The 57,019-nt window shown below is 63.2% G+C and carries 52 protein-coding genes (2 of these 52 only partly in view); 27 read left to right on the forward strand and 25 right to left on the reverse strand.

Going from position 1 to position 57,019, the window contains the following annotated elements:
* On the reverse strand, positions 1-848 hold the 5' portion of the coding sequence (locus BM059_RS19465; protein WP_074940991.1) for a GntP family permease. It extends 526 nt beyond the left edge of the window; the window shows 848 of its 1,374 coding nt (coding positions 1-848); its start codon is at positions 846-848; its stop codon lies off the left edge, out of view.
* A 270-nt stretch (positions 849-1,118) separates the two neighbouring features.
* Between BM059_RS19465 and oprI the strand changes: the two genes are divergently transcribed.
* The gene (gene oprI / locus BM059_RS19470) at positions 1,119-1,370 is read left to right on the forward strand and encodes an outer membrane lipoprotei OprI (protein ID WP_037003984.1); all 252 of its coding nucleotides are present in this window, start codon (positions 1,119-1,121) and stop codon (positions 1,368-1,370) included.
* Positions 1,371-1,506: 136 nt separating this feature from the next.
* Here the strand turns inward: oprI and BM059_RS19475 are convergent, their stop codons facing one another.
* The 3 genes from BM059_RS19475 to BM059_RS19485 all read right to left on the reverse strand — a co-directional run bounded on the left by BM059_RS19475 (position 1,507) and on the right by BM059_RS19485 (position 3,513).
* Entirely contained in the window at positions 1,507-2,463 is a 957-nt protein-coding gene (locus BM059_RS19475; protein WP_074940992.1) for a L,D-transpeptidase family protein, read from the reverse strand.
* A 72-nt stretch (positions 2,464-2,535) separates the two neighbouring features.
* Positions 2,536-2,817, reverse strand: coding sequence for a hypothetical protein (locus BM059_RS19480; protein WP_074940993.1), 282 nt, complete (start codon positions 2,815-2,817; stop codon positions 2,536-2,538).
* Positions 2,818-2,907: 90 nt separating this feature from the next.
* On the reverse strand, positions 2,908-3,513 hold the full coding sequence (locus tag BM059_RS19485; RefSeq protein WP_074940994.1) for an arylesterase: 606 nt from the start codon (positions 3,511-3,513) through the stop codon (positions 2,908-2,910).
* A gap of 11 nt (positions 3,514-3,524) precedes the next feature.
* On the opposite strand from BM059_RS19485, the gene BM059_RS19490 reads away from it, so the two are divergent.
* The 3 genes from BM059_RS19490 to greB are packed head-to-tail and all read left to right on the forward strand — an operon-like array spanning position 3,525 to position 7,264.
* Positions 3,525-4,208 carry an ABC transporter ATP-binding protein gene (locus BM059_RS19490; RefSeq protein WP_074940995.1) on the forward strand — a complete coding sequence of 228 codons (684 nt, stop codon included), beginning with the start codon at positions 3,525-3,527 and terminating at the stop codon, positions 4,206-4,208.
* Complete coding sequence (locus BM059_RS19495) at positions 4,208-6,712, forward strand: ABC transporter permease (protein ID WP_074940996.1); 2,505 nt, start codon at positions 4,208-4,210, stop codon at positions 6,710-6,712. Before BM059_RS19490 ends, BM059_RS19495 begins: the two co-directional genes overlap by 1 nt.
* A 54-nt stretch (positions 6,713-6,766) precedes the next feature.
* Entirely contained in the window at positions 6,767-7,264 is a 498-nt protein-coding gene (greB, locus tag BM059_RS19500; RefSeq protein ID WP_074940997.1) for a transcription elongation factor GreB, read from the forward strand.
* 26 nt (positions 7,265-7,290) lie between these two features.
* On the opposite strand, the gene BM059_RS19505 is transcribed toward greB, so the two are convergent.
* Positions 7,291-7,599 (reverse strand): hypothetical protein, encoded by a 309-nt coding sequence (locus BM059_RS19505; protein WP_074940998.1) that lies wholly within the window; start codon positions 7,597-7,599, stop codon positions 7,291-7,293.
* Between the two features lie 502 nt (positions 7,600-8,101).
* Here BM059_RS19505 and BM059_RS19510 point away from each other — a divergent pair.
* Together BM059_RS19510 and BM059_RS19515 are read left to right on the forward strand one after the other, a co-directional pair.
* On the forward strand, positions 8,102-9,055 hold the full coding sequence (locus BM059_RS19510) for a triacylglycerol lipase (protein WP_037001144.1): 954 nt from the start codon (positions 8,102-8,104) through the stop codon (positions 9,053-9,055).
* Positions 9,056-9,162: 107 nt separating this feature from the next.
* The gene (locus BM059_RS19515; protein ID WP_074940999.1) at positions 9,163-10,194 is read left to right on the forward strand and encodes a lipase secretion chaperone; all 1,032 of its coding nucleotides are present in this window, start codon (positions 9,163-9,165) and stop codon (positions 10,192-10,194) included.
* Between the two features lie 2 nt (positions 10,195-10,196).
* On the opposite strand, the gene BM059_RS19520 is transcribed toward BM059_RS19515, so the two are convergent.
* From BM059_RS19520 to BM059_RS19535, 4 genes are all read right to left on the reverse strand, one after another.
* Positions 10,197-11,216, reverse strand: a complete 1,020-nt coding sequence (locus BM059_RS19520; RefSeq protein ID WP_037001141.1) for an HTH-type transcriptional regulator GntR — start codon at positions 11,214-11,216, stop codon at positions 10,197-10,199.
* 179 nt (positions 11,217-11,395) lie between these two features.
* Positions 11,396-12,409 (reverse strand): TRAP transporter substrate-binding protein, encoded by a 1,014-nt coding sequence (locus BM059_RS19525; protein WP_074941000.1) that lies wholly within the window; start codon positions 12,407-12,409, stop codon positions 11,396-11,398.
* A 57-nt stretch (positions 12,410-12,466) separates the two neighbouring features.
* A complete protein-coding gene (locus BM059_RS19530; RefSeq protein WP_074941001.1) occupies positions 12,467-13,744 on the reverse strand; it encodes a TRAP transporter large permease in 1,278 nt (425 codons plus the stop codon).
* A gap of 49 nt (positions 13,745-13,793) precedes the next feature.
* Complete coding sequence (locus BM059_RS19535; RefSeq protein WP_074941002.1) at positions 13,794-14,915, reverse strand: gluconokinase, GntK/IdnK-type; 1,122 nt, start codon at positions 14,913-14,915, stop codon at positions 13,794-13,796.
* Positions 14,916-15,246: 331 nt separating this feature from the next.
* On the opposite strand from BM059_RS19535, the gene BM059_RS19540 reads away from it, so the two are divergent.
* Positions 15,247-17,181: a sigma-54-dependent Fis family transcriptional regulator gene (locus tag BM059_RS19540; protein WP_074941003.1), complete on the forward strand. Its 1,935-nt coding sequence runs from the start codon at positions 15,247-15,249 to the stop codon at positions 17,179-17,181.
* 156 nt (positions 17,182-17,337) lie between these two features.
* Here the strand turns inward: BM059_RS19540 and aldA are convergent, their stop codons facing one another.
* Positions 17,338-18,771: an aldehyde dehydrogenase gene (gene aldA, locus BM059_RS19545; protein WP_074941004.1), complete on the reverse strand. Its 1,434-nt coding sequence runs from the start codon at positions 18,769-18,771 to the stop codon at positions 17,338-17,340.
* 64 nt (positions 18,772-18,835) lie between these two features.
* A complete protein-coding gene (locus BM059_RS19550) occupies positions 18,836-21,013 on the reverse strand; it encodes a PQQ-dependent dehydrogenase, methanol/ethanol family (protein WP_074941005.1) in 2,178 nt (725 codons plus the stop codon).
* Positions 21,014-21,623: 610 nt separating this feature from the next.
* Here BM059_RS19550 and BM059_RS19555 point away from each other — a divergent pair.
* Positions 21,624-23,711: a TonB-dependent receptor family protein gene (locus BM059_RS19555; RefSeq protein WP_074941076.1), complete on the forward strand. Its 2,088-nt coding sequence runs from the start codon at positions 21,624-21,626 to the stop codon at positions 23,709-23,711.
* A gap of 106 nt (positions 23,712-23,817) precedes the next feature.
* On the opposite strand, the gene BM059_RS19560 is transcribed toward BM059_RS19555, so the two are convergent.
* The 3 genes from BM059_RS19560 to BM059_RS19570 form a co-directional block, all read right to left on the reverse strand.
* The gene (locus BM059_RS19560; protein ID WP_074941006.1) at positions 23,818-24,945 is read right to left on the reverse strand and encodes an acyl-CoA dehydrogenase family protein; all 1,128 of its coding nucleotides are present in this window, start codon (positions 24,943-24,945) and stop codon (positions 23,818-23,820) included.
* 99 nt (positions 24,946-25,044) lie between these two features.
* Positions 25,045-26,235, reverse strand: a complete 1,191-nt coding sequence (locus BM059_RS19565) for an acetyl-CoA C-acyltransferase (RefSeq protein WP_074941007.1) — start codon at positions 26,233-26,235, stop codon at positions 25,045-25,047.
* A 154-nt stretch (positions 26,236-26,389) separates the two neighbouring features.
* Positions 26,390-27,157 carry a 3-hydroxyacyl-CoA dehydrogenase gene (locus tag BM059_RS19570; protein ID WP_074941008.1) on the reverse strand — a complete coding sequence of 256 codons (768 nt, stop codon included), beginning with the start codon at positions 27,155-27,157 and terminating at the stop codon, positions 26,390-26,392.
* A gap of 87 nt (positions 27,158-27,244) precedes the next feature.
* On the opposite strand from BM059_RS19570, the gene BM059_RS19575 reads away from it, so the two are divergent.
* From BM059_RS19575 to BM059_RS19610, 8 genes are all read left to right on the forward strand, one after another.
* Positions 27,245-27,625 carry a MerR family transcriptional regulator gene (locus BM059_RS19575; protein WP_037001109.1) on the forward strand — a complete coding sequence of 127 codons (381 nt, stop codon included), beginning with the start codon at positions 27,245-27,247 and terminating at the stop codon, positions 27,623-27,625.
* Between the two features lie 71 nt (positions 27,626-27,696).
* On the forward strand, positions 27,697-28,860 hold the full coding sequence (locus tag BM059_RS19580) for an isovaleryl-CoA dehydrogenase (RefSeq protein ID WP_074941009.1): 1,164 nt from the start codon (positions 27,697-27,699) through the stop codon (positions 28,858-28,860).
* 101 nt (positions 28,861-28,961) lie between these two features.
* On the forward strand, positions 28,962-30,569 hold the full coding sequence (locus BM059_RS19585) for a carboxyl transferase domain-containing protein (protein WP_074941010.1): 1,608 nt from the start codon (positions 28,962-28,964) through the stop codon (positions 30,567-30,569).
* Positions 30,570-30,711: 142 nt separating this feature from the next.
* Positions 30,712-31,506: a gamma-carboxygeranoyl-CoA hydratase gene (locus BM059_RS19590; RefSeq protein ID WP_074941011.1), complete on the forward strand. Its 795-nt coding sequence runs from the start codon at positions 30,712-30,714 to the stop codon at positions 31,504-31,506.
* 2 nt (positions 31,507-31,508) lie between these two features.
* A complete protein-coding gene (locus tag BM059_RS19595) occupies positions 31,509-33,437 on the forward strand; it encodes an acetyl/propionyl/methylcrotonyl-CoA carboxylase subunit alpha (protein ID WP_074941012.1) in 1,929 nt (642 codons plus the stop codon).
* Between the two features lie 240 nt (positions 33,438-33,677).
* Entirely contained in the window at positions 33,678-34,586 is a 909-nt protein-coding gene (locus BM059_RS19600) for a hydroxymethylglutaryl-CoA lyase (RefSeq protein ID WP_074941013.1), read from the forward strand.
* Between the two features lie 280 nt (positions 34,587-34,866).
* On the forward strand, positions 34,867-36,822 hold the full coding sequence (locus BM059_RS19605) for an acetoacetate--CoA ligase (RefSeq protein ID WP_074941014.1): 1,956 nt from the start codon (positions 34,867-34,869) through the stop codon (positions 36,820-36,822).
* Positions 36,823-36,887: 65 nt separating this feature from the next.
* Entirely contained in the window at positions 36,888-37,637 is a 750-nt protein-coding gene (locus BM059_RS19610; RefSeq protein WP_074941015.1) for a substrate-binding periplasmic protein, read from the forward strand.
* Here BM059_RS19610 and BM059_RS19615 read toward each other — a convergent pair.
* Positions 37,634-38,854: a PilT/PilU family type 4a pilus ATPase gene (locus BM059_RS19615; RefSeq protein WP_208606116.1), complete on the reverse strand. Its 1,221-nt coding sequence runs from the start codon at positions 38,852-38,854 to the stop codon at positions 37,634-37,636. The two genes, BM059_RS19610 and BM059_RS19615, sit on opposite strands and share 4 nt — an antisense overlap.
* A gap of 148 nt (positions 38,855-39,002) precedes the next feature.
* Here BM059_RS19615 and BM059_RS19620 point away from each other — a divergent pair, with 148 nt between their 5' ends.
* Positions 39,003-39,281 carry a peptidylprolyl isomerase gene (locus BM059_RS19620; RefSeq protein WP_017362973.1) on the forward strand — a complete coding sequence of 93 codons (279 nt, stop codon included), beginning with the start codon at positions 39,003-39,005 and terminating at the stop codon, positions 39,279-39,281.
* A 7-nt stretch (positions 39,282-39,288) separates the two neighbouring features.
* On the opposite strand, the gene BM059_RS19625 is transcribed toward BM059_RS19620, so the two are convergent.
* From BM059_RS19625 to BM059_RS19640, 4 genes are all read right to left on the reverse strand, one after another.
* Positions 39,289-40,200: a LysR family transcriptional regulator gene (locus tag BM059_RS19625; RefSeq protein ID WP_074941017.1), complete on the reverse strand. Its 912-nt coding sequence runs from the start codon at positions 40,198-40,200 to the stop codon at positions 39,289-39,291.
* A 68-nt stretch (positions 40,201-40,268) separates the two neighbouring features.
* On the reverse strand, positions 40,269-40,748 hold the full coding sequence (locus BM059_RS19630; RefSeq protein WP_074941018.1) for a nuclear transport factor 2 family protein: 480 nt from the start codon (positions 40,746-40,748) through the stop codon (positions 40,269-40,271).
* A 9-nt stretch (positions 40,749-40,757) separates the two neighbouring features.
* Entirely contained in the window at positions 40,758-41,348 is a 591-nt protein-coding gene (locus BM059_RS19635; protein WP_074941019.1) for a TetR/AcrR family transcriptional regulator, read from the reverse strand.
* Between the two features lie 121 nt (positions 41,349-41,469).
* A complete protein-coding gene (locus BM059_RS19640; RefSeq protein ID WP_074941020.1) occupies positions 41,470-42,027 on the reverse strand; it encodes a carboxymuconolactone decarboxylase family protein in 558 nt (185 codons plus the stop codon).
* A gap of 89 nt (positions 42,028-42,116) precedes the next feature.
* Here BM059_RS19640 and BM059_RS19645 point away from each other — a divergent pair, with 89 nt between their 5' ends.
* The 3 genes from BM059_RS19645 to BM059_RS19655 all read left to right on the forward strand — a co-directional run bounded on the left by BM059_RS19645 (position 42,117) and on the right by BM059_RS19655 (position 46,234).
* Positions 42,117-42,431, forward strand: a complete 315-nt coding sequence (locus BM059_RS19645; RefSeq protein WP_074941021.1) for a winged helix-turn-helix transcriptional regulator — start codon at positions 42,117-42,119, stop codon at positions 42,429-42,431.
* 139 nt (positions 42,432-42,570) lie between these two features.
* Entirely contained in the window at positions 42,571-45,363 is a 2,793-nt protein-coding gene (locus tag BM059_RS19650; protein WP_074941022.1) for an autotransporter outer membrane beta-barrel domain-containing protein, read from the forward strand.
* Between the two features lie 10 nt (positions 45,364-45,373).
* Entirely contained in the window at positions 45,374-46,234 is an 861-nt protein-coding gene (locus BM059_RS19655) for an alpha/beta fold hydrolase (protein ID WP_244154434.1), read from the forward strand.
* On the opposite strand, the gene BM059_RS19660 is transcribed toward BM059_RS19655, so the two are convergent.
* A complete protein-coding gene (locus BM059_RS19660; protein WP_074941023.1) occupies positions 46,235-47,167 on the reverse strand; it encodes a LysR family transcriptional regulator in 933 nt (310 codons plus the stop codon).
* A 139-nt stretch (positions 47,168-47,306) separates the two neighbouring features.
* Here BM059_RS19660 and BM059_RS19665 point away from each other — a divergent pair, with 139 nt between their 5' ends.
* On the forward strand, positions 47,307-47,702 hold the full coding sequence (locus BM059_RS19665) for a RidA family protein (RefSeq protein WP_074941024.1): 396 nt from the start codon (positions 47,307-47,309) through the stop codon (positions 47,700-47,702).
* A 229-nt stretch (positions 47,703-47,931) separates the two neighbouring features.
* Here BM059_RS19665 and nfsB read toward each other — a convergent pair whose 3' ends face one another.
* Positions 47,932-48,582, reverse strand: coding sequence for an oxygen-insensitive NAD(P)H nitroreductase (nfsB, locus tag BM059_RS19670; protein ID WP_074941025.1), 651 nt, complete (start codon positions 48,580-48,582; stop codon positions 47,932-47,934).
* 558 nt (positions 48,583-49,140) lie between these two features.
* Here nfsB and BM059_RS19675 point away from each other — a divergent pair.
* From BM059_RS19675 to BM059_RS19700, 6 genes are read left to right on the forward strand one after another with little or no spacing between them, the layout of a single operon-like run.
* Positions 49,141-49,674, forward strand: coding sequence for a Csu type fimbrial protein (locus BM059_RS19675; protein ID WP_074941026.1), 534 nt, complete (start codon positions 49,141-49,143; stop codon positions 49,672-49,674).
* Positions 49,675-49,725: 51 nt separating this feature from the next.
* Complete coding sequence (locus tag BM059_RS19680) at positions 49,726-50,226, forward strand: Csu type fimbrial protein (protein WP_074941027.1); 501 nt, start codon at positions 49,726-49,728, stop codon at positions 50,224-50,226.
* Complete coding sequence (locus BM059_RS19685) at positions 50,226-50,798, forward strand: Csu type fimbrial protein (protein WP_074941028.1); 573 nt, start codon at positions 50,226-50,228, stop codon at positions 50,796-50,798. The genes BM059_RS19680 and BM059_RS19685 overlap by 1 nt, the downstream gene beginning before the upstream one ends.
* Positions 50,799-50,807: 9 nt before the next feature.
* On the forward strand, positions 50,808-51,560 hold the full coding sequence (locus BM059_RS19690) for a fimbrial biogenesis chaperone (RefSeq protein ID WP_244154435.1): 753 nt from the start codon (positions 50,808-50,810) through the stop codon (positions 51,558-51,560).
* A gap of 10 nt (positions 51,561-51,570) precedes the next feature.
* Complete coding sequence (locus BM059_RS19695) at positions 51,571-53,883, forward strand: fimbria/pilus outer membrane usher protein (protein WP_244154436.1); 2,313 nt, start codon at positions 51,571-51,573, stop codon at positions 53,881-53,883.
* The gene (locus BM059_RS19700) at positions 53,880-54,848 is read left to right on the forward strand and encodes a Csu type fimbrial protein (RefSeq protein WP_074941030.1); all 969 of its coding nucleotides are present in this window, start codon (positions 53,880-53,882) and stop codon (positions 54,846-54,848) included. The genes BM059_RS19695 and BM059_RS19700 overlap by 4 nt, the downstream gene beginning before the upstream one ends.
* A gap of 4 nt (positions 54,849-54,852) precedes the next feature.
* Here BM059_RS19700 and BM059_RS19705 read toward each other — a convergent pair whose 3' ends face one another.
* The 4 genes from BM059_RS19705 to fabF all read right to left on the reverse strand — a co-directional run.
* The gene (locus tag BM059_RS19705; protein WP_074941031.1) at positions 54,853-55,155 is read right to left on the reverse strand and encodes a hypothetical protein; all 303 of its coding nucleotides are present in this window, start codon (positions 55,153-55,155) and stop codon (positions 54,853-54,855) included.
* Between the two features lie 146 nt (positions 55,156-55,301).
* Complete coding sequence (gene pdxY / locus BM059_RS19710) at positions 55,302-56,174, reverse strand: pyridoxal kinase PdxY (protein ID WP_074941032.1); 873 nt, start codon at positions 56,172-56,174, stop codon at positions 55,302-55,304.
* A 115-nt stretch (positions 56,175-56,289) separates the two neighbouring features.
* Complete coding sequence (locus BM059_RS19715) at positions 56,290-56,841, reverse strand: TetR/AcrR family transcriptional regulator (RefSeq protein WP_074941033.1); 552 nt, start codon at positions 56,839-56,841, stop codon at positions 56,290-56,292.
* 1 nt (position 56,842) lies between these two features.
* A protein-coding gene (fabF, locus tag BM059_RS19720) for a beta-ketoacyl-ACP synthase II (protein WP_074941034.1) crosses the window boundary here: on the reverse strand, positions 56,843-57,019 show its 3' end. 1,107 nt of this gene lie beyond the right edge of the window; the window shows 177 of its 1,284 coding nt (coding positions 1,108-1,284); its start codon lies off the right edge, out of view; its stop codon occupies positions 56,843-56,845.

The raw sequence follows: 57,019 nt of genomic DNA on the forward strand, positions 1-57,019 counted from the left end.
AGAATCGGCTGCGACTGACTGAAAGCCAGCAGCTCACCCAGGGAGCCTTCACCTGGCGCGGCCATGCCCGACAACATCAGCAGGCGCGGCAGGAGAATGATCCCCAGCACTACGATGATCGGCACCAGGGCCATGCCCCAATGCGGTCCGCTGCCAGGCGCACCAGCCAACTGCTGCATGCGCTCGTCTTGCGCATTGGGTTCGAAACCCTCTCCACGCTCGCGTGCCAGGCGCCATTCTCGCTGCAGATAGGCCATGCCCAGCACAATCATCACCAGTGAGGCGAACAGGCCAATCCAGGCGCCGGCGAACAGGTCGGTGCCCAGCGCACTGGCGGCGATCACGTTGTGAATCGAAGGCGAGCCGGGCAGCGCCGTCATGGTGAAAGTTCCGGCGCCCAATGCAGTGGCGGCGCAGAACAGACGCTTGGGCAGATTGGCCTCGCGCATCAGGGTGATCCCCAGCGGATACATGGTGAAGATCACCACGAATACCACCACCCCACCATAGGTCAGCAATGCACAAACCAGCATCGCCACCCACAGCGTGCGTTGTGTGCCCAGCCCGCGGGTAATGGCCTCAGCAATGCTGCTGGCGGCCTGACTGGCGGCCATGACCTTGCCGAAGATCGCGCCACAGAGAAACAACACGAAGAATTTGCCAGCGAAGGTGAATGCCCCGAGAGGACCGAAAGGAAAATGTTCGAGTAGCGCATTTGGCACCGCCACACCATTGCTGAGCGCCACCAGAATCGAACAAAGCAATGCCGCGATGAATATGTTCACCCCACGTAGCGCCATGAAAATAAGTAGCGCCAAGCCGAGCAACAGCCCCAAATTTCCAAGCATCTGCGTTCCCTCTTTATTGTTTTAGTTTCGAAGTCGGGACAGTTATAACAGCTCGTACAACTGCGACACTGTAGGGATTACGTAACTGACTGTTTTTTAGCCAGCCCCCCACAGGTTCTACCCTTCAGCGCGCCGGCCGAAGAAAAAAAACTGCAACTCTTGCTCTGGCTCCGTTTACTTACTAAAAGTAATAGGTAGTATGTACGCCGGCTAATTTCCCACAGTAGGGGAATTGCTTTTTATGGAAAACTCCACCTCAAGGGGAACACGATGAACAACGTTCTGAAATTCTCTGCTCTGGCTCTGGCCGCAGTTCTGGCTACCGGTTGCAGCAGCATGTCCAAAGAAACCGAAGCTCGTCTGACTGCTACCGAAGACGCAGCTGCTCGCGCTCAAGCCCGTGCCGACGAAGCCTACCGCAAGGCTGATGAAGCTATGGCTGCCGCTCAGAAAGCTCAGCAGACCGCTGACGAAGCTAACGAGCGTGCTCTGCGCATGCTGGAAAAAGCCAGCCGCAAGTAATTGCGACTCGTTTTTTCGAAAGCCGCCCCAGGCAACTGGTGCGGCTTTTTTATTGCCTGTCACGAAGACTGATCATCAGGCAATAAAAAAGCCCGCCGGCACGAATGCGGACGGGCTTATTGGCAGCCGAGTCAGGTCAGAACGGACCTTCGCTGCTCGCCATCGTGCTCTCGGTTTGCGCTGCGATAGGCACCGGCATACCGTCTTCGGCAGCTACCACCTCGCGGACCATCTCCCAGTCGAGGCGCAAGCCACTGAGTTCATCACGCTTGAGCAGCGCATTGATCACCGCCGTGTGCTTGTCGACGACAGAAGGGTCACCTTCGTCATCCAGCGGTGCATGCGCTTCCAGGTAGACCTTGCCACCACTCACACCAAACTTGTACGGCTCGTTGAGAATCCGCACCGGGGTGCCGACCGGCACCATGCCCGCCAATTCCAGCACGTTGTGGTTGAGCATACGGAAGCAACCATGGCTGACGCGCATACCAATGCCGAACTTCTTGTTCGAACCATGGATCAGGTAGCCCGGGAACGAAAGCGTCATCTTGTAGGGACCCAGCGGGTTATCCGGCCCTGGCGGAACCACGGTGGGCAGGAAATCGCCCTCGGCAGCGTGCTCCTCACGAATCGACTTGGGTGGATACCAGGCCGGGTTCGGCGTCTTCACGGTGACGCGCCCAGCGCCCAGCGGCGAACCCCAGCCTTCACGACCAATCCCCAGCGGGAAGGTGTGCACCACGTTCTGCCCTTTCGGGAAGTAGTACAGGCGATACTCCGCCAGATTGATCACGATGCCCTCACGCGGGCCGGGCGGCAGCACGTAGCGAGTTGGCAGCACGACCTCGGTGCCTTCACCTGGCAGCCAGGGGTCTACACCCGGATTGGCCGCGACCATCTCCAGATAGCCGAGATCGTTTGCCGTTCCCAGATCGGCGAAGGTGTCCTCGTACTTGGCCTTGATCACCTGTACCTGGCCCACCACGTCCTCGCCTGGCGGTGGCAGCGGAAATTCGAGAGCCTGCACTGCAGCACTGGAGCACAGTGCAACCAGCGTCAGGCAGCGGTTGACCGCAGAGAAGCGCGACAACATCCGGGATGTCCCTTGATAGAGTTGAATGATATTGCGGCGATTGTACACCGCGATTCGAAAGGCGGGCAGGCGTCAACCATCCGCCCAGTTCGAACACAGCCCTTGGCGCTGAGCCTCGAATGCCGCCAGGCACGCTGGGCACAGACGACGATCACGCAGCCAGACCTTTTCCAATGCTCGCCAACGTGGTTGTGCCGGCAATAAACCGCCACACAATGTGCGATCGGCATGCCCGCCCAGGCGCAGCTGGCGAGCCACCAGGTGCACGCGCACCTCTCGACAGGCGAACAGATCCAGCTGCTCATCCGGCTCGATCAGTTGGTAGGCAAAAAGGGACCAGGCGGGACGCGGCATCTGGGGCTCCGTGACAGGTCGGCCACATTAGCCGAAAGGCTGGAGGCGGAAAAGCCTCTACCTGCTCAGTTTTCCGCGATCAACGCACGCTCAAAGCATCGGTTTCAGAGTAGGCCAGACGTTGTCCAGCAGCACGCCCTGCGCGGGCTCGGTCGGGTGAATGCCGTCGGCCTGCATCATCCCCGGCACGCCACCAACGCCCTCGAGGAAGAACGGCACCAGCGGCACGTTCTTCTGCTTCGCCAAATCAGCGAAAACCTGGGCAAAGGCCGTGGTGTAGCGCGCGCCATAATTGGGCGGCAGGCGCATACCCAGAAGCAGCACATCGGCACCGGCCGACTTGGATTTATCGATCATCGACGCAAGATTCTGTTGCAATTGCGCAGGGGGCTGACCGCGCAGGCCATCGTTGCCTCCCAACTCGATGATAACCAGCTCCGGCTTGTGCTCCGCAATCAGCGCAGACAGCCGCGCGGCGCCACCTGCGCTGGTATCGCCGCTGATCGAGGCATTGACCACCGCGTGCTCGAAACCCTCCTCCTCGAGGCGTTTTTCCAGCAAAGCGACCCAGCCCACGCGGCTATCCAGGCCAAAAGCGGCGCTGATACTATCGCCGACCACAAGCAGGGTGCCTGCAACCGCTCCCTGAGCCCAGAACACCAGGGCCAAGGCACCACTCAGCCACCATGCACGCATTTGGAATCTCCATGACTTCGAGCATTCTCGCTGCGCGAAACCTTAGCAAAGTGGTCAGCATCGCGGAAGGCGAACTGACCATCCTTCATGATCTCGATCTCGAACTGAGCAAAGGCGACAGCCTGGCCATCGTGGGTGCCTCAGGCTCTGGTAAATCGACCCTGCTCGGCCTTCTCGCCGGCCTGGATCTGCCCAGCGGCGGCGCCGTACTGCTGGCCGGCAAGAACCTCAGCGAACTCGATGAAGATCAGCGCGCACGCCTGCGTGCCGAGCATGTGGGTTTCGTCTTCCAGTCGTTCCAGTTGCTCGACAGCCTCAATGCGCTGGAGAACGTGATGCTGCCGCTGGAGCTGGAGGGTCATGCAGATGCCCGCCAGCGCGCCCGTACCCTGCTCGAACGCGTTGGCCTGGGCCAGCGCCTGACGCACTACCCGCGCCAGCTCTCCGGTGGCGAGCAACAGCGCGTGGCCATCGCTCGCGCCTTCGCCGCCGAGCCGGATGTGCTGTTCGCCGACGAGCCAACCGGCAACCTCGACAGCCACACTGGCGAACGCATCAGTGACCTGCTGTTTCAGCTCAACCAGGAGCGCGGCACCACCCTGGTACTGGTCACCCATGACGAGCGCCTGGCGCACCGCTGCCAGCGCCTGATTCGCCTGGAAGCCGGACACCTGATCGACCGCGTGGAGCCCTGATGAAACGCGTGCCCTTCACTCGCCTGTTTTCGCTCGCCGCCCGCCAACTGCTGCGCGATACCCGCGCCGGTGAGTTGCGGGTGCTGTTCTTCGCCCTGCTGGTCGCAGTAGCGGCCAGCAGCGCCATCGGTTATTTCAGCGCGCGCCTGAACGACGCCATGCTAATGCGTGCCAGCGAGTTTCTCGCCGCCGACCTGCGCCTGAGCGGTAGCTCGCCTGCCAGCCAGGAGCAGATCGACGCGGGGCTCAAACTGGGTCTCGATCATGCCAAGGCAGTGGAGTTTTCCAGTGTGGTCGCCGCCGCGGACGGCATTCAGCTGGCTAGCGTAAAAGCAGCCAACAGTCGCTACCCCCTGCGCGGTGAGTTGAGAAGTGCGGCCGAACCCTATGCCCCCGAGGAAGTGGGCTCAGGCCCTCGCCCAGGAGAGGCGTGGGCCGAAGCGCGGCTGATGGTCGCCATGAACCTGAAGATTGGCGATGAACTGGAAGTAGGCGCCAAGACCCTACGCCTGAGCCGCGTCCTGACCTATGACCCGGACACCGCTGGCGATTTCTACAGCCTGACGCCGCGCGTGCTGATGCATCTTGACGATCTTGCCGCCACCGAAGTGGTGCAACCCGGCAGCCGTGTGCGTTTCCGCGAACTCTGGCGCGGCGATGCCAGCGCCCTGGCCGCCTACCGTCAGGCCGTCGAAGCCGGCCTGGAACCCAATCAGCGCCTGGACGATGCCCGCGATGGCAATCGCCAGGTCGGCGGCGCCCTCGGCCGCGCCGAGCGTTATCTGAACCTGGCCAGCCTGGCAGCCGTGCTGCTCGCCGGTGTCGCAGTGGCACTGTCGGCGGCACGCTTCGCGGCGAGACGCTTCGATGCCAGTGCGCTGCTGCGTTGCCTCGGGTTGTCACGGCGCGAAGCGCTGGCCCTGTTCGGCCTGCAGTTGGCGCTGCTCGGGCTGATTGCCTGCGTGATCGGCGCGCTGCTGGGCTGGGCCGGCCAGCACGTGCTCTTCTATCTGCTGCGCGGCCTGATCCCCGACGACCTGCCTCCGGCCAGTCTGTGGCCTGCTTTGGCCGGCATGGCCACCGGCCTGGTGGCGCTGGCCGGCTTCGCCCTGCCGCCTCTGGCGGCGCTCGGCCGAGTGCCACCGCTGCGCGTGCTGCGCCGCGACATGCTGCCGGTACCGGCCAGCTCCTGGCTGGTCTATGGCGCCGCGCTGGTTGCGCTGGGCCTGATCATGTGGCGCCTGAGCCTGGATCTGAAACTGACACTGGCACTGCTGGGAGGCGGGCTACTCGCCGCGTTGCTGCTCGGTGGTCTGCTGCTGCTCGGTCTGCAAAGCCTGCGCCGTCTGCTGCAACGCGCTTCCCTGCCCTGGCGCCTGGGCCTGGGTCAACTGCTGCGCCACCCACTCGCCGCAGCGGGACAGTCGCTGGCCTTCGGCCTGATCCTGCTGGCCATGGCACTGATCGCCCTGCTGCGTGGCGAGCTGCTCGATACCTGGCAGGACCAGTTGCCGGAGGACGCCCCCAATCACTTCGCGCTTAATGTGCTGCCTGCCGAGCGCGATGCCTTCGCCGCACGCCTGGCCGAACTATCGCCACATCCGGCGCCGCTGTATCCAGTGGTACCGGGCCGCCTGATCATGATCAACGGCGAGCCGGTGCGCCAACTGGTGACCAAGGAAAGCCGCGGTGAGCGCGCCATCCAGCGCGACCTGAGCCTGACCTGGGCCGAACAACTGCCGCCTGACAACCAGATCACCACCGGCAGTTGGTGGAGCGCCGAGCAGGCCAGCGAGCTGCCTGGCGTTTCCGTCGAGGCCGAGCTGGCCGAAAGCCTGCAACTGAAGCTTGGCGACCGCCTGCGCTTCAACGTCGGCGGCATCGAGCGTGAAGCGCAGGTCACCAGCCTGCGCCAGGTGGATTGGGACAGCTTCCAGCCCAATTTCTACATGATCTTCGAGCCACAGACCCTGCAGGATCTGCCCGCCACTTACCTGACCAGCTTCTATCTGCCCCCCGGCCAGGATGCAGAACTGATCACGCTCAGCCGCGCCTTCCCCAGCGTCACGCTGCTGCAGGTCGACGCCCTGCTCGCGCAGCTGCGCAGCATCCTCGCCCAGGTCACCCTGGCCATCGAGTATGTGCTGCTGTTCGTGCTCGCAGCCGGTATCACCGTGCTGCTCGCCGGGCTGCAAGCGACGCTGGATGAGCGCATTCGTCAAGGTGCGCTGCTGCGTGCACTGGGCGCCGAGCGCAAGCTGCTGATCAGTGCCCGGCGCACCGAGTTCGGCCTGCTTGGCGCTGCTGCCGGCCTGCTCGCTGCACTGGGCTGTGAGCTGGTGAGCTTCCTGCTCTACCGTTATGCCTTCGACATGAGCTGGCAACCGCACCCCTGGCTGCTCTTGCTGCCAGTTATCGGTGCCCTGCTGATCGGCCTGGCCGGCGTACTCGGCACCCGCCGCGCACTGAATGCCAGCCCATTGAGCGTGCTGCGCGAAGGCTGAGAACCTTGAGAGGGGTTTGCTAGACTTGGCGCCCCTCTTCAGACCCGAGACGTCATGAGCCGCTATCGCCCCCCTCGCCCAGCTGGTACGCCATTGATCACGCCCGAGGGCGAAGCGCACCTGCGCGCCGAACTGCACGAGCTGTGGCATGTGCGCCGGCCCCAGGTGACGCAATCGGTGAGCGAAGCGGCAGCCCAGGGCGATCGCTCGGAGAATGCCGAATACACCTACGGCAAGAAGATGCTGCGCGAGATCGACAGCCGCGTGCGCTTTCTCACCAAGCGCCTGGAAAAGCTCAAGGTCGTCAGCGAAAAACCGTCCGATCCAAACAAGGTGTACTTCGGCGCCTGGGTCACCATCGAGGACGAGGACGGCGAACAGTCGCGCTACCGTATCGTCGGCCCCGACGAACTGGACCTGAAACTGGGACTGATCAGCATCGACTCACCACTGGCTCGCGCCCTGATCGGCAAGGAGCTGGATGCCGAAGTTCGGGTGCACAGTCCCAGTGGCGAAAAGACCTGCTACATCGTCGAGATCGACTACCCCTAGACACTGCCCCGCCCTACGTCAAGTTACTAACGCCGGGTGATCAGACCCTGACGCGCCACGCGCACCAGCTCGCCGACGGTTTGCGCCACATCCTCGGCGCAGGGCGCCTGGATCACCGCGAGGTCGAAACTGTCCCGCGCGAAGCGACTCAGCGACTCGCCGTTCTGCACGAACTGGATGCGAAAAGCGCGCGAGCCGACCCAGCGCTTGGGCCAGCCTTCGAGATAGCGCAGCAAGGTGGGTTGATGGCTACCGCCAAGCAGCACGCGTGGATTGCGCAGCAGCAGGCCCGAGGTGATGGGCGCCAGGCGAATAAGGGGTTGGGGACAGGTCATGGTCGCGTCTCCGCCTCGAGAATCCCGCTGGGCAGCGGTGAGAGGCGACACCGAACCAGCGCTTTAGCGGAATTTCAGGTGCTGGTAACAACACCCTGTGGCGCCCCGCAAGTAGCTGTTTAAATCGGCGCAGAGCGCATCCTAGATAAGCCCACGGCAAATTGTCAAGGCGCGCCCAACCGCCACCCCAACCTTTGATTGGCAGGCAGTCAGTTAGCCCAATCACCAGCCCAAGAACCCCCTGCAATCAGCCCATGAAGCACACATCGGGCAAATGAATTGCGGCGTCTGACGTGTCGACACGTAACAGAAAATAGCCGGCAATATCGGCGCCATATCGACTCATGTTCAGCAAAAGTACCGAGATAGAAGGATCGCTCGCGAATCGGTGGTGATGGCATGTTTCCTGCCATCGTTCTTGCGCCGTACACGCCATGGGATGGGCGTGATCTGTGTTGCGGGAAGCAGCTGACTGCCTCAACAAAAACCAACGAGAGCGCCCATGAAGAACAATAAAACCCTGCTCGCCCTCTGCCTCGGTACCGGCCTTCTCGCCAGCGGCCAGACCCAGGCTTTCTGGTTCGGCTCATCCGGCTATACCCAGACCAAATACCCCATCGTCCTCGGCCACGGCATGCTCGGTTTCGACAGCATCCTCGGTGTCGACTACTGGTACGGTGTCCCAGCCGCTCTGCGCCGCGACGGCGCCAGCGTCTACGTCACCGAAGTCAGCCAACTGGACACCTCCGAAGCACGCGGCGAGCAATTGCTGCAGCAGGTCGAGGATATCGTCGCCATCAGTGGCAAGGGCAAGGTCAACCTGATCGGCCACAGCCATGGCGGCCCGACCACACGCTATGTCGCTGCCGTGCGCCCGGACCTGGTCGCATCGGTTACCAGCGTCGGCGCGCCGCACAAGGGTTCGGCCGCCGCCGACTTCCTCAAGGGCATCAGCGATGGTCCTGCCGGCCCGGTCGCCACTCCGCTGCTGGTGGGCATCGTCAACGGACTGGGAACGCTGATCAACTTCCTCTCCGGCAGTTCCAGCACCACACCGCAGAATGCCCTGGGCTCGCTGGAGTCGCTCAACAGCCAGGGCGCGGCGCGCTTCAACGCCAAGTTCCCGCAAGGTATTCCCACCAGCGCCTGCGGCGAAGGCGCGTACAGCGTCAATGGCGTGCGTTACTACTCCTGGAGCGGCACCAGTCCGCTGACCAACCTGCTCGACCCGAGTGACCTGCTGATGGGCGCTTCCTCGCTGACCTTCGGCAACGAAGCCAACGATGGCCTGGTCGGCCGCTGCAGCTCGCGCATGGGCCAGGTTATCCGCGACAACTACCGGATGAACCACCTCGACGAGGTCAACCAGACCCTCGGTCTGACCAGCCTGTTCGAGACCGATCCGGTGACCGTCTACCGCCAGCATGCCAACCGCCTGAAGAACGCCGGGCTCTAAACCGCCACGCCTCGTAGGCGTGCGCACGGCGCACCCTACGAGGCATCAGCTCTAAGCCCGGTTCGGATCAGGAGCAATCCCGGTCCGACGCCTTACTGGAACCTGCCGTGAAGAAAGCCCTGTTCGCCCTGCCTCTACTGATCGCCGCCAGCCTGGCGTTGATGCTCTACCTGCAACCCGGACACCAAACCACCCAGCTCCCCCCTCCCGCCGCCACGGCTACGCCGCCCGCGCCGCAGCCGGCTGCCCAGGCCATGACGCCGAGCGTCGAGGACGCGCAGAAGCAGAAGAAGACCAGCAAGCTGGCCCTGCCCAGTTCCTTCGTCGGCACCGAAGTCGACGGCAGCTTTCGCGTGGACGCCGCCGGCAATCTGATCATCAGCGAAGATATCCGGCGGATTTTCGATTACTTCCTTGCCAGCATCGGCGAAGAGAGCCTGGATGCCAGCGTTTCACGCCTGCGCAGTTACATCGACAGCCAGTTGCAGGAGCCGGCGCGAGCCCGCGCACAGGCGCTGTTGGAGCAATACCTGAGCTACAAGCGCGAGCTAGTGATGCTGGAGCGTGACCTGCCACAAATGGCCAACCTGGATGCCATGCGCCAGCGCGAGACCGCCGTGCAGGCCCTGCGCGCACGACTGTTCGACAGCGAAACCCTCCAGGCCTTCTTCGCCCGTGAAGAAGGCTACAACCGCTTCACCCTGGAGCGCCTGGCCATCCAGCACGACGGCAAAATGAGCGCAGAGGAAAAAGGCGTTGCGGTCGACCGTCTGCGTGCCTCCCTGCCAGAAGAACTGCAGGACGCCGTACTGCCACAGCTGCAACAGGAACTGCGGCAGAACACGGCGCGCCTGCAGGCCGAAGGCGCCAGCGCGGCGCAGGTCCGCCAGATGCGTCAGCAACTGGTAGGCGCCGAAGCCACCACGCGCCTGGAGGCACTGGATGGCCAGCGGCAGAACTGGCAGAAACGCCTGGATGATTATCTCGCGGCGAAAGCACGAGTCGAGGCCAGCGAAGGCCTCAGCGCGGGTGACAAACGTGCGGCCATCGAGGCCCTGGCCGCCGAACGTTTCGATGAGCGTGAACGCCTGCGCCTGGATGCCGCCGAGCAATTGGCAGCCGCCAGCAAGAAGCAGTAGCCTCAGGCGCTATCGCGCATCACCAGTTCGAAGCCGACATCGATACAGTGTTGCTCGGGCGTTTCGCCACGCATCAACGCCAGCAACATGTTCGCCGCCAGCTCACCGACACGCCCCCGCGTAGTGCGCACGGTGCTCAATGCTGGATGCATCCAGGCCGCAGCCGGTAGATCGTTGAAGCCGGCGATGGCCAGGCGCCCCGGCACATCCAACCCCAGTTGCCGCGCACGGAACAGGGCACCCATGGCCAGATCGTCGTTGTTGAAGAACACCGCATCGATCTGCGGCTGCTGCGCCAGCAAACGATCGAGCAATTCGGCGCCCAGACCGATGGATGACAACTGCGGCGTCAGCAACTCCAGCGCCGGGTCGTGGCGATTGAGGTACTGCATCACCTGACGGTAGCCCTCGGCGCGCTGCAAGGTACGTGGGTCGAGCTGCGCCGCGGCGAAGGCAATGTGGCGGTAACCTCGCTGCACAAGGGCACGGGTCATGGCAGCGCCAGCTTCGATCTGGGAAAAACCGACGCAGTAGTCTTCCGGCTCCTCGCTCAGCTCCATCAACGTCACCAGCGGGCAACTGCTGGCCCCAAGGATTTCCCGCGCGGCGTCGCTGCGTTCGAACCCCGTGACCAGCAGGCCGGCCGGCTGATGCGCCAGATAGGAGCGCAGCAGGCGCTCGTCCTCTTCGACTCGATAGTGGCTGACGCCGATCATCATTTCGAAGCCGGCCGGCATCAGCACGCGCTGAATGGCCTCGACGGTATCGACGAACACCGAGTTGGACAGCGACGGAATCACCACCGCTACCAGGTTCGAACGCGAACTGGCCAGTGCCCGTGCTGCCGGGTTGGGCACGTAGCCCAGCGCCTGGGCGGCGCGCATCACCTGCTCGCGCAACGCATCGGACACCCGCCCCGGCTGCGACAGCGCGCGCGAGGCAGACATCAGCGAACAACCCGCGGCCTTGGCCACATCGGAGAGAGTGACGCGTTCGGCAGAGCGGCGACGGCGTTGAGTCATAGCGCCTCCATTGTTTACCAGTGGCTGATTCTAACAGCCCTGCCGGTGAATAAAGCGCGGGACACGCCGCCCGGGGTAACGTCACCATGCAAGGAGCGTTACCACCTGCGTGCCCCGCTAAACTGCAAACCTGCCCAGGATCGGCTGCGCGTTAGTCGCACCTGAACCTGGGCAAGTCCCTACAAAGCGGCCTTCTCGGCTTCAGCCCGGACCTGATCGAACAGTTGCTGACCAACCGTATCGACGACCTTCTGGATCGCCGGAGCGGCTTTCTCGCGCATGCGCTGCACCTCGTCCGGCGCCACTTCGTTGATCTGCATGCCCTTCTCTTTCAGCTCGGCCAGCGCACGGGCGGCCTCCTCGCGGGTATCCTTGCGCTCGAAATCACGCGCCTTCTTCGCCGCCTCCAGCAAAATGCCCTGCTCGGTCTGCGACAGGCCGTCCCACCAGCGCTTGGAAACGGTCAGTATCCACGGGCTGTACACGTGATTGGTCACGGTGAGGTACTTCTGCACCTCGTAGAACTTGGAGGAAAGGATGGTATTGAATGGGTTTTCCTGACCGTCGACCGCCTTGGTCTCTAGCGCGGTGAACAGCTCGGAGAACGGCAGCGGCACGGCATTGGCGCCCATCAGCTTGAAGGTCTCGAGAAATACCGGGTTGGGCATGACCCGCAGCTTGACGCCGGAAAAGTCCTCCAGCTTGCTGATCGGTCGACTGTTGTTGGTCAGGTTGCGGAAACCGTTCTCCCAGTACACCAGTCCGACCAGGCCCTTCTCTTCCAGCTTGTCCATGACCTGGCGGCCGACCGGGCCATCGAGCACGGCATCGGCCTGCTCGGCGCTGCTGAACAGAAATGGCGTGTCCCACACCGCCATTTCCTTGGTGATGCCGACCAGGGTCGCGGTGGAGCCGACCATCATTTCCTGCGCGCCACCGATCAGCGCGCTCTGCATCTGGTCATCAGAACCCAGGCTGGCGGCGCCAAAGGTGCGCACCTTGAGTTTACCGTCGGAGGCCTTGGCCACTTCTTCAGCGAACAGCTTGGCCGCACGGCCCTGATTGCTGTTCTCGTTAAGGCCATAGCCGAAGCGGATCATGCGCGAGCGCACGTCATCGGCGTGGGCGGAAACGCTGGCGAGCGGGCTGCACAGCATGGCAGCGGTGAGGATGGCGAGCAGTGGACGTTTCATCGGGACTACCTCTTATTGTTGTGAATGATGCCGGCACACCAGCGCCGGTAGGTCAACTCAGCGCAACCAGGCCAACGGCACGGTGACGATGGACGGGAACGCCACCAACATCGCGACGATGATCAGATAGATCAGGAAGAACGGCATGACGCCGCGTACCAGCACCTCCATGCGCAACTTGCCGATACCGCCGACGACGTTGAGTACGGTACCGACTGGCGGTGTGATCAGGCCAATGGAGCCGATCAGCACGAACATCACGCCGAAGTACACCGGATCGACACCGGCCTTGATCGCGATGGGCGCCAGCACCGGCGCCAGTATCAGGATGGTCGGCGTCAGGTCCAGCACCATGCCCACCGCGATCATCAACAGCATGATCGCCAGCACCAGCAGCCTTGGGTGATCAGCCAGTGGTCCGAGCATGGCGCCGATCTCGTCCGGCAGCTGCGCCAGGGTAATCATGTAGGCAGACACCGTGGCCGCAGCACAGAGGAACATCACCGATGCCGTGGTACGGCTGGCACGGGTCAGGGTTTCCATCAGATCGTTCCAGCTCAGCTCACGGTAGAGCAAGGTAGAGACGGCCAGGGCATACACCGCGGCGACCACGGCGGCCTCGGTGGGCGTGAAGATGCCGAAGCGCAGACCGCCAACGATGATCACCGGCAGCATCAAGGCAGCGGCACCGTCGATCAGTACCCGGCGCCGCTCGGCAGCAGTGGCCTTGGGTGGCGTCGGCTCAGTGAAGCCACGGGCGATCAGTGTCCAGGCAATGATCAGGCCTGCGCCCATGATCAACCCTGGCACCAGACCGGCCATGAACAACTGGCTGATGGAGGTGTTGGTGACCACGCCGTAGATCACGAACGGCATCGACGGCGGAATGATCGGCGCGATGATGCCGCCAGCAGCCACCAGGCCAGCCGAAGAATACACCGGATAACCGCGCTGACGCATCATCGGCAGCAGCAAGGTGGCCAATGCCGCCGTGTCGGCCAGGGCCGAGCCGGACATGCTGGCCAGCAACACTGCGGCGGCGATGGCAACGTAACCGAGGCCGCCACGCAGGTGGCCGAAATAGGCCTGGGCCATGGCGATGATACGACGGGAAATGCCGCCAGCGTTCATCAGCTCACCCGCCAGGATGAAGAAGGGCACGGCCAGCAGCGGGAAGCTGTCGGCGCCAGCGAGCAGGTTCTGCGCCAACAGCTGCACGTCCCAGAAATCCAGGTACCACATCAGCACGGCTGCAGTGAGGATCAGGGCGAAGGCGATGGGCATGCCGAATGCCATGAACCCCAGCAGGGAAGAAAGAAATACCGCGACAGTCATCGGCAGGTCCTCGGTGGGCAGTGCCCGTCTTGTTGGAATGGGGCCAGCATCATTCGACGTGTGCCTGGGTCAGGGGCTGCTGCGGCGCATGCCGCCACAGGTTGACCAGTTGCACCACGGCAAGAATCGCCAGCACCAGCATGCTCATCAGTACCGGCAACATGGCCAGCACCACCGGGTAACCGACCACCGTACTGACGTTGCCCCAGCCGAACTGCACCTGATTCCAGGCGCCCCAGGCCGAGAGCAGGCTCGCTCCGGCGACCAGAATCCAGCTCAGTGAATCCACCAGTCGTTGCGCCAGCAGCGGAAAGCGGTCGCGAATCATGCGGAAGGTCATCAACTCGCCCCGCCGCATGCCGGACGCCACCCCGACGAAGACCAGCCAGACGAAGGCCAGGCGCGACAACTCTTCCGCGCCTGGCCAACCCGTGCCGAATGCGTAGCGCAGCACCACGTTGGTGAACACCGCCGCCACCATGAAGGCCATCAGCACTGCCATCAGGCCGTCGGTAAGGCGATCGAAGATGCGCGCAATGCGGCCTTCATAGATCGGTTCGGCGCCTAGCTGAGCTGCCCGGTTAGCGCTATCAATTTCACTGTCGAGCACATCCTGCGCCTGGCTCAAGGCCGTCTCTGTGGCATCACGACGAACCCAGGCCTGGATATCGGCTACAAGGGTTTGCGGCGACTGCTGCGCATCGACAACTCGCACATGCGGCTCGCCCGCTGGGCTTTCCAGGGTGGCGAACTGGCTGTCGACCAGCGAGGTCGGCATGAAATGCCCCGGCCGAGCCCCTACGCGCTGCACGGCGGTGGCGTGATCGATGTCCAGGTGCACGAATTGCAACCCCGGAATCGCCAGACGCAGACGCTCGCGGTAAGCACGCTTGAGCGCCGAACAAGCCAGCACGAAGCACTCACCGGCGGCCTGCGCCGCCAGCATCTGCTCGCACAGTGCGTCCAGCCAGTGACGGCGATCCTCGTCACTCAGCGCAGTGCCTGCGCGCATGCGCTCTACGTTTTCGGGAGGATGGAAATGATCGGCTTCGATATGGCGCCAACCGAGTGCGGTAGCGACCGCCTGGCTGATCTCGCTCTTGCCGGAGCCACTGACGCCCATGACCACGAGCGTGGTGCGGGCAGGCAATGCGGAAGGCTGCTGGTGCATGGGGACTCCATGGGCATCATCGAGGTGGTGCCGCTCATTGTTTGAGCCGAATGTTAGCGCTATCCAAAACGTTCGACAATCCCTCGGTTTCAACATTTTTTGCGGCCTTGCCGGACAACCTGCACCTGCCTGGCGCAAAACTTCGCTGCCCTGAAACCGCCCAAGAACTCTAAAAAGCGCTAATTAGAGGCAGGGGCACGCCTCGACCTATCGGTTCCCAACCTGTCTAAATGCGGCTAGAGTCGCATTCATTCGGCGCTCGCCCACGCACTTCAGGGCGAACCGGCAAAACAACAAAAGGCTGCGAGCCAGCGCACCATAAGGAGTGCCCATGAGCATCCATTCGCCCGGGGCTTGCCCCAGCGACCTCACTGCTTTCGTGGCCGATCATTTTCCGGAACGCAGCATCCACCCGGACGAACAGATCGCCCGTTCCTGGTACCGCAGCGTGATGCAGCATCGCCTCGATCCACACGGACAGGGCGAGAAGCATGTGCTGACCGCAGACGAGTTGCGCGAACACCAGCGCTTGCATCAGGACTACCTGAGCATCGCCGGACAGGGGGTCACCGGTCTGGCCAAGCGTGTGGTGCCGGCCGGCTTCGCGGTGCTGCTCAGCGACGAACACGGCGTTACCCTCGATACCCGCCTGCCGCTGCAATACGACCTCTATACCCAGGCCGGACTGATCGTCGGTGCCTGCTGGGACGAGTCCACGGTCGGCACCAACGGCATCGGCACCGCGCTGGCCTCGCGCCAGGCCATGACCATTCATCACCAGGAGCATTTCCTGGTGTCCAACTTCCGCCTGAGCTGCTCGGTAGCGCCGATCTATGACGCACAGAACCTGCTGCGCGGCTGCCTCAACGCCACCTGCCTGAACAGCGCCGGCCCCAAGGAAGCGCAGTACCTCACGTTGCAGTTGGTGATCATGTATGCGCGGATGATCGAGAACGTCAGCTTCCGCCAGCGTTACCGCGACCGCATGACCCTGTCGGTGAAATCCCATGGCGACATCAGCGACTTGGCCAACGAGCAACTGCTGGCCCTCGATGAACAAGGGCGGATCATCGGTGCCAACCATGCGGCCTTCGTCAGCTATCAGCAAGATCAGCAGTTCGACCTGTTGGGCAGCCGTATCGACCAGTTGCTGCCGGTCGGCGTCGACGAACTGCTGAGCCAGAGTAACGGCGGCGCCCGTAGTCTCGACCTGCGCACCTTGCAGGACGACGCGCCAATCAGCGTCAGCTTGTGTATCCCCGCTTCGCCTTCGCGAACCCACGCGCGCCATCAACCTCCAGTCTCGTCACAGCATCCGAATCTGCAGCGTCTTGGCGGCCAGGACCCACGCCTGCAAGAGGGTGTACAGCGGTTGCGCAAAGTGCTCGACAAGGACATTCCTATTCTCATTACCGGTGAAACCGGCACCGGCAAGGAAGCCTTCGCCCGCGCCATTCACCAAGCCAGTGCACGTGCTCGCGGCCCCTTCGTGGCGCTGAACTGTGCGGCGATTCCGGAAAGCCTGATCGAAAGCGAATTGTTCGGTTATCGCGGCGGCAGCTTCACCGGCGCCAACAAGAAAGGCATGAAAGGCAAGCTGGAGCAGGCCAACGGCGGCACGCTGTTCCTCGATGAAATCGGCGATATGCCGGCACATCTACAAACCCGTCTGCTGCGTGTGCTGGCCGAACGCGAAATTTCCCCACTGGGCGCCGACACTCCGGTACCGCTGGATGTGCAGGTGATCTCCGCCACCCACCAGGATCTGGCACAGATGATTGCCAGCAAGGCCTTCCGTGAAGACCTGTTCTATCGCCTCAATGGCATGCCGCTGGCCCTTCCGGCGTTGCGCAAGCGCAGTGACCGCAACACACTGATCGACAGCCTGCTTAACAATCACGGGCAGTTGCGCCTGACCGATGCGGCGCGCCAGCGCCTGCTCGATTACCCATGGCCCGGTAATATCCGCCAGTTGTCCAGTTGCCTGCGTTATGCCGCGGCGCTGGCCGAGAATTCCTGCATCGACGTGGACTGCCTGCCGGCCGAACTGCAAGCGTCGAGCCCGTCTGGTGAAGAATCTGTATGCACGCCCGAAGGTCGTCTGGCCGATCGGCTGGAAAATGACGAAGCACGCCATCTGCGCACAGTGCTGCGCGAACATCGCTGGAACATCAGCGCCGTGGCCGAAACCTTCGGCGTGGCCCGCTCAACCCTGTATCGCAAGATGAAGAAGTACGGGATCGTGCAGCCTAATGAGTTGTTCTGAGCGTTCTATTGATGGGCTGAAGCGGAACGCCGCCCGGCCCTTCCTACGTCCCCGCAGTGCCAGATCGTAGGCTGGGCTTCAGCCCACATTCTCAGTCGTACAAACAAAAAAGAGCGGGCCGACGCTGCAGCGCCAGCCCACTCAAGCGGCGCTGCGTTATTCCTGCGCGTAGATCACATGGGTATGGGTGTATTCGTACAGCCCATGCTTGCCGTCCGCGCCACCGATACCGGACTTGCGCGTACCTGCATGGAAGCCCTGCATCGCCTCGAAGTTCTCGCGGTTGATGTAGGTTTCACCGAAGTCCAGCTCACGGCTGGCCTTGAGCGCAGCGCTGAGGTTGCGGGTATAGATCGACGAAGTCAGGCCGTATTCGCTGTCGTTGGCGCGAGCGATGGCTTCGTCCAGGTTGTCGACGATCTGGATCGGCAACACCGGGCCGAAGATTTCCTTGCGCATGATCTCCATGTCGCTGGCGCAGCCGGCCAGCACCGTCGGCTGGTAATGGAAGCCCTGACCCAGGTCGGCAACATTGCCTCCGGTGATCACCTGCGCGCCCTGCCCGACTGCCGTACGCACCATCTGCGCCACCTTGTCGAGACCGGCCTGGTTGATCAGCGGGCCCATGTCCAGATCGGCCTGGGCAGACGGGTCGCCATAACGGGTAGCCGCTATCGCCGAGGCGATCTTGTCGATGAACTGATCGGCCACCTTGCGCTCGACGTAGACACGCTCGGCGCAGTTGCACACCTGCCCGGTGTTGATCACTCGCGAGGCTTTGATGGCGTTCACTGCCAGATCCAGATCGGCATCGGCCAGAACGATGGCCGGTGCCTTGCCGCCCAGTTCCAGGTTGAGCTTGGTGATGTGCGGCGCGGCTGCGGCCATGATCCGTGAGCCAGTGCCGACGCTACCGGTGAAGCTAATCAGGTCGACGCCGGCATGGCTGGTCAGCGCGCTGCCAGCGCCAGCACCCGTGCCGCCAACCACGTTGAACACGCCCGTCGGCAGATCGACTTCAGCCACCAGTTTGGCGAACTCGAAGCAGTTGATCGGGGTTTCTTCGCTGGGCTTGATGACGATGGTGTTGCCAGTCAGCAGCGCCGGCGCCATCTTGCGCGCGATGAGGAAGAACGGGAAGTTCCACGGCAGGATACCGGCCACCACGCCCAGCGGCTTGCGCAGCAGGAAGATGTGTTCACCGGCGCGGTCGCTGGTCAAAACTTCGCCTTCCAGGCGGCGCGCCCATTCGGCCATGTAGTCGAGGTAATCGGCGGTGAAATTGACCTCCACCTCGGCCAACGCCGGCACTTTGCCGCCTTCGCGGGTGATGATCTGTGCCAGGCGCGGCGCGTTGGCACGCACCTTCTCGGCGATGCGGCGCAGGTAACCAGCGCGCTCGATGGCAGGTTTGGCGGCCCAGCTTTTCTGCGCCTTGCGCGCCGCGGCGATGGCGCGATCGACCTGCTCGTTGCTGGCATCGGGGGTGCGTGCCAGCAGTACGCCGGTGGCTGGATTGCGCACCTCGATCAGCTTGTCGCTGTCGACGAAGGCGTTGTCGATGTAGTTCTGGTAGATGGTTTCGCTCATGGTCGCTCTCGCTAAAGGGAGTGGACGGATGAGCGCACGCCAGGCTGGCGTGCACTCGCGTGAATCAGTTGGCGCTGAACTTCTTCCAGGCCTCGCCTTCTTCCTGAAGGTCGTGGGCGCGCTTGATCAGGTACTGGTGAATCTGATCAACCTGCTTGGCATCGAAGGCCTCGGCGAACGACGGCATGCCGTCCGGCACACGGCCGCCATAGAGAATGCCGAGGAACATCTGGTGCTTCTCCGGCGTCAGCTTGCGCAGGTCTGGCAGCACGCCGCCGCTCACCGCGTGGATGCCGTGGCACTGCGAGCAGTAGCCGTCATACAGCTTGGCGCCGGCTTCGACGGTGGCCGCATCGGCCGTCAGCGCTGGTGGCTTCGGCGCGTCGGCAGGCGGTGCCGGCTCCTGCAGCTTGGCGGTACCGCCGAGCTTGTAGGTCAGCACCTGGGCGAAGGGCTGCACGCCGGCGCGCAGCGACAGCGCTCCGGCGAAGGTGGAGAACGCACCGCCCCAACCGGCCATGAAGGTCACATACTGCTCGCCGTCCACCGAGTAGGTGATCGGCGCGGCCATCACGCCACTGGCAGCGGGCTGCTCCCAGAGCTTCTTGCCATCCTCGGCGGCGTAGGCAATCACGCGGCCATCGGCGCTACCCTCGAATACCAGGTTGCCGGCGGTGCTCAGCGTGCCACCGTTGAAGATGGTGATGTAGGGCACTTCCCAGGCAGCCTTCTGTTTCACCGGGTCCCAGGCGATCAGCTTGCCGGACCAGGTCTTGGCCATCTCCAGCAGGCCGTCCGGGCCTTCCGGCATCATGCCGGTACGTAGACCGAGCTGGTACATGCTCTTGAACGGGTTACGCGTCGGCGCCTCGGGGATGTGCTCGTAGTAGGCGGACATGATGTGCGCCGGAATGTAGACCAGCCCGGTCTTGGGGTTGAATGACATCGGGTGCCAGTCATGCGCACCCCAGAACGCCGGGGTGACCAGCTTGCGCTTGCCGTCCTTCCAGTAGGCGGCGGCCTCGTCGTCGACGATGGGGCGGCCGGTCTTCATGTCGATGCCCTTGGCCCAGTTCACCGGCACGATGTTCTCGGCCGACAGCAGCTCGCCGGTGGCGCGGTCAATGACGTAGAAGAAGCCGTTCTTCGGCGCCTGCATCAGCACCTTGCGCTGCTTGCCGTCGATTTCCAGCTCGGCGAGGATCATGTGCTGGGTGGCGGTGAAGTCCCAGGCATCGCCCGGTGTGGTCTGGTAGTGCCAGGCGTACTCGCCGGTATCGGCATCGATGGCGACGATGGACGACAGGAACAGGTTGTCGCCCTTGGCCTCGCTGCGCCATTTCGGGTCCCACAGCGAGCCGTTGCCGACGCCGATGTAGAGCAGGTTCAGCTCCGGGTCGAAGGCGAAAGAGTCCCACGCGGTACCGCCACCGCCCTGCTCGGCGAAGGCATCGCCGTGCCAGGTCTTGGCAGCGATTTCCATGGCCTTGTCTTCTGGCGGCAGCTTGGGGTCGCCCGGCACGGTGTAGAAGCGCCAGGCCTGCTTGCCGCTCTCGGCATCGTAGGCGGTAACGTAGCCACGCACGCCGAACTCGGCGCCGCCGTTGCCGATCACTACCTTGCCGTTGACCACCCGTGGCGCGCCGGTGATGGTGTAGCTGCGGTTGTGGTCGGCGCGGGTATCGACAGACCACACGCGCTGCCCGGTCTTGGCATCGATGGCCTCCAGACGGCCGTCGAGCACACCGACATAGACCTTGCCCTTCCACACCGCCACACCACGGTTGACCGCATCACAGCAGGCCTCGCCAGCACGATTGCGATCGGATTCCGGGTCGTACTTCCACAGCAGCTTGCCGTTGCGCGCATCCAGCGCGTAGACCACCGAGAACGGTCCAGTGGTGTACATCACGCCGTCGACCACGATGGGCGTGGCTTCCACGCCGCGGTCGATGTCCAGCTTATAGCTCCAGGCCAGGCCGAGCTGATCGACGTTCTGCTGGGTGATCTGCTCCAACGGGCTGTAGCGCTGCTCGTCATAGGTCCGGCCGTGGCTCATCCAGTTACCGGGTTCCTGGTCGGCAGCGATGATACGTTTACCGTCAACATCGGCAGCCTGAACCGCCTGCCAGAAGCTGGAAAGCAGCAAAGCTGCGACCAGGGCAGTACGGGGGAAGCGCAAGGTGGTTTGCCTGTAGAGCGTCGGGCGGGCGATAGGCAAGTCGAGGCCAATCGAACTCATGGTTTTTCTCCAGTTCTTGTTGTGGCCGCGAACTCGATATCGCGGCGTGCAAGCGCTGGAGCAACGGCTGTGCCATGGCCTTGAAAATAGCTGAAGCCTTTGTTTTCCGGGTCCCTGCGTCTTTGACGGAGACAACGGACGCAGCACTGTCGCGCAACAGGTGTAGCGCCAAGCGCGACAGTTGTTGCAACGACGCTACAAAGGAAGACCGCTGCGCAACGGCAAAATGCGTGGAAACAAATTTGCTTCGTTCACGACCGCGTCCCGAGGGCTCGCCTGCTACCCTGCGAGGCCCGTTTGCAAGCCTGAAGCCATGCAAAGCCGAGCAGCACCGGCATGCGACTAAAGAACCACGACCAATGTCGAAGCCGCTGAGAACCCTCTGCCCATGGTCATTGGACGGCGTTTCGGGACAACTCAAGCTTTGCGCGCACGCGGTTCGCCAATCTTTCACCAAACCTGGCACGGCCCATGGATGTCACTTGATTCAGCGGCCTGCGATGCCTTTGCCCTGCCGACCTCACGCGACGCCGGCCACGCTTGCGCCGCAATGAACATCAACCGCACCTGCAACGGTACGTACAAGAAGAACCTGCAAAAGGATCGCTCCATGCGCCTCAAGTTGACCTGCATCGCCCTGCTCCCAGGACTGACACTGGCCGAGCAGACGCCCTACGAGATCGACGAACTGGTGATCACCGGCAGTCGCTACGAAGCCAGCGGCTGGCAACTGCCCTTCTCGGTCAACCGCATAGACGCCGAACAGGCCACCTTAGGTAAACCGGGCGTCAACCTCTCCGAGGCGCTCGGCAGCGTGCCGGGCTTGGTGGTGCAGAACCGGCAGAACTACGCCCAGGATCTGCAGATATCCTCACGCGGTTTCGGTGCCCGTTCGGCCTTTGGCATTCGCGGCATCAAGCTGCTGGCTGATGGCGTACCGCTGTCCAATCCCGATGGCCAGGGCCAGGCGGCGACCTTCGACCTCGATACTCTGGAACGCATCGAAGTGCTGCGCGGGCCGTTCGCCAGCGTCTACGGCAGCAACTCCGGCGGGGTCATCCAGCTCTTTTCGCGCGATGGCGAAGGCCCACCCAAGGTCTCGCTCGACACCTCCCAGGCTGCCTACGGCACCAGCCGCACCCGTGTCGCTGCCGAAGGCGGTAACGACAAGGCCGGCTTTATCATCAATCGCTCGCACTTCGAAACCGACGGCTACCGCGACCACAGCGGCGCCATTCTCGACAAGACATTCGCCAAGCTGACCCTGTACCCGGACGATCTCAGCAAACTGAGCCTGAGCTTCAGTGAACTGGATCAGAACGGCACGCAGGACCCGCAGGGCCTGACCTGGCAACAGGTGCAGTCTGACCGACGATCTGCCGCCCCCAGTGCTCTGCTGTTCAATACGCGCAAGACCGTCGATCACCGCCAGTTCGCCCTCAACTACGAACGCAGCTTCGCCGCCGGCACCTGGCAAAGCACGCTGTATAGCGGCACGCGGCGGGTAATTCAGTACCAGTCGATTCCAAGACTCGCCCAACTGCCACCAAGAGATCCTGACCAAAAGCACTCAGGCGGTGTTATCGACTTCGAACGTAGCTTCCACGGCATCGGTAACCGCTGGATTCAATCCTTCGACCTGGGCAGCAGCCTGCTGACCGTCACCACTGGCCTGGACTATGACTACTCGCGTGATGATCGTCAGGGCTACGAGAATTTTGTTGGCGACACCCTCGGGGTAAAGGGCGACTTACGCCGTGATGAGCGCAACGAGGTCACCAGCCTGTCACCCTATGTCCAGGCAGCCTGGCAACTGGGCAAGCTCGACCTGCAGGCCGGCCTGCGCCACAGCCAGGTGGAGTTCGATGTGGACGACCGCTTCCTGAGCAATGGCGACGACAGCGGCTCGGTCACCTATCGCGAACTGACACCAACGCTAGGCGCCAGCTATGCCCTCCTGCCGGACCTGAATGCCTACGCCAGTTGGGGCAAGGGCGTGGAGACGCCGACGCTCAACGAGCTGTCCTATTCCGGCCCAGGCAACAGCTTCGGCTTCGATCTCAGGCCAGCCACCAGCGAGCAGATCGAAATCGGCCTCAAGGCTCGCCTGGCCGACGCCACCAGTCTGCAACTGGCGCTGTTCCAGATCGACACAGATGACGAACTCGTCGTCGCCTCAGCCCTCGGCGGGCGCAATAGCTTCCAGAACGCCGCCCAAACCCGTCGCCGAGGTGTCGAGCTGGCACTGCAAAGCCAGCTGAGCGAAACCCTGCGTGCCAACCTCGCCTACACCCAGATCGACGCCACCTACAGCAAGGATTTCACCAGCAACGGCCGGCTGATCGAGTCGGGCAACCATCTACCGGGCATCCCCGCCCGCAGCCTGTATGGCGAACTCGCCTGGCAGCCGCTGGGCTGGTTCAGCACCGCCGTCGAAGGTCTGTACCGCAGCAAGCTCTACGTCGAGGACAGCAACACCGCCAAGGCGGCGCCGAGTTATGCGCTGTTCAACTGGCAGGCGCGCTTCGAGCAGAAGGCCGGCGCGCTGACCTTCAATCAGGTGCTGCGCATCGACAACCTGCTAGACCGCAAGTACATCGGTTCGGTGATCGTCGGCGACGGTAACGGCCGCTATTACGAACCCGGCCCTGAGCGCGCCTGGTACGTCGGCGCGGGTGTGCAGTACCAGTTCGATTGAAGCTGACAACGAACGAGCCCCCTCTCCCACTTGTGGGAGAGGGCTGACTACCCTCAATAACGGTGCCAGCCCCGGTGCGCACGGCGCACCCTACGGTTGCACGTCCTTATAGACTGCGGGCGATCACCATCCGCTGCACGTCGCTGGTGCCTTCATAGATCTGGCACACGCGCACATCGCGGTAGATGCGCTCGACCGGGAAGTCCTTGAGGTAGCCATAGCCGCCGAGCGTCTGGATCGCCGCCGAGCACACCCGTTCGGCCATCTCCGAGGCGAACAGCTTGGCCATCGATGCCTCGGTCAAACACGGCTGACCGGCCTCACGCAGGCTCGCCGCGTGATGCACCATCTGCCGCGCCACGGCGATCTGCGTGGCCATGTCCGCCAGGCGAAAGGCCACGGCCTGGTGTTCGATGATCGGCTTGCCGAAGGTCACCCGCTCGTGGGCGTATTCACGCGCTGCTTCGAACGCGGCCCGCGCCATGCCCACCGACTGCGCGGCGATGCCGATGCGTCCGCCTTCTAGGTTGGCCAGGGCGATGCGATAGCCCTCGCCCTCCTCGCCAAGGCGCAGATCGGCCGGGATACGCACGTCGTCGAGCTGGATCTGGCAGGTATCGGAGGCATGCTGGCCAAGCTTGTCCTCTACCCGCACCACCGAGAATCCCGGCACATCGGTCGGTACGATAAAGGCACTGATGCCCTTCTTGCCCGCTTGCGGGTCGGTGACGGCGAACACGATGACCATGCCGGCGTGGCTGCCGGAGGTGATGAACTGCTTGGCACCGTTGAGCACGTAATGGTCGCCATCGCGCCGCGCGCGGGTACGCAGGTCGCTGGCGTCGGAGCCGGCCTGCGGTTCGGTCAGGGCGAAGGCACCGAGCATGCTGCCCTCGGCCAGCGGGCGGAGAAAGCGTTGTTTCTGCTCCTCGCTGCCGTACTTGAGGATCGGCATGCAGCCCACCGAGTTGTGCACGCTCATGATGGTGGAGCAAGCACCATCGCCAGCGGCCACTTCCTCCAGGGCCATGGCGTAAGCCAGGTGACCGGTCTCGGCGCCGCCCCACTGCTGTGGCACCAGCATGCCCATGAACCCCAGCTGGCCCATCTCGGCGATGGCCTCGGCTGGGAAGCGATGCTCGCGGTCCCAATCAGCGGCGAAGGGTTTGAGCCGCTCCTGGGCGAACTGACGAGCCATGTCACGGATAAGGGTGTCTTCTTCGTTGGGCAGCATGGCTGGCTCCATACGTAGGGTGCGCCATGCGCACCGCTGGTTGGCGGAAACTCTCGGTGCGCACAGCCTGGGCGGCCCCACGACACCCTACGGGTCGATTCAATACAACTCGATGGCCACGGCGGTGGCTTCACCGCCACCGATGCACACGGATGCCACGCCACGCTTGAGGCCACGTTGCTGCAACGCTGCCAGCAGGGTCACCAGGATGCGTGCGCCGGACGCACCGATGGGATGGCCAAGGGCACAGGCGCCGCCGTGCACATTGAGCTTTTCGTGGTCGATGCCCAGCTCACGCATGGCCACCATCGGCACCACGGCGAAGGCCTCGTTGATCTCGAACAGATCGACCGTCTCCAGCGCCCACTCGATACGCGTCAGCAGACGCTGGATCGCCGCCACTGGCGCCGTAGTAAACAGGTTCGGCGCCTGGGCATACCCGGCTTGACCAACGATGCGCGCCAGCGGCGTCAGGCCGCGCTCCTGAGCCTCGGACAGGCGCATCAGCAGCAACGCGGCGGCGCCATCGGAAATGGAACTGGCGTTGGCTGCCGTCACCGTACCGCCCTCGCGGAACGCCGGTTTCAGGCCGGGAATCTTGTCTGGGCGGGCCTTGGGCGGCTGCTCATCGCTGCTGACCAGACGTCGCTCACGTCCCTGCGGCGCCTCCACCGCAGCGATCTCGCTGGCGAACGAACCGTCCGTTATCGCCTGCTGGGCACGGCGCAGCGACTCCAGGGCATAGGCGTCCTGTTCCTCGCGGCTGAAGCGATACTGCTGCGCGCAATCCTCGGCGAAGGTGCCCATCAGGCGGCCGCGCTCGTAGGCATCCTCCAGACCGTCGAGGAACATATGGTCGAGCACCTGGCCATGGCCCATGCGGTAGCCACCACGGGCGCGCGCCAGCAGGTACGGCGCGTTGGACATGCTCTCCATGCCGCCGGCCACCAGCACATCGGCACTGCCGGCGAGCAACTGGTCATGGCCGAGCATCAGCGCCTGCATGCCCGAGCCACACATCTTGTTCAGCGTGGTGCACTGCGCCGCCTGGCTCAACCCAGCGCCCAGTGCGGCCTGGCGCGCCGGAGCCTGGCCCTGGCCAGCCTGCAGCACGCAGCCCATCAGCACCGTGTCTACCGCCTCGGCAGCGAGGCCGGCACGGTCGAGGGTCGAGCGGATCGCCGCTGCGCCCAGTTCAGCTGCCGTAAGACCGGCCAGATCGCCAAGAAAGCCGCCCATGGGCGTGCGTGCGGCACTGACGATGACGACGGGATCGAGTTGTTGTTTCATGAGTTTCACCTTCGAATCGCGTAGCCCGGATGCAATCCGGGAAAGTTGCTCTGCGTGTACCGGTGTATCTGAACGTAGGAGCGGCTTCAGCCGCGATCATGACAAGGCTGGAATGCCGCCCAACCGCTCCGACATAAACACCTGGTCGCCCCGGCTATTTCGCCGCCATGCGCAACGCGCCATCGAGGCGAATCACCTCGCCATTGAGCATCGCGTTCTCGACGATATGCCGCACCAGCGCGGCGTATTCGTCAGGTCGGCCGAGGCGTGGCGGAAACGGCACATTGGCCGCCAGCGAATCACGCACCTCCTGCGGCATGCCGGCCATCATCGGCGTCTCGAACACACCGGGGGCGATGCACATCACGCGGATGCCCGAGCGCGCCAGGTCACGCGCGGCCGGCAGCGTCAGTGCGGCGACACCACCCTTGGAGGCGGCATAGGCCGCCTGGCCCATCTGCCCATCGAACGCCGCCACCGAAGCGGTATTGATGATGACCCCGCGCTCGCCGCCGGCGTTCGGCGTGTTCTGCGCCATGGCCTCGGCAGCCAGGCGCAGCAGGTTGAAGCTGCCGATCAGGTTGACTTCGACGGTGCGGCGGAAACTGTCCAGACCATGAGCACCGTTGCGGCCCAACACTTTCTCGGCAGGCGCAACGCCGGCGCAGTTGACCAGCCCGTGCAGCGCGCCGAATGCCGCCAGCGCCTGCGCCACGGCTGCGTGGCCGTCCTCTTCGCGGGTGATATCGGCGCGCACGAAGCGCGCGCTGGCGCCCAGCTCGGCGAGGGCCTGCAGGCCTGCCTGCTCGTTGATATCCAGCAGCAGCACCTTGCCGCCCTGCCCGACCAGTTCACGCGCAGTGGCCAGGCCCAGGCCGGAGGCGCCGCCGCTGATCAGGAACACCGATTCGTCGATACGCATGCTCAACCTCTGTGATTGTTGTGGGGTGAGATTGACAGGCAGATTTGCACAGGTTTACGTTAACGTAAAGGTAAACGAGCAATGACCATGGCAACCACCTACTCCATCTCCGACCTGGCCCGCGAACTGGACATCACCACGCGCGCCATTCGCTTCTACGAGGAGCAAGGCATGCTCGCACCCGAGCGGCGCGGCCAGGAGCGCATCTACAGCGCTAAGGACAAGGTGGCGCTGAAACTCATCCTGCGCGGCAAGCGCATCGGCTTCTCGCTGGCCGAATGCCGCGAGCTGATCGAGCTCTACGACCCGGAAACCGGCAGCCGCAAGCAGTTGGAGACTTTCATGGGCAAGATCGCCGAGCGCCGCCTGCAGCTTGAACAACAATTACTGGATATCCAGCAGATGCAACTGGAACTGGATACCGCCGAGGAGCGCTGCCTGGCAGCCTTGGCCGAGACGCAAGCCTAGGGTGCGCTGTGCGCCACTTGATCCGACCCGGTGCGCATGGCGCACCCTACGACAACAACTATAGGTGACCCATGAGCTACCCCACCCTCAACTTCGGCCTCGGCGAAACCCTCGACATGCTGCGCGATTCGGTGCACCACTTCGCCCAGGCCGAGTTGGCGCCGCGCGCCGCGCAGATCGACCGCGACAACGAGTTCCCCATGGACATGTGGCGCAAGTTCGGTGACATGGGCCTGCTCGGCATGACGGTCAAGGAAGAGTACGGCGGCACCGACATGGGCTACCTGGCGCACGTACTGGCCATGGAAGAGATCAGCCGCGCCTCGGCATCGGTAGGCCTGTCCTACGGCGCGCACTCCAACCTCTGCATCAATCAGATCCACAAGAACGGCAGCGAGGCGCAGAAGCACAAATACCTGCCCAAGCTGTGCTCCGGGGAGCATATCGGCGCCCTGGCCATGAGCGAGCCCAACGCTGGCTCCGACGTGGTGTCGATGAAGCTGCGTGCGGAGAAGCGCGGCGACCACTACGTGCTCAACGGCAACAAGATGTGGATCACCAACGGCCCGGACGCCCACACCTACGTGATCTACGCCAAGACCGACATCAACGCCGGCTCACGCGGCATGACCGCCTTTATCGTCGAGCGCGACTTCAAGGGTTTCTCCCGCCACCAGAAGCTGGACAAGTTGGGCATGCGCGGCTCCAACACCTGCGAGCTGCTGTTCGAGGACTGCGAAGTGCCGGAGGAAAACATCTTGGGCAGCGAGGGCGGTGGTGTGCGCGTGCTGATGAGCGGCCTGGACTACGAGCGCACCGTGCTCTCCGGTGGCCCGACCGGGATCATGAGTGCCTGCATGGACGTGGTGCTGCCCTACGTGCACGAGCGTCAGCAGTTCAAGCAGTCCATCGGCGAGTTCCAGCTGGTGCAGGGCAAGCTGGCCGACATGTACGCCGGCATGAACGCCTCCAAGTCCTACCTGTACAACGTGGCCAAGGCCTGCGACCGCGGCGAGGAATCACGCAAGGACGCCGCCGCGGTGATCCTCTACACCGCCGAGATGGCCACCAAGATGGCGCTCGACACCATCCAGCTGCTCGGTGGCAACGGCTACACCAACGAATACCCGGCCGGGCGCCTGCTGCGCGACGCCAAGCTCTATGAGATCGGCGCTGGCACCAGCGAGATCCGCCGCATGCTGATCGGTCGTGAGTTGTTCAACGAGACGAAATAACAACGGCCACTGACCCGTAGGGTGCGCCGCGCGCACCACCCAAAACGACTTGGTGCGCACGGCGCACCCTACGACGGTAGCCAGAAAACGGAGTGCGCCCAATGGCCATCCTGCACACCCAGATCAATACTCGCTCACCGGAGTTCGCCGCCAACCAGGCAGCGATGCTTGCCCAGGTGGACGAACTGCGCGCCCTGCTCGCCCGCGTCCACGAAGGTGGCGGCGCCAAGGCGCAGGAGCGCCACACCTCGCGCGGCAAGCTGTTACCGCGCGAACGCATCAACCGCCTGCTCGATGCCGGCTCGCCCTTCCTCGAGATCGGCCAGCTCGCCGCCCATGAGGTGTACGGCGAAGACGTACCGGCAGCCGGAGTGATCGCCGGTATCGGCCGCGTCGAAGGCGTCGAATGCATGATCGTGGCCAACGACGCCACGGTAAAAGGCGGCAGCTACTACCCGCTGACGGTGAAGAAGCACCTGCGCGCCCAGGCCATTGCCCGCGAGAACCGCCTGCCGTGCATCTATCTGGTGGACTCCGGCGGCGCCAACCTGCCGCGCCAGGACGAGGTGTTCCCGGATCGCGAGCACTTCGGCCGCATCTTCTTCAATCAGGCCAATATGAGCGCGCTGGGCATCCCGCAGATCGCTGTGGTGATGGGCTCCTGCACCGCCGGCGGCGCCTACGTGCCGGCGATGAGCGACGAGACCATCATGGTGCGCGAACAGGCCACCATCTTCCTCGCTGGCCCGCCGCTGGTGAAGGCCGCCACGGGCGAAGTGGTGAGCGCCGAGGAACTGGGCGGCGCCGATGTGCACTGCAAGACCAGCGGCGTGGCCGACCACTATGCCGAGGACGACGAACATGCCCTGGCCCTGGCCCGTCGCTGCATCAGCAATTTGAACTGGCGCAAGCTAGGCCAGCTCGACTGCCGCGCGCCCATCGCCCCGCGCTACGCAGCCGAGGAGCTGTACGGGGTGATCCCGGCCGACGCCAAGCAGCCCTTCGACGTGCGCGAGGTGATCGCCCGCATCGTCGACGACTCACAACTCGATGAATTCAAGGCGCTGTTCGGCACTAGCCTGGTGTGCGGCTTCGCTCGCATCAATGGTTACCCGGTGGCGATCCTGGCCAACAACGGCATCCTCTTCGCCGAATCGGCGCAGAAAGGCGCGCACTTCGTCGAGCTGGCCTGCCAGCGCGGCATTCCGCTGCTGTTCTTGCAGAACATCACCGGTTTCATGGTCGGCAAGAAATACGAGGAAGGCGGCATCGCCAAGCACGGCGCCAAGCTGGTCACCGCCGTGGCCTGTGCTCAGGTGCCGAAGTTCACCGTGATCATCGGCGGCAGCTTCGGCGCCGGCAACTACGGCATGTGTGGCCGCGCCTATGACCCGCGCTTCCTGTGGATGTGGCCCAACGCGCGGATCGGCGTGATGGGTGCGCAACAGGCCGCCGGGGTGCTGGTGCAGGTCAAGCGTGAGCAGGCGCAGCGTGCCGGCCAGACGTACACCGATGAGGACGAGCAACGCCTGAAACAACCCATCGTCGAGCAATACGAGCAGCAGGCACACCCCTTCTACTCCAGCGCCCGCCTGTGGGACGACGGCGTGATCGACCCGGCGCAAACCCGTGAGGTGCTAGCCCTGGCGCTGTCGGCCAGCCTCAACGCGCCGATCGAGCCGACCCGTTTCGGGGTGTTCCGCATGTGATGACCAACTCCCCTCTCCCGCTTGCGGGAGAGGGGCCGGGGGAGAGGGTTAAACGCTCGAAGCGCCCTCTCCCCAGCCCTCTCCACTAGGCGTGCCCCCAATGAATGGGAGAGGGAGCAAAAAGCAGATTCCGGAATTGACCATGACCAACTTCACCACCGTAGAACTGGAAAAAGACCCACGCGGCTTCGCCACCCTGTGGCTGAACCGCCCGGAGAAGAACAACGCCTTCAACGCCGAGATGATCCGCGAGCTGATCCTCGCCCTCGACGCCGTGGGTGAAGACAAGAGCCTGCGTTTTCTCCTGCTGCGCGGGCGTGGCAAGCACTTCTCCGCCGGAGCCGATTTGGCCTGGATGCAGCACGCTGCCACCCTCGATTACAACGCCAACCTGAGTGACGCCCGCGAGCTGGCCGAGCTGATGTACAACCTGCACGGCCTGAAGATCCCGACCCTGGCCGTGATCCAGGGCACGGCCTTCGGTGGTGCGGTGGGCCTGGCCAGTTGCTGCGACATGGCCATCGGCGCGGATGACGCGCTGTTCTCGCTGTCCGAGGTACGCATCGGCCTGGCCCCGGCGGTGATCAGCCCCTTCGTCGTGCAGGCCATCGGCGAGCGCGCGGCCAAGCGTTATGCGCTCACCGCCGAACGCTTCGACGGCCAGCGCGCCCGCGAGCTGGGCCTGCTCGCCGAGAGCTACCCGGCCGCTGACCTGGAAAGCCAGGTCGAGGCCTGGGTCGCCAACCTGCTACAGAACAGCCCGCAGGCCATGCGCGCCAGCAAGGATCTGCTGCGCGAAGTGGGCAGCGGCGAGTTGAGCCCGGCCCTGCGCCGCTACACCGAAAACGCCATCGCCCGCCTGCGCGTCAGCGCCGAGGGCCAGGAAGGCCTGCGTGCATTCCTGGAAAAACGCCAACCCAACTGGCAGGAGCAATGACCATGATCGACACCCTGCTGGTCGCCAATCGCGGCGAAATCGCCTGCCGCGTGATGCGCACGGCCAAGGCCATGGGCATCCGCACCGTCGCCGTGCACAGCGCCATCGATGCCAGCGCCCGCCATGTGCGCGAAGCCGACGTCGCGGTGAATCTGGGCGGCGCCAAGCCCGGCGAAAGCTACCTGCTGATCGACAAGATCATCGCCGCGGCCAAGGCCAGCGGCGCACAAGCCATCCACCCCGGCTACGGTTTTCTCTCGGAGAACGCCGGCTTCGCCCGTGCCATCGAGCAGGCCGGGCTGATCTTCCTCGGCCCACCCGCCTCGGCCATCGACGCCATGGGCAGCAAGTCGGCGGCCAAGTCGCTGATGGAAGCCGCTGGTGTGCCGCTGGTGCCCGGCTACCACGGCGACAAGCAGGATATCGACACCTTCCGCGAGGCCGCTGCACGCATCGGTTACCCGGTACTGCTCAAGGCGGCAGCCGGTGGCGGCGGCAAGGGTATGAAGGTCGCCGAGCGCGAGAGCGAGCTGGCCGAAACGCTGGAGTCCGCGCAGCGCGAAGCGCAGTCGGCCTTCGGCGACTCGCGCATGCTGGTGGAAAAATACGTGCTCAAGCCGCGCCATGTGGAGATTCAGGTGTTCGCCGATCAGCACGGCAACTGCCTGTATCTGAACGAGCGCGACTGCTCGATCCAGCGCCGCCACCAGAAAGTGGTCGAAGAAGCGCCGGCGCCCGGCCTGAGTCCCGAACTGCGTCGCGCCATGGGCGAGGCGGCGGTCAAGGCCGCCCAGGCCATCGGCTATGTCGGTGCCGGCACCGTGGAATTTCTGCTGGATGAGCGTGGCGACTTCTTCTTCATGGAGATGAACACCCGCCTGCAGGTCGAGCACCCGGTCACCGAAGCCATCACCGGGCTCGATCTGGTCGCCTGGCAGATTCGCGTCGCCCGTGGCGAGCCGCTGCCGATCAGCCAACAGCAAGTACCGCTGAACGGGCACGCCATCGAAGTGCGGCTGTACGCCGAAGACCCGGATCACGATTTTCTCCCCGCCACCGGCACGCTGGCGCTGTACCGCGAAGCCGGTAACGGCGAAGGGCGTCGCGTCGACAGCGGCGTGGCCGAGGGTGACAGTGTTTCGCCCTTCTACGACCCAATGCTCGGCAAGCTGATCGCCTGGGGCGAGAACCGCGAACAGGCACGCCTGCGTCTGCTGAGCATGCTCGACGACACCCTGGTCGGCGGCGTGAGGACCAACCTGGCGTTCCTGCAACGCATCCTCGCTCATCCGGCCTTCGCCGCATGCGAGCTGGACACGGGGTTTATCCCGCGCCATCAACAGCAGTTGCTGCCGGCCCCCGGTGGGTTGCCGGACAACTTCTGGCAACTCGCTGCCGATGCCTGGGTACAGAGCGAAAGCCTCGTGCAGCGCGCGGACGACAGCCATTCGCCCTGGGCCGTTCGTAGTGGTTGGCGTGCCGGTGGCGTGGCGGAAATCGACTTGCACCTGAACTGCCAGGGCGAGAGCCGCAAGGTGCGCGCGAGCAACCAGGCCCGCTTGCAAGGCGAAGAGCTGCAGGCGGAAATCGACGGCACGCGCCAGCGTCTGCGCGCCATCCGCCGTGGCGATGCCCTCTACCTGCAATGGCACGGCGAGCTGCATGCCATCAGCCGCTTCGACCCCATCGCCGCCGCCGAGGCCAGCCATGCCCAGCAGGGTGGCCTCAGTGCACCGATGAACGGCAGCATCGTCCGCGTACTGGTCGAACCCGGTCAGGCGGTCGAGACTGGCACGGCGCTGGTGGTGCTGGAGGCGATGAAGATGGAGCACAGCATCCGCGCGCCCGAAGCCGGTACGGTCAAGGCGCTGTACTGCCGCGAAGGGGAAATGGTCAGCGAAGGTGCGGTGTTGGTGGAGCTAGAACCGTAGGGTGGATCGCGCTTCATCGATCCACCATGAAGTCATTCGCCTGCATCAAGGTGGACATGAAAGGCGATGTCCACCCTACATAGCAGCGCAAGGGTGGATCACGCTTTATCGATCCACCGTGAGGCCATTAGCCCACAGCAAGGCGGACATGAAAGGCGATGTCCACCCTACGTAGCGAATCGACCATCTTGCCGCGAGTGGTGCGCACCGCGCACCCTACGATGAAAACGAGGACAGCCTATGAACCTGCCCAAATCCGTGCGCCTGGTCGAAGTCGGCCCGCGCGATGGTCTGCAGAACGAGAAAAAGCCGATCAGCGTGGCCGACAAGGTGCGCCTGGTGGACGATCTGACAGCCACCGGTCTGAGCTACGTGGAGGTGGGCAGCTTCGTGTCCCCCAAATGGGTGCCGCAGACGGCCGGCTCCGCCGAGGTATTCGCCGGCATCCAGCGTAAGCCCGGCGTCACCTATGCAGCGCTCACGCCAAACCTGAAAGGTCTCGAAGCCGCACTCGAAGCCAAAGTCGAGGAAGTGGCGGTGTTCGCCGCCGCCAGCGAGGCCTTCTCACAGAAGAACATCAACTGCTCCATCGCCGACAGCCTGCAGCGCTTCGTACCACTGATGGCAGCGGCCAAGGCGGCGAACGTGCGTGTACGCGGCTACGTTTCCTGCGTACTCGGCTGCCCTTACGATGGCGAAGTCGCGCCCAAGCAGGTCGCCAGCGTCGCCCGCGAGCTTTACGCCATGGGCTGCTACGAAGTGTCGCTGGGCGACACCATCGGCACCGGCACCGCCGGCAAGACGCGCGCGCTGATCGAGGTAGTTGGCCGCGACATCCCGCGCGACAGGCTCGCCGGGCATTTCCACGACACCTATGGCCAGGCCCTGACCAACATCTATGCCAGCCTGCTCGAAGGCATCAGTGTGTTCGACAGCTCGGTCGCCGGCCTGGGCGGTTGTCCCTATGCCAAGGGCGCCACCGGCAACGTCGCCACCGAGGACGTGCTCTACCTGATGCAGGGCCTGGGTATCGAGACAGGTGTGGACATGGACGAGCTGATCGCCGCGGGTCAACGCATCTGCGAAGTGCTGGGCAAGACCAACGGCTCGCGGGTGGCGCGGGCACGCCTGAACCGCCAGGTCCCCTAGGGTGGATGACGCTTTTTTCATCCACCGTCGTGGTGGATCGGTGAAGCGTGATCCACCCTACGCACTGAACAACAGCCCGCATATGCGTAGGAGCGGATTCATCCGCGATTATCGCGGCTAAAGCCGCTCCTACAGGCAGGTGTACCGTATCGGCCTGTCGTTTGCTTCCGAACATATGAAAAGGTCGGTGCGATAGCCGCGAAGGTCGCTCAGGTTAAAGGCCTGATTGCCCATGCGTACTAACCTGAAGCTTACGAACAAGCAACGACGAGGACTGGCCATGCAGCAGCCTCTCTGGACGCCCTCCGCCGACCGCATCGCTGGCACCCGCATGGATGCATTCCGCCGTTTCGTCAACGAGCGCCAGAGTTTGCACCTGGCCGACTACCCTGCCCTGCACGCCTGGAGCGTCGAGCAACGCGAAGCCTTCTGGCAGGCCATCGTCGACTTCTTCGACATGCGCTTGCACAGCCCCGCCGAATGCGTCCTGCGCGAAGGTCCGACAATGCCGGATGCACAGTGGTTTCCCGGGGCCACCCTGAACTTCGCCGAACACCTGCTGCGCCGCCGTGACGGCCATCCGGCACTGGTGGCCATCGCCGAGGATGGCACCCGCGAACAGCTCAGCCATGCGCAACTGGCTGCCCATGTAGCCGGGCTGCAACGCGCCCTGCAACACGCGGGCGTGGGCATCGGTGATCGCGTGGCGGCCGTCATGCCCAACACCTGGCAGACCGTGGTGGGCATGCTCGCCACCGCCAGCCTGGGCGCCACCTGGTCGAGTTGCTCGCCGGACTTCGGCACCCAGGGCGTGATCGACCGCTTCGGTCAGATCGAACCCAAGGTGCTGATCGCCGCCGCCGGTTATCGCTATGCAGGGAAGAATCTGGACCTGACCGACAAGCTCAATGAAATTCTCCAACAGCTGCCTTCCTTGCAGCATTTGGTGCTGGTGCCCTACGCCAAGCTCGACGCTCGTGCCACGGATTGCAAATCCGTCGCAGCGATCAGCCTGTGGCAGGACTTCTACCAGCCCGGCGGCGCGCCGCAGTTCACCCCGGTGCGCTTCGACCAACCGCTGTACATCCTCTATTCCAGCGGCACCACCGGCGTGCCCAAGTGCATCGTCCACGGCGTCGGCGGCACCCTGCTGCAACACCTCAAGGAGCTGGGCCTGCACACCGACCTGACAGCCGATGACTGTCTGTTCTACTACACCACCTGCGGCTGGATGATGTGGAACTGGCAGGTAGCAGGCCTGGCCCTGGGCGCCACCCTGGTCCTCTACGACGGCTCGCCCTTTCACCCCGAACCCACACGCCTGATCGATCTGATCGACGCCGAGGACATCTCTGTCTTCGGCACCAGCGCCAAGTTCATCGCCGCGCTGGAGAAAGCTAGCGTCAAACCGCGCGAAAGCCACAAACTGAGCAGCCTCAAGGCGATGCTCTCCACCGGTTCGCCGCTGGCCCACGAGGGCTTCGACTACGTCTACCGCGACGTGAAGCGCGACCTCTGCCTGTCATCGATCTCCGGCGGCACCGATATAGTCTCCTGCTTCGCCCTGGGTAACCCGACCCTGCCGGTCTGGCGCGGCGAACTGCAGTGCAAGGGCTTGGGGATGGACGTGCAGGTATGGAACGACAGCGGCCAAGCGGTGACCGGAGAAAAAGGCGAGCTGGTTTGCGCCCGGCATTTCCCCGCCATACCGGCAGGCTTCTGGAACGACGCCGATGGCGAGAAATTTCGTGCCGCCTATTTCGCCACTTTCCCCGGCGTCTGGGCCCATGGTGACTATGCAGAGGAGACCGCTCACGGCGGCCTGATCATTCATGGCCGCTCCGACGCCGTGCTCAACCCCGGCGGCGTGCGCATCGGCACTGCAGAAATCTACCGCCAGGTAGAAAAGGTGCCGCAGGTACTGGAGTCCATCGCCATCGGCCAGGACTGGCAAGGCGACGTGCGCGTGGTGCTGTTCGTGCGTCTGCGTGATGGCATCACATTGGACGACGCGCTACACGACGAAATCTGCCGAGTGATTCGTGCCAATACCACGCCGCGCCACGTGCCGGCGAAGGTCATCCAGGTCGCCGATATTCCGCGCACCCTCAGCGGCAAGATCGTCGAATTGGCCGTGCATAACGTCGTCCACGACCGCCCGGTGAAGAACACCGATGCCCTGGCCAACCCCCAGGCATTGGCGCTGTATCGCAACCTGGCAGAGCTACAGCGATGACCTGAGCACTGCCTGGCAAACGCCGAACTGCGGCGCCCCTATACTGTTTCGACCAGAACAACAGGATGTTCGTCGTGCCCAACCCCCTTTGCCTGCTCGCTGCCTTGCTGGTCGCCGGAATTGCATCAGCCAACGAGCCCATCCAGCTGTACATGCCGGACGCTCCACCGCTGACCATGCATCACTACGAGGGCGGCCACGGCATGGTCGGGGACGTGGTACTGACCGCACTGGCCAGAATCGGCAAGCTCACCCACATCGTCGCCGAGCCCTGGCCGCGCTCTCAGATACGGGTCGCCAAGGGCAAGGACATGCTGATCATCCCTTTATCGCGGACGCCCGAGCGCGAGCAGATCTACACCTGGATTGCCCCGATCATGGAGTTGGAGCGTGCCTTCTTCAGCCTCGATGAGCCCGTCAGCAACTTCGCGCAGGCACGCCAACGCTACCGCCGTATAGGCGTCGGCATGGGCACGGCGCAGGTTGGCATCCTGCAACGCGAAGGTTTCAGCGACGAACAGATCGTGCAGCTCAAGCTGGGCGAGAACCCGGCCCATCTGCTCAGCCTCGGCAGAATCGACGCCTGGTTCACTGGCGTGCCGGAGGCGCTGTATATCTGGGAGGGTTCGACCTATCGAAAACAGAACCTGCGCAGAAGCCCGACGCTGGCCAGCACTGCCCTGTATCTGGGCTGCTCGAAAGATTGCGATGCGCAGTTGGTCGAACAACTGCGCACAGCCATCAGTGAGCTGGAGCAAGACGGCGTCAGCCTTCTTTTGCGCCAGACGTACCTGCCGCTACAACCTGACCCCTAGATTCCCTGCCGCCCCGGGTCCTCTGGCGGCTGCTCTTCCTCGATATCCTCGAGCTTCAGCTCCAGCCCCCAATCCCCTGCAGAGGCAGCCTTCGCTGGGGCAACGGGTGCCGCCACCGGCGCTGCAACGGCAGGTGCAGGCTTGGCGTTGGCCGGGTTGTCGCGATGGAGTTTGAGCTTCAGCCGCACGTTATTCGCCGAATCGGCATTTTTCACCGCCTCGTCCTCGTCGATGGCGCACTCGTGTACCAGGTCGATCAGCGCTTGATCGAAGGTCTGCATGCCGAGGTTCTTGGATTTCTCCATGATTTCCTTGAGCTCGGAGAATTCGTTGCGCTTGATCAGGTCACGCACCGTAGGCGTACCCAGCATCACCTCCACCGCAGCGCGGCGCTTGCCATCGACGGTCTTGACCAGACGCTGGGAGACGAACGCCTTGAGGTTGTTGCCCAGGTCGTTGAGCAACTGCGGGCGGCGATCCTCGGGGAAAAAGTTGATGATGCGGTCCAGCGCCTGGTTGGCGTTGTTGGCGTGCAGGGTGGAAATCGCCAGGTGCCCGGTATCGGCAAACGCCAGGGCGTGTTCCATGGTCTCGCGGTCGCGGATCTCGCCGATCAGGATCACATCCGGCGCCTGGCGCAGGGTGTTCTTCAGTGCCGCGTGGAAGCTGCGCGTGTCCACGCCGACCTCACGCTGGTTGATGATCGATTTCTTGTGCCGGTGCACGTACTCCACCGGGTCTTCGATGGTGATGATATGGCCGCCGCTGTTGCGGTTGCGGTAGTCGATCAGCGCAGCCAGGGAAGTCGACTTGCCCGAGCCGGTGCCGCCGACGAACAGTACCAGGCCGCGTTTTTCCATCACCGTGCTGAGCAGCACCTCTGGCAGCTTGAGGTCTTCGAAACGAGGGATATCCAGCTTGATGTTGCGCGCGACGATGGACACCTCGTTGCGCTGCTTGAAGATGTTGATGCGAAAGCGCCCGACGCCCGACAGGGAGATGGCCAGGTTCATCTCCAGCTCACGCTCGAATTCCTCGCGCTGGGCACTGTCCATGATCGCGTCGGCAATGGCCGCCACATCACCCGCCTTCATCGGTTCCTGGCTCAGCGCCTTGAGCACGCCGTTGAACTTCGCACAGGGCGGCGCACCAGTGGACAGATACAAGTCGGAGCCATCCTGAGTGGACAGGATTTTCAGCATTGCGTGGAGATCCATGGCGGCGTTTCCGTGAGCACGATTGAAATACCATAGGCCATGATTCGTCCGTGCCGCAGACGACGCAAAGCCGACAAAATTGACGCCATTCTGCTGGCGCAATGATTACTGGCACAATAGCGCCCTGACAGATTTGAGGAACCCATCAATGGCAAAGGCAATGGCCCGCCACATCCTGGTCAAGACCGAAGCGGAGGCCGCGGCACTGAAAAAGCGCATCGCCGCTGGCGAGGCCTTCGACGTGCTGGCCCGCAAACACTCCACCTGCCCCTCCGGCAAGAAAGGCGGCGACCTCGGCGAAGTGCGCCCGGGGCAGATGGTGCGCGCGGTGGATCAGGTGATTTTCAAGAAGGCGCTACGCGAAGTGCACGGCCCGGTGAAGACCCAGTTCGGCTATCACCTGATCCAGGTCTTCTACCGCGACTAAGCCGTGTTCAGGCGCCAGGCTCACCCATGAACTCGACGATCTTGCTTCTCAGCCAGCGCTCGGCCGGGTCGTTGTCGGTCACCCCGCTCCAGACCATCGACAGATCTGAGTTCACCAGTTCGAAAGGTGGGTCATCGGCGCGCAGACTGGTGCCCTCGATCAGCGCCGCGGCGGCGAAATCGGGAACCGTGGCGAGCATTTCCGTACCGGCGATGATCGAGCGCAAGCCACTGAACTGCGGCACAGCCAGTACCACGCGGCGCGAGCGTTCCAAGCGCGCCAGGTCGTTGTCGATATTGCCGCACAGATCGCCCGAGAACGACACCAGCGCATGCGGACGCGAGCAATATTCGTCCAGCGTCAGCGCGCCGGGGCGGTCATCGCCACGCAGCACCTTGACCTTCATTTCGCGCAACTTGCGCCGCTTGGCGTTGGCTGGCAGCTCGGTGGTGTAACTGACGCCAACGGAGATTTCCCCAGAGGCCAGCATCGACGACATCAGCAGGAAGTTGACCCGTCGCACCACGATCACCACCTCCGGCGCCTCTTCACGGATCTGGTTGAGCAGCGCCGGGAACAGGCCGAACTCGGCGTCATCGGACAGGCCGATGCGGAAGGTGTCGCGATTGGTCGCCGGGTTGAACTCACGGGCACGGCTGACCGCGCCCGAGATGGTGTCCATCGCCGGCTGCAACTCCTTGAGAATCGCCAGCGCCCGCGCCGTCGGCTCGAAGCCACGACCATTGCGTACCAGCAACGGGTCGTCGAACAGGTCACGCAACCGGGCCAGCGCCGCACTGACTGCCGGCTGGCCGAGAAACAGCTTCTCGGCCGCCCGGGTCAGGTTCTTTTCGAACATCAGGGTTTCGAAGATCACCAGCAGATTCAGGTCGACGCGGCGCAGGTCGTTGCGATTCATCCAGAGGGCCTCGGGGCGCAGGTTTATTGGCGCATTAAAGCAGCAACTCCCGTGCCCACATAGCCCGATCAGAGCCCCAGTACGGAGAGGCCTGGATGATCGTCAGGGCGACGCCCCTGAGGCCAGCGGAACTTGCGCTCGGACTCCAGGATCGGCAAGTCGTTGATGCAGGCATAGCGGTTGATCATCAGCCCGTCAGCACCAAACTCCCAGTTCTCGTTGCCGTAGGAGCGAAACCAGTTGCCCGAGTCATCACGCCATTCGTAGGCATAGCGCACGGCGATGCGATTGTCGGTGAATGCCCAGAGTTCCTTGATCAGGCGGTACTCCAGCTCCTTGGCCCATTTGCGCTCGAGAAACGCCCGCGCCTGATCGCGGCCATTGGCGAACTCGGCACGGTTGCGCCAACGCGTATCGAGGCTGTAGGCCAGCGCGACCTTGGCCGCATCACGGCTGTTCCAGCCGTCCTCCGCCAGGCGGACTTTCTCGATGGCACTCTCGCGAGTGAACGGCGGCAGCGGCGGACGAACTTCAGTATTTGACGACATGACGACACCTCAGGCTTGCGGGGGGTTGGGCCCATCGCTGGGCGACAGGGATTGCAGAAGCAATTGCGCAGTACGGCCGGCGCTGTCGGCAGAATCCGCCTGGCCGGTAACCATGGCGACGGCAGTAGCGCCATCGATCAGCAGAAGAAACTGCCTGGCCATTTCCTCAGGCTCGGCAAAGCCGCCAGCCGTGGTCAGCTCGTTCAGATAGGCCAACAGGCGCTGTTTATGCAGCAGCGCCACGGCGCGGATTTCACTGTCAAGATCACCGATCTCACCCGCCGCATTGATAAAGGCGCAGCCGTGAAAGTCGGCTGCCGAAAACCAGCTACGCAGCAGGGGAAATACTGCCAGTAGCCGCTCGCTTGGCGAGCCAGCGGAAGTACCCGCGATGAACCACTGCATCCAGCGCTCATCACGCGCGCGCAGCGCAGCGGCAACCAGTGTTTCCTTGGTCGAATAGAGGCGGTAGATGCTTTTGCGCGCCACCCCGGATGCCTTGACGATGGCATCCATCCCGGTCGCGTTGATACCACCGGCATAGACCAGGCTTTCGGTGGCTTGTAGCAAGCGCTGCTGGATTGAGGCGTCTTCGAGCATGGTTCGAACCAAAGAGAATGATCGTTCTCAGTAAAGTAGAACGATCATTCTCAAAGGTCAAGCAAATGCATGAACCTCAGGATAAGTCTCTCGACGAAATGTTGACTGACACCAAACTACGTTAGCTGCGAAGGAGGTACTCATTGAATCTCGCCGCCCCCTGCTCCATTGGCAGATCAAGCCCGTTGGCAAGGTAGGCGACCGTCCGATAAAAGCCTGCCAGCATAAATATCTCCAGAACCTGCTCGTCATCGAAATGCACACGCAGGCGAGCGAACTCCTCATCGCTCAAAGTCGCTCGCTCGTGCAGCGCATCGACGGTAGTCAGTAGTGCGGCCTCCTCAAGCGACCACACTTCAGGGCGCAGGGGCCTGTCCAGAGTGGCTCTCACCTCCTCCCGGCTCAAGCCAGCCGCTTTGCCGAACGTCGTTACATGCACACCCCACTCGTACTCGCACCCGCTCAATGCGCAGCATCTGTCGATGACCAGCTCGCGCTGACGCAGCGTCAGCAGCTTGCCATCCAACAGGGCTCCCGCCGTGAACTTTTGCCATGCGCGCCTGCTGCTTGCCAGGGTTGTGAATAGCAGCAGTGGCGGCACACCTGCACCCATGACTCTGTCGAAAGACGACTGGATTTCCTCGGTATAAGGCTTGTTCAGTGCTGCAATTCTGGTCATGCTCATTCTCCGCTATCGAATATGTAGCAAAAGTATCGCTACAGAATATGTAGCAAACAAGAGCAATAAATAGGGGTGATAAGCGCAGCATGACTTCATCGATTCTCAGCGGGCGCCGCCCGATCATGGCGCTGCTCGATCTGCTCGGGCAGAAATGGGCGCTGCGCATTCTCTGGGAACTACGCGATGGCGCACTCAGCTCCAGGGCGCTGCGAAGTGCATCGGGGGATATATCGCCAACGGTACTGCAGAGTCGAATCAACGAGTTACGCGCCGCAGGTCTGATCGAGTCAGGCGATAAGGGCTATGCGCTCACACCTCTGGGGACGGAGCTGACGGAAACCTTCCTGCCGCTCTATCGCTTCGCCGATAAGTGGGCTAATCAGCTGCAAGAGACTCCGTAACGATAGAGCGCAAGTTCGTTACGGCGATGCGAGTCGACGACCAGGCTGGAGCGAACATTGATGACAAAAGGCGTGGCCTCCTTCACCATCTGCTGGCAATTTGCCTCCAACACCATAACAACACCTCATGGATGTCATCATGCAGCGCCCCGACCGTCGCCACTTCCCGCTCCGTCGTCTTTCCCTCCAGATCGCCCAGGCATCGCTCCTGTTGAGCACCGGCGCAGCAATGGCGGCAACCAACTGCAGCACGTCGGGCAATGTCACTACGACACAATGCAGCGCCATCGATATCCAGATGGTGGGGGGCACGGGTGCCTCGTCGCTCACCGTGACGGATACCACGGCGAATTCGGTTGCCGTGCTGAGTTCACCCTACGACAGTGGCCCGTTCACTCAGAACCTGACCATCGACGGCACCACGGTGCTGAGCCGCAACGACTATCCGGCGGTGTACATGTATTCCAGCCAGCCCGGCTGGAACGCCAATCTGCAGATCGGCTCAGGGGTGAGCATCACCTCCGCAGGCCCGTTCGGCGCGGTCTGGTTACGCTCGGAAAGTAACGACGCGAGCACCAGCAACACCATCGTGGTGGACAGCGCCGCCAGCATATCGAGCTTCGGCGCCAGTTCCGACGGCATCACCGCCACCTCCAACAATGGCGCCGTCTCGCTGACCAACCGTGGCAGCGTAACCGTAGCCGGCGGGCGTGGCCTGTACGCCGACGGTGGCTCGGCCAGCCTGACGCCGGTCAGCGTCAGCATCACCAACCTGGGCTCGGTTCATGCTTATCAGGCGGGTGCACGTGCGATCGACTATAACGGCACAGCGGTGATCGATAACCGTGGCAGTGTCCGTTCGACCACTCGCCAGGGTCTGATCGCCTGGTCCGCCAATGGCGGCGCCCAGATCAGCAACAGCGGCACCGTGGTTGCCGACCATTACGATGCGGTTGTGGCGGCCGGTACTGGCGGCAACGTGACGGTCACCAACAGCGGCAGCATCACCGCCAACCGCAACCTCAACCTCAGCCAGGTCAGCCCGGATTTTCATGGCATCAGCGCCTATACCGATGGCATCGGCAACGTGACCACCACCAACACCGCCAGCGGCGTCATCAACGCCGCGTGGGACGCAGGCATGGCGGGCGCCAGCGCCCAGGGCACGATCAGCATGCTCAACGCCGGGCGTATCAACGCCCTTACCGGCCTGCTCGCCGAATCCAACAGCGGCGCGGTAAACATCACCAACAGCGGAACCCTGAACGCCAGCAGCGTGGGTATTCAGGTCAACTCGGCCAGCAGCGGTGACATTGTCAACAGCGGCACCATCGCCAGTGCCAGCACCGCCTTCCTGGTTAGCGACGGCACGGCCGTGGATGTCGACAATCGCAACGGCTCTCTGGCGGTTGGCAGCCTGCAATTGGGTTCACTGGCCAATTTTCTCAACAGCGGCAACCTGGTGTTGAAACAGGGCGCTAGCTTGAGCAATTACGCCACAGGCGGATCGGTGGTGAGCAGCAGCGTCGGCGGCAACTTCACCCAGAGCGCCAGCGGTTCGTTGAACATCGCAGCGGCCAGCGTGGCCAGTTACAGCACCCTGGCGGTCGGCGGCGCGGCGAACCTGGGCGGCACCCTCAAGGTCGACGTCAAATCCAGCTACACGGGCGGCGATCTAACCGACGTGATCACCGCAAACGGCGGCATTACCGACAACGGCCTACGCGTAACCGACAACTCCCTGCGCTATGCCTTCTCCACGCTATTCCGTGCCAACGGCATGGATCTGGTGGTGCGCGATACCGGAATGGATAGCATCAGCGGCGCCGTTTCCCCGCAGTCGCCCGGCGCATTGGGGGCCGCCGCCGTGTGGGACGACCTGCTGGCCAATGGCACCAATTCCACTGAACTGAACCAGGCCTTGCAGGAGATCGCCGGCAGTGACAACGCCGCCGAAGTCACCGGCAAAGTACAACAGACCCTGCCGCTGCTGACCGGCAATTCGATCAACTTGGCCAACAACACCCTGGGCAGCGTCAATTCGGTGATCCAGTCGCGTGTCGACGCAACACGCGGCCTGTCGTCCGGTGATGCGTTCATCGGTGATCGCCATCTTTGGATGAAGCCTTTCGCCACCCGCTCGCGCCAGGGCAATCGCAACGGCGTGGTCGGCTACAGCGCCGATACCCATGGTTTCGTGATCGGTGCCGATGCCAACGTCTGGCCAGATACCGACATGGGCCTGGCGCTCGCCTATGCCAAGACCGACGTCTCGAGCAACTCCGCCGGGCCGAAGCAGAGTGCGGACATCGACACCTATCAGCTCGTCTTCTACGGTCGCCATGCGCTGGACGCCAGCAGCGATCTGTTGTTCCAGCTCGATGCCGGCAAACTGCGCAGCGACGGCAAGCGCCAGATCGATATGCTCGGCCTCAGTGCCGAGTCCAGCTACGACAGCAAGACAGCCCATGCCGGCATCGGCGTGGACCGCCGCTTCCAGCTCAGCGAACGCACCACCTTCAAACCAGCGCTGCGCCTCGACTACACCTGGGTCGAAGACGACGCCTATCGCGAGAAAGGCGCCGGCGGCCTCAACCTGCAGGTGAAGTCGCGCAGCACCGACGCACTGGTGCTCGGCCTGGACGGGCTGCTCAGCCATGACCTCACCGACCAGTTGACCGCCACCGCCAACCTCGGCGCCGGTTATGACTTCTACAACCGCGACGCCTCGATCATCGCCGCCTATGCAGGCGCGCCGGATGCTGCCTTCGTCACCGAAGGCAGCAATCAGTCGCCCTGGTCGCAGCGCGCCGGTGCCGAGTTGATCTACACCACCGTCAATGGCACCGAGATCACCGGCCGTTACGACGCCCTGCATCGCGAGGGTTTCCTCAGCCAGACCGCGTCAGTGCAACTGCGCTGGATGTTCTGACGAGCGCGTCATGACTCGTACCGTCCGTCTGGCAGGTATGGCGCTGCTCACCCTGCTGGTGGGTTGCGCCACGCGGCCAACACCCGAGGATCGTGCGCATAGCGCCGACAGGCTGGCAGCGAAGCGCGACTGGGCGGCACAAACCCTCGAGGCGAAGCCGTTTCAACTGCGTGCCTACCTGCCAAAGGCGGCGGCTGACGACACCCTGGTGATCTATCTGGAAGGCGACGGGTTCGCCTGGCTAACCTCGACCCGCCCCTCAGCCGACCCCACGCCCCTGACGCCTGTCGCCTTGCAACTGGCACTGGCCCAACCGAGTGGCGCGGCGGCCTACCTTGCCCGGCCCTGCCAGTTCATCGCGACTCAGCCGGCCTGCTCACGGGACTACTGGACGGACGCGCGCTTCGCACCAGAGGTGGTGAGCAGCCTCGATCAGGCCGCAGATCAGTTGAAGACGCGCGTCGGTGCGCAGCAACTGATCCTGGTGGGCTACTCCGGGGGCGGTGCCCTCGCCCTGCTTTTGGCGGCTCGACGTGACGATGTGGCGCGTGTCGTCACCGTGGCCGGGAATCTCGATCCACAGGCCTGGACGACGCATCACCGCCTGCAACCGCTGAAGCGTTCGCTGAATCCAGCAGACCAACGGTTGGCATTGGCCGGCAAGCGCCAGCAGCATCTGGTCGGTGGTCGCGACCGCATCGTGCCTGCCGTCCTGGCCAGCGCCTTCAATGACGCTTACCCGCCTGACACGCCCTCGCGCGTCTACCTGCTGCCCGAGCATGACCACGCCTGCTGCTGGGCGCGCGATTGGCCGAGCCTCTGGCTGAAGCTGCAGCAGGATGCGCAGGCAAGCATGCGAGATCAGCGGTGATCAACCACGCGGCGTGAGCGGCCCCAACACCGGCGCATGCTCAGCCATCAACTCCACCACCCAATCGATGAACACCCGCAGCTTGGCGCTGACGTGTCGGTTCGGTGGAAAGGCCAGGTACATCGGCATCGGTTTCATCTGCCAGTCCTCGAACAGGCGCACCAGCTCGCCGCTGGCCAGGTGTGGTTTGGCCATGTAGTGCGGTAACCAGAGCATCCCCAAACCTGCCAACCCTGCGGCCAGGTAGGCATTACCATCGTCTACGATCAACAGCGGACGGCCCTGGGCTTCGATTCGCTCCTCGTCGCGCCACATGGCATAGGGCAAGGCCTTGCCAGTGCGCGACCAGAGAAAGCCCACCGTATGATGACCAGCGGCCTCCAGCTCACGCGGATGTGTCGGCGTGCCGGCGCGTTGCAAGTAGCCCGGCGTGGCATAGATACCGAGCTGCAGATCGCCGACATGCCGCGCGATCAGCGACTGATCGGTGATCTCGCCGCCGCGCACCACGCAGTCGACGTTCTCGCCGATGATGTCGATGATTCGGTCGCTCACGCCCAGAGTCAGCTGGATTTCCGGATAACGCGCATAGAACCCCGGCAAGGCCGGGATCAGCAGCATACGCGCGAACGGGCTGGACACATCCACTCGCAAACGACCCCGTGGCGCCAGCGCCGCACTGGACAAACTGGTCTCGGCGTCGTCGACATCGGCCAGCAGACGCACCACACGCTCGTAGTAGGCCGCACCATCGGCGGTGACGTTAACCTTGCGCGTAGTGCGGTTGAGCAGGCGCACCCGCAGCCGCGCCTCCAGTTGCTGCACGAGTTGAGTCACACTGGTCTTGCTCATGTGCAGGGTGGCAGCCGCCTTGGTGAAACTGCCGGTTTCCACCACCCGGGCGAAGGCCAGCATCGCATCGAAACGATCCATTTCGCGTCTCTCTCAGCTCATGATTGTTTGGATTCTACAAACAGTCATGACCAGAGTTGCGCGTTTATCCAGCCCAGCAGTGTTTTTAAAGTGGCTCCATCGTTAACAGCGGGCCTTAGCGGCCCAGATGGAGGCAACCATGAGCAGCAAACGTGATGTGGTTTTCCCAGCAGAGCGCCATGACCTGTATGAACTTCATCGCTATTCACCGGCGATTCGTTCCAACGGTTTTCTCTTCGTGTCCGGTCAAGTCGGCAGTCGCAAGGATGGCTCGCCCGAACCCGATTTGAAGGAGCAAGTACGCCTGGCCTTCGCTAACCTCAATGCGATCCTCGCGGCGGCGGGCTGCAGCTTCGATGACGTGGTCGACACCACCGTATTCATGGTCGACCCGCACACGCAGTTCGAAACCATCTGGGAAGTGGTAGGCGATTACTGGGGCGAAGCACCCTACCCGACGGTGACCGCTATCGGCGTGACCTGGCTGTCCGGCTTCGACTTCGAGATCAAGGTGATCGCCAAACTACCGGAATGAGCAGCGGCCGCGCCCCTGCAGACGAGGGCGCGACCGAAAGGCTTAGAACCTGTTCACGATCTGCTGCGCGTCGGCGCTACTGCGTTAAAAACAAGCTGGATCGCCAGCCCGGTCGGAATGCTCATGTACAAAAGTACAGTCGCCCGCGACTCCGACCGTTCCTCGCTTGTTTTTGCGGGGCCGCCATCGGTGTTGTATCGCTCTAGCTCGCGAGATCGTGAACAGGTTCTTAGAGGTGAGTGAAGACGCGCTCGGCTGGCAGGCGCGACTTCGGCAGCGCGGCATTGAAATCGCTGTCGCTGTGATACCCCAGCGCCACCGCGACCATGCTGCTCAGCCCCTGAGCGGCCAGCCCCAGTTCCTCATCCAGCGCCTCGCGGTCGATGCCCTCCATCGGCGTGGCGTCCACACCTTTGGCCGCAGCCCCCAGGAGCAAGGTACCCAGCGCCAGATAAGCCTGTTTTTCCGCCCAGTTCGGGATGTCGCCCAAGCCACGGTGCAGTTCAACGTAACTGCTGCGGGTGTTGTGCTGAGTGGCGCGTGCCGCATCATCGCGGAAACGGCCATCATCGGCTTCCTGCTGCAGCACATCGGCCAGATAGGCATCGTTGAGGTCGTGACGCGCGCAGATCAGGATCACATGCGAAGCATTGAGGATCTTCGGCTGGTTGTAGGCGAAGCCGCCCTGAGCACCCTTGGTCAGGCGCGCCTTGCCCTCGGCAGTACTCGCCACGACGAAGTGCCAGGGCTGCGAATTGACCGAAGACGGCGACAGACGCAGCAACTCCAGCAGCTCGTCGATGATCGCCTGATCCACCTGGCGGCTGGCATCGTAAGCCTTGGTGGTGTAACGCTGACGCGCGAAAGAAACGGGGCTCATGAACACTCTCCTGATTGATGGATGACGCGAAATGGGCGCCAGTCTGCAGCATGCCTGCGCATGAAAAAAGCAGGCAAAGCCGCTAGGAGTTTCAAAGCAAAGATGAAAATGCAGGCAGCAGCTCTCTAGCGGGCTACGCCAGCGCTCTGCAAGCATTCGATAAAACCCGCGACGCTCGCTGAACGGCTGAGTGCGGAGTACAGCACGCCGATTTCGCAATGGACCGGCGCCGAGCCGAGAACCTTTGCGGCTTGCTTTGCACGCGGTTAAGTGCCCCGATCAGCAGAACACCGGTAGTTGCCGGACTAAGCCAACTTTGATGCTGCTTGGCAAGACACCACGCGGGGCCAGCAGGAAAGGAATTTTCTTAAAATCATGTAAGAAATAACCTCACCCGGTTTTCAGTCATTTCTTACGCGATCATTTTTTCCTGACCATTCAGTTACTTATTTATCAAGTTCAATTCTCATTCAAGCGAAGCGGCAGCTGAGCTTTTTTTGAGCATCCGAAATGGCTGGACTATGGTCCAAACATACCCATTTCGAAGGGATTCGACTGATGAAGCCTGTCATGAGAACCGCCGCTCTAGCCCTTTCTCTCTTTGCCGCACCTGCCTTCTCGGCAGGCCAGTTGCAGGGTCAGCTGAACGTCCAGATCACCATTGGTACCGGTTGTACGGTGACCAATGGCACCGCCAGCGGTAGTAGCAACACCTTCGGTTCACTGTCCTTCGGTAACTACAACGACCTCGCCAACCTGATCGACGGCCGCTCCTTCGGCAGTGCCGGCGGTAGCTCATTCGGTTTGCAATGCAGCCTCGGCACGGCCTACAGCATCGCACTCAACTCCGGGCAAAACGCTACCGGCGGACAACGCAGAATGATCAACTCAGGTGCCTACGTCGCTTACAACCTTTACCAGGACAGCGGCCGTAGCCAAGCCTGGGGCGATGGTGGTGCCACGGGCACGGTTCTGTCAGGCACCGGCACTGGCACCAATGAAGAAGTGATCGTCTACGGCCGAGTGCCAGCGCAAACCACCCCCAGCCCTGGCACCTACACCGATACCGTACAGGTCACCATCGCCTGGTAATCACCGCCCGCACCACCAAGAGGATCTCGAACTCGCCAGGGAAGAATCGTCATGCCACGCCTGATCGCCCTTCTATTCCTGCTGACTCCGGCAGCTTTGCCGGCGGTCGACAAGACCGCCACCATCGGCCTGAACGTCGAGGTGTTGCCGGCCTGCCAGGCAGGTAGCACCAGCGGTTCAGGCGTCAGCTTCGGTACGCTGGATTTCGGTACCCACCTCAGAATCGACAACCTGATCACTCGCGTCGGCCAGCCAGGAGCCGGCGCCCTACGCGTCAATTGTCAGCAGAGCATTCCCTACCGCGTGCTGATCAACGCGGGCCACAGCGGTAGCACCAACAACCGGCAGATGGTCGGCCCCAGCTCGGCCGTACTCACCTACAACCTTTACACCGGCGCGGACTACGCCACCGTCTGGGACAACAGCACGGGGGTCAGCGCAGTCGGCAACGGCCAGGATCAATGGCTACCGATCTACGCCCGTGTGCCGGCGCAGAGCGCCCCACCGCCCGGTAGCTACAGCGACACGCTGACCGTCACGGTGAGTTGGTGATGCCGTGCCGGGGCCAGTCACTCGGGGTTTCCAGCCTGTTCAGCCTGATCGTACTGGCCATGCACACCTTGCCAGCTCAGGGCGACACGGGCATCAACGATCAGATCGTCAGCCAGAGCTTCCAGATACGCGCGGAAATCGTACCGGGGTGTCTGCTCGGCGCCGGCGGCAGCGACACCACCTCGTTCGGCAGTATTTCGTTCGGCCAGATCAGCACCCTGCCGAGCAACCTGGACACCGCCAGCACACCGGGCAATGGCTCCATCGTGCTGCAATGCTCCCCCGGTACCGCCGTCACGATTTCCTTCAATGCCGGCCTCAATGCCAGCAGCGTTGGCGGTGGGCGCTATCTCGCGCGTGGTGCAGAGCGCCTGCGCTATCAGCTTTACCAAGACACCGCGCGCAGCATCGTCTGGGGCGATGGCAGCAACGGTGGCACGCGCATGAGCATCAATTTTCCCGTTGGCGGCGCCACCCAGACCTACACGGTCTACGCCCGCCTGTTCAGTGTCAGCCCGCTGCCGTCAGCCGGCATCTACACCGACACCATCACCGTGACCGTGAGTTATTGAGCCATGAGGATGCATACCCTCTTCGCCTGCTGTCTGAGCCTGGCCACAGCGCTGGCCAGCCTGGCCGCGCAGGCCGCCAGTTCCATCCTGATCTGGCCAATCAATCCGCTGATCGAAGCGGATCGACAGAAATCCGCCGCGCTGTGGTTGGAAAACCGTGGGCAGGAGCCGGTGGATTTGCAGGTTCGCGTGCTGGCCTGGGAACAGGAGGGCTTCGAAGATCGCCTGACGCCACAGAAGCAAGTGGTGGGCAGCCCGCCCATGGCAACGCTGCAGCCGGGCAAGCGGCAACTAGTCAGGCTGGTCAATCTAGAACCGCCGAGCGCTGGCACGCTGCGCACCTACCGTGTACTGGTCGACGAGGTACTGCCACCGCAACCGCGCCCGTCTCAACTGGGCGTGCAGTTTCAGATGCGCTACTCGGTGCCTTTGTTCGTGGTCGGGCCTGGAGCCTATCTGGATGATGGCGCGCGAGAAGCGCCAGGCCAGGGCCAGCCACTGGCTCCCGATTTACGCTACCGCGTCGTCGAAGGCAGCGATGGCGTCTTCCTCAACCTGCGCAACCTCGGCCCCGCTCCGGCCCGGCTGTCCCAGGTCGATCTCTTGCGCGACAGCGGCAAGCAGCCACTGGCCGAAGGGCTTCTCGGTTATGTGCTGCCCGGCGCGCAGATGCGCTGGCCATTGCCAGCAGGTGTGCGCAGCGCCCGGGTGCAGGCGCGCATCAACGAAAGCCGACAAACGCAGACGCTGGCCGCTGAGTAGGTCGCTGGCGTTGCTGCTCCTGGCCGCGCTGCTGTCAGGCCGTTCAGCCCATGGCGATGATGCGCAGCAGTTCGCCGAGGCCCAGTTGCTTTACCTGGAGTTGATCGTCAATGAACTTTCCAGCGGCAAGGTGGTGGAAGTGAGAGAGCATCAGGGCAGGCTGTTCGTCCAACGCGACGATCTGCTCACCGCGGGTGTACACCTGCCCTCGGAGAAGACGCCCTGGATCGCTCTGGATCGGATCGATGCCCTGCGCAGTGAGTATCAGCAGGATAGCCAGCGCCTGCTGCTCACCCTACCCAGCGAATGGCTACCGCATCAGCGTTTCGGCCCCAATAGCCTGAGCGAACCGATGCAAGCACAGAGCGCATTCGGTGTGCTGTTCAATTATGACCTTTACTACAACCACACCGAGAACGCCGGCCACTACGCCAATACCTGGCTGGAACAGCGGGTGTTCGACGGTTTCGGCATGATTTCCAACACCGGCGTCCATCGCTACAGCTTTTCCGGACCGGGCTATCGCGACGGCTACACCCGCTACGACAGCACCTGGCGCTTCAATGACCAGCAACGCATGCTCAGTTTCAGTGGCGGCGACCTGATCACCGGCGCACTGACCTGGAACAGCGCGGTGCGCGTGGGAGGCCTGCAGATTTCGCGCAACTTCTCGCTGCGTCCGGACCTGATCACCTACCCCTTACCCCGTTTCGATGGCGATGCCACAGTGCCCAGCACTCTGGACCTGTTCATCGACAACGCACGCATCGGCCAGCAGGATCTGCGCCCAGGCCCCTTCACCCTCAACACCGTGCCTTACATCAGCGGCGCCGGCACGGCGACGCTGGTGACCACGGATGTGCTGGGGCGCCAGGTCTCCACCACCGTGCCGTTCTATGTCACCGATACCCTGCTGCGTCAGGGGCTTTCAGACTTTTCCCTGTCGCTGGGAAAATTGCGCCGCAACTATGGTGTGGACGACTTTGCCTACGGCAGCCTGGTGAGCAGCGGCAGCCTGCGCTACGGCCTGAGCGACAGCCTAACCCTGGAAAGCCATGCCGAAGCAGGTGCCGGTCTCAGGCAGGCCGGTGTCGGCGCGACCGTAGGCCTGGGTCTCATGGGCACCCTGACCAGCTCGGTGAGTCAGAGCAGCGGCATCGGTAATGGCCAGCAGTACAGCCTCGGCTACAGCTACTACGCGCGTCGCTTCGGCATCACCGCGCAGCGCATCCAACGCACCTCGGGCTACGCCGACCTCAGCGTCGCGCATGCCCTGGACAACGACCTGGCCGGTGGACCGCTGAGCAAGATCCTCGACCAACTGACCTTCAGTTTCAGCCCGGAGGGGCTCGGCTCATTCGGCGTCGGCTATTTCGCCAACGAAGAGCACAGCGGGCGGCGCACACGTCTGCTCAACCTGTCCTGGTCGCGCAGCCTGTGGGGCAATGCCAGCTTCTTTCTCTCCCTCAACCGCCAACTGGATGACGGCTCGCACGCCATTCAGGCCCAGTTGGTCATCCCCTTCGACCTGCACTCCACCCTTTCCACGGGTGTGGAGCGAGACAGCAACGGCAACCAGCGCGTACGCGCCAACTTCAGCCGCAACCCACCCAGCGACGGCGGCCTGGGCTGGAACCTCGGCTATGCCAGCGGCGACAGCGAATACCGCCAGGCCGACCTGACCTGGCGCACCCAGCATGCCCAGGTGCAGGCAGGCGTCTACCAGAACGACGGCACCACCACTCAATGGGGCGGTGTCAGCGGCTCGCTGGTGGCCATGCAGGGCCAGGTATTCGCCAGCAACCGGATCGACGACGCCTTCGTGCTGGTCAGCACTGAGGGTTATTCAGATGTACCGGTGCGCTACGAACATCAACTGCTGGGTCGCACCGACTCGGCAGGCTACCTGCTAGTCCCCTGGGTGCCGTCTTACTACCCCGGCCAGTACGAAGTCGACCTGCTGGATCTACCGAGCAACCTGCAATTGTCGGAAACCCAGAAGCGCATCGCCGTACACCAGGGCAGCGGCGCATTGCTTGCCTTCCCGATGGTGATGAGCCTGTCAGCCAGTATCCAGCTGGTCGACAGCCAGGGACAGCCACTGCCACGCGGTACCCAGGTGCTGCACCGTCCCAGCGGCCAACGCACCTATATCGGCTGGGACGGCCAGCTGTATTTCGAAGGGCTGGCGAAGGACAACCAGTTGGAAGTGCACCTGACCGATGGCAGCCGTTGCACCAGCCGCTTCTCACTGGACGACAGCGCCGTGGAAATGGCCGTGGTCGGCCCCCTCTCCTGCCTGCAACGGGACGGCCAGCCATGATCCGCTGGCTGCTGACCTGTACGCTTCTGCTCTGCAGCGCGCTGGCAAGCATCCCAGCGCACGCCTGCAGCACCTATGCGGGAGGCGCAGTCAATCTGGGCACTACCAACTCTCTGAGTCTGCGCACCACCCAGCAACAAGCTGCAGCCGGCGCAGGCCTGGCCTGTCCTGGGTTGCTTCAAGTTCTGGCGGGGGCATACGTCCGGGTCACCCTGCAAAACGCCGGCCCCCTGGCCTTGCAGGACGGCCAGGGCAATCAGATTCCTTTTCAGGTTTTTCAGGACGCCGGCTACAACCAGGCGCTGACAGCCGGCCAACCGCAACAGCTCGGTGCAATCAACCTGCTGGCCCTTGGGGGTAGCTCCACCGCCATCGGCCTGTATTTCCGTACCAATCCCGGCCCCAACGTGCCAGCCGGCACCTACACCGCCACCGTCACCCTGCGCTGGGACTGGGCCATCTGCACCGTCGGCGCACTCAATATCTGCGCCTGGAACCGCAGCCCAGGCTTGACGCAGAACTGCGTGGTGATCTGCGGTGCGCCCACCAACTGGGGGACGGGCTCACTTGCCACCCTGACCATCACCCTGGTGGTCAGCAAGGCCTGCCGCATCGATACCTTGCCCAACGTCGACTTCGGCGCCAACGCCTTGATCAGCCAGTTCAGCGCGCAGCAACGTACCTTCTCCGTCACCTGCACCAATACAGAGGGCTACACGCTGAGTTTCGACAATGGGCAAAACTACCAGGCGCCCTGGCGACGCCTGCGAAATGGCAGTCAGTACATCCGCTACAACCTCTACTACAGCGGCAGCAGCCTGATCTGGAACGCTGCCTCGCCGCTCACGGCCAGCGGCACGGGCAACTCACAGAGCTTTAGCTACCAAGCGATTCTCGACCCTGGGCAAGCCAACGCACCGGTGGGTGTCTATACCGACGATGTGCTGCTGATCATCAGCTACTGAAGCCTTACCAGTAGATCACCAGCGTCGAGCCGACATCTTCGACGGACTGCACTGTCACCGAGGTCGTCCCTGCAAACGCCAACGGCAAGGCGCGCCCGTTCACGTCCTGCAGGCGATAGGCCGCATGCTCGCAGTCATGTGCAGACAGGTACACGCCAGCCGCATCGCTTCGCGCAGCAACCTCGCATCGTTTGAGAATGGTCAGGCTGATCTGTAGCTGCCCGCTGATCTGCTCGGCAGACGACAGATTGGTAGTGGCGCACAACGCAGTGGCCACGATCCAGGCAAGAGATCGGTGAATCGACATGACGACGGTCTACGGTAAGGATGGCCTGCTGCGGTGAAGGTCAAAATCCATCCGTAGAAACGGTCACGAGAGCGAGGAGCGACCGAAGGTGGAGCAGAATAAAGTGATATCACCTTGAAATCACCTCGATTCCGACGAACGCCGGTTCAGGCCAATGCTTTCGCCACGAAGCACTTGCCTGGCGCCACGATCTGCTCCTGCGCCGCCACCAGCGGCAGGTCACGAGCGCCCTCGGCAGTCTGCTCGACCAGCGCATAGAGCGTCGCGGTAGCCAGTTCCAGTGCCTGCGGCAGCGCCTGGCCGGCCAGCAAGCGGCCCAGCAGCGTGGCCGAGAACACATCGCCCATGCCGTTGGGTAAGGGATGCAGGGCCAGGCGTGGCGTGGTTACCAGCCAGGCGCCCTCGCCATTCACTGCCAAGGTGCCCAACTCGCTCTCGGTGATATCCGGCGTCGCCAGGCTGGTAATCACCACCACGTCCGGCCCACGGCCGCGCAGTTGCCGTGCGATCTTCACCGCCTCCTGCAGGCTGCCTAGCTTCGCCCCAGTGAGCAGTTCGAACTCGAACTGGTTGGGCGTGATGATATTGGCGAAGGGAATAGCCTGGTCACGCAAAAAGTCCGGAATCGCCGGATTGACGAACACGCCTCGTCCCACGTCGCCCATCACCGGGTCGCACAGGTAACGCACGTTCGGGTTGTGCTGACGAATCTCGCCCACCGCCTCGAGGATCACCCGCCCGCTGTCGGCATCGCCCAGATAACCGGAAAGTACCGCCGACAGCCGCGGCAGCACACCCCGCTCACGCAGCCCGAGCAGCACCTCGCGCACATGCTCGGCGCCGAACACCTGGCCGCGAAACTGCCCGTAGCCGGTGTGATTGGAAAACTGCACGGTGTGGATCGGCAGTACCTCGAAGCCCAGCCGCTGCAATGGGAAAACCGCAGCAGCATTGCCGACATGGCCCCAGGCGACATGCGACTGAATGGACAAGACGAGGGGCGGTAGCGTGGCGCTCATGACGATCTCTGCTGGCTGGATACGACGGGGCGACGATTATTCGCCAAACTGCCCGGGCACACCACTACCTGGCCATCCCAAATACTAGGACTTGAGTCAGCGCTGACTGACAGGCTCATACATAGGCTTGGACGAACAGTTCTACCGCCGCAGCCAGACGAGGGCCACTCACTGCCATCAGGTTGCTGCAATCAATGCTGCCAACCGCCAGCAAGAGAAACTGGGTGGCAGCCTGCTCATGGTCTGGGCATCGGGCCGACTGGGAAAGAGCCTTCTTCAGGTAGTTCTGATAGGGCAGGTAGCGCTGCCGCCAACGCTTCTGAGGTATCCGGTTAGAGCGCAGTACTATGTGGGTAAGTGCATGCGAAGCTGGCTGTTCACTCTGTTGCAACAGTTCACGTGCGACCCGTTCCAGACAAGCGCGCAGCCCACCCCTCGCCTGGCACGGCAGCTTCGGCTCCGGCAGTTCCTCCAGCCAGTAGTCGAGCACAGCTCGGTAGAGTTGTTCCTTGTCACCGAAGTGCGCATAGAGGGTGGCCTTGGTCACGCCCGCGGAATCGGCGATGGCCTGCATGTTTGCTTGGTTGAAGTCCAATGCCGTGAACACATCGCTCGCTGCCCACAGCATCTCGCGTCGGCGCCTGTCCTTCTGCACGGGCCAGCTCATGCTAGGCCCTCCAGCGCCGGAACAGCAGGCTGGCATTGACGCCTCCGAAACCAAAGCCATTCGACAGTGCGTAGTGCAGTGGCATGTCTCGGGAATGCTGAGCGACCAGGTCGAGACCCTCAGCGGCCTCATCGGGGTTGATGAGATTCAAGGTGGGCGGAACGACCTGATCACGCAG

This window comes from Ectopseudomonas composti (genome assembly GCF_900115475.1).
In the GTDB taxonomy this organism is placed as follows: Bacteria; Pseudomonadota; Gammaproteobacteria; order Pseudomonadales; family Pseudomonadaceae; genus Aquipseudomonas; species Aquipseudomonas composti.

Coding starts and splice junctions, on each gene's coding strand:
- BM059_RS19700 (WP_074941030.1), top strand. CDS start 53,880: ATGATCCGCTGGCTGCTGACCTGTACGCTTCTGCTCTGCAGCGCGCTG.
- BM059_RS19565 (WP_074941007.1), bottom strand. CDS start 26,235: ATGAAACAACAACTCGATCCCGTCGTCATCGTCAGTGCCGCACGCACG.
- BM059_RS19655 (WP_244154434.1), top strand. CDS start 45,374: ATGACTCGTACCGTCCGTCTGGCAGGTATGGCGCTGCTCACCCTGCTG.
- BM059_RS19540 (WP_074941003.1), top strand. CDS start 15,247: ATGAGCATCCATTCGCCCGGGGCTTGCCCCAGCGACCTCACTGCTTTC.
- BM059_RS19605 (WP_074941014.1), top strand. CDS start 34,867: ATGCAGCAGCCTCTCTGGACGCCCTCCGCCGACCGCATCGCTGGCACC.
- BM059_RS19530 (WP_074941001.1), bottom strand. CDS start 13,744: ATGACTGTCGCGGTATTTCTTTCTTCCCTGCTGGGGTTCATGGCATTC.
- BM059_RS19715 (WP_074941033.1), bottom strand. CDS start 56,841: ATGAGCTGGCCCGTGCAGAAGGACAGGCGCCGACGCGAGATGCTGTGG.
- BM059_RS19680 (WP_074941027.1), top strand. CDS start 49,726: ATGCCACGCCTGATCGCCCTTCTATTCCTGCTGACTCCGGCAGCTTTG.
- BM059_RS19505 (WP_074940998.1), bottom strand. CDS start 7,599: ATGACCTGTCCCCAACCCCTTATTCGCCTGGCGCCCATCACCTCGGGC.
- BM059_RS19640 (WP_074941020.1), bottom strand. CDS start 42,027: ATGACCAGAATTGCAGCACTGAACAAGCCTTATACCGAGGAAATCCAG.
- BM059_RS19625 (WP_074941017.1), bottom strand. CDS start 40,200: ATGAATCGCAACGACCTGCGCCGCGTCGACCTGAATCTGCTGGTGATC.
- greB (WP_074940997.1), top strand. CDS start 6,767: ATGAGCCGCTATCGCCCCCCTCGCCCAGCTGGTACGCCATTGATCACG.
- BM059_RS19560 (WP_074941006.1), bottom strand. CDS start 24,945: ATGCTGCCCAACGAAGAAGACACCCTTATCCGTGACATGGCTCGTCAG.
- BM059_RS19660 (WP_074941023.1), bottom strand. CDS start 47,167: ATGGATCGTTTCGATGCGATGCTGGCCTTCGCCCGGGTGGTGGAAACC.
- BM059_RS19580 (WP_074941009.1), top strand. CDS start 27,697: ATGAGCTACCCCACCCTCAACTTCGGCCTCGGCGAAACCCTCGACATG.
- BM059_RS19615 (WP_208606116.1), bottom strand. CDS start 38,854: ATGGATCTCCACGCAATGCTGAAAATCCTGTCCACTCAGGATGGCTCC.
- BM059_RS19520 (WP_037001141.1), bottom strand. CDS start 11,216: ATGACTCAACGCCGTCGCCGCTCTGCCGAACGCGTCACTCTCTCCGAT.
- pdxY (WP_074941032.1), bottom strand. CDS start 56,174: ATGAGCGCCACGCTACCGCCCCTCGTCTTGTCCATTCAGTCGCATGTC.
- BM059_RS19570 (WP_074941008.1), bottom strand. CDS start 27,157: ATGCGTATCGACGAATCGGTGTTCCTGATCAGCGGCGGCGCCTCCGGC.
- BM059_RS19610 (WP_074941015.1), top strand. CDS start 36,888: ATGTTCGTCGTGCCCAACCCCCTTTGCCTGCTCGCTGCCTTGCTGGTC.
- BM059_RS19705 (WP_074941031.1), bottom strand. CDS start 55,155: ATGTCGATTCACCGATCTCTTGCCTGGATCGTGGCCACTGCGTTGTGC.
- BM059_RS19525 (WP_074941000.1), bottom strand. CDS start 12,409: ATGAAACGTCCACTGCTCGCCATCCTCACCGCTGCCATGCTGTGCAGC.
- BM059_RS19555 (WP_074941076.1), top strand. CDS start 21,624: ATGCGCCTCAAGTTGACCTGCATCGCCCTGCTCCCAGGACTGACACTG.
- BM059_RS19575 (WP_037001109.1), top strand. CDS start 27,245: ATGGCAACCACCTACTCCATCTCCGACCTGGCCCGCGAACTGGACATC.
- oprI (WP_037003984.1), top strand. CDS start 1,119: ATGAACAACGTTCTGAAATTCTCTGCTCTGGCTCTGGCCGCAGTTCTG.
- aldA (WP_074941004.1), bottom strand. CDS start 18,771: ATGAGCGAAACCATCTACCAGAACTACATCGACAACGCCTTCGTCGAC.
- BM059_RS19475 (WP_074940992.1), bottom strand. CDS start 2,463: ATGTTGTCGCGCTTCTCTGCGGTCAACCGCTGCCTGACGCTGGTTGCA.
- BM059_RS19480 (WP_074940993.1), bottom strand. CDS start 2,817: ATGCCGCGTCCCGCCTGGTCCCTTTTTGCCTACCAACTGATCGAGCCG.
- BM059_RS19590 (WP_074941011.1), top strand. CDS start 30,712: ATGACCAACTTCACCACCGTAGAACTGGAAAAAGACCCACGCGGCTTC.
- BM059_RS19650 (WP_074941022.1), top strand. CDS start 42,571: ATGCAGCGCCCCGACCGTCGCCACTTCCCGCTCCGTCGTCTTTCCCTC.
- nfsB (WP_074941025.1), bottom strand. CDS start 48,582: ATGAGCCCCGTTTCTTTCGCGCGTCAGCGTTACACCACCAAGGCTTAC.
- BM059_RS19685 (WP_074941028.1), top strand. CDS start 50,226: ATGCCGTGCCGGGGCCAGTCACTCGGGGTTTCCAGCCTGTTCAGCCTG.
- BM059_RS19585 (WP_074941010.1), top strand. CDS start 28,962: ATGGCCATCCTGCACACCCAGATCAATACTCGCTCACCGGAGTTCGCC.
- BM059_RS19665 (WP_074941024.1), top strand. CDS start 47,307: ATGAGCAGCAAACGTGATGTGGTTTTCCCAGCAGAGCGCCATGACCTG.
- BM059_RS19645 (WP_074941021.1), top strand. CDS start 42,117: ATGACTTCATCGATTCTCAGCGGGCGCCGCCCGATCATGGCGCTGCTC.
- BM059_RS19510 (WP_037001144.1), top strand. CDS start 8,102: ATGAAGAACAATAAAACCCTGCTCGCCCTCTGCCTCGGTACCGGCCTT.
- BM059_RS19535 (WP_074941002.1), bottom strand. CDS start 14,915: ATGCACCAGCAGCCTTCCGCATTGCCTGCCCGCACCACGCTCGTGGTC.
- BM059_RS19490 (WP_074940995.1), top strand. CDS start 3,525: ATGACTTCGAGCATTCTCGCTGCGCGAAACCTTAGCAAAGTGGTCAGC.
- BM059_RS19600 (WP_074941013.1), top strand. CDS start 33,678: ATGAACCTGCCCAAATCCGTGCGCCTGGTCGAAGTCGGCCCGCGCGAT.
- BM059_RS19675 (WP_074941026.1), top strand. CDS start 49,141: ATGAAGCCTGTCATGAGAACCGCCGCTCTAGCCCTTTCTCTCTTTGCC.
- BM059_RS19630 (WP_074941018.1), bottom strand. CDS start 40,748: ATGTCGTCAAATACTGAAGTTCGTCCGCCGCTGCCGCCGTTCACTCGC.
- BM059_RS19595 (WP_074941012.1), top strand. CDS start 31,509: ATGATCGACACCCTGCTGGTCGCCAATCGCGGCGAAATCGCCTGCCGC.
- BM059_RS19495 (WP_074940996.1), top strand. CDS start 4,208: ATGAAACGCGTGCCCTTCACTCGCCTGTTTTCGCTCGCCGCCCGCCAA.
- BM059_RS19620 (WP_017362973.1), top strand. CDS start 39,003: ATGGCAAAGGCAATGGCCCGCCACATCCTGGTCAAGACCGAAGCGGAG.
- BM059_RS19550 (WP_074941005.1), bottom strand. CDS start 21,013: ATGAGTTCGATTGGCCTCGACTTGCCTATCGCCCGCCCGACGCTCTAC.
- BM059_RS19690 (WP_244154435.1), top strand. CDS start 50,808: ATGCATACCCTCTTCGCCTGCTGTCTGAGCCTGGCCACAGCGCTGGCC.
- BM059_RS19635 (WP_074941019.1), bottom strand. CDS start 41,348: ATGCTCGAAGACGCCTCAATCCAGCAGCGCTTGCTACAAGCCACCGAA.
- BM059_RS19485 (WP_074940994.1), bottom strand. CDS start 3,513: ATGCGTGCATGGTGGCTGAGTGGTGCCTTGGCCCTGGTGTTCTGGGCT.